This is a genomic window from Mesorhizobium sp. B2-8-9 (assembly GCF_006439475.1).
Classification (GTDB): domain Bacteria; phylum Pseudomonadota; class Alphaproteobacteria; order Rhizobiales; family Rhizobiaceae; genus Mesorhizobium.
Map to the genome: position 1 here is coordinate 56,251 of NZ_VFTQ01000021.1, position 54,264 is coordinate 110,514.

59 protein-coding genes (1 of these 59 only partly in view) are annotated in these 54,264 nt (G+C 63.8%); 34 read left to right on the forward strand and 25 right to left on the reverse strand.

Annotation, left to right across the window (positions count from 1 at the left end):
• Positions 1–58 precede the first annotated feature (58 nt).
• The gene (locus FJ423_RS22800) at positions 59–487 is read left to right on the forward strand and encodes a DUF6481 family protein (protein WP_095769468.1); all 429 of its coding nucleotides are present in this window, start codon (positions 59–61) and stop codon (positions 485–487) included.
• A gap of 73 nt (positions 488–560) precedes the next feature.
• Here FJ423_RS22800 and sugE read toward each other — a convergent pair whose 3' ends face one another.
• Positions 561–875, reverse strand: a complete 315-nt coding sequence (gene sugE, locus FJ423_RS22805; RefSeq protein WP_140845315.1) for a quaternary ammonium compound efflux SMR transporter SugE — start codon at positions 873–875, stop codon at positions 561–563.
• Positions 876–1,060: 185 nt separating this feature from the next.
• Positions 1,061–1,186, reverse strand: coding sequence for a hypothetical protein (locus tag FJ423_RS34645; protein ID WP_095769470.1), 126 nt, complete (start codon positions 1,184–1,186; stop codon positions 1,061–1,063).
• Between the two features lie 198 nt (positions 1,187–1,384).
• Between FJ423_RS34645 and FJ423_RS22815 the strand changes: the two genes are divergently transcribed.
• Complete coding sequence (locus tag FJ423_RS22815; RefSeq protein ID WP_140845316.1) at positions 1,385–2,344, forward strand: cation diffusion facilitator family transporter; 960 nt, start codon at positions 1,385–1,387, stop codon at positions 2,342–2,344.
• 35 nt (positions 2,345–2,379) lie between these two features.
• Positions 2,380–2,784 carry a GFA family protein gene (locus tag FJ423_RS22820; protein ID WP_140845317.1) on the forward strand — a complete coding sequence of 135 codons (405 nt, stop codon included), beginning with the start codon at positions 2,380–2,382 and terminating at the stop codon, positions 2,782–2,784.
• Positions 2,785–3,032: 248 nt separating this feature from the next.
• Here the strand turns inward: FJ423_RS22820 and FJ423_RS22825 are convergent, their stop codons facing one another.
• The gene (locus FJ423_RS22825; protein ID WP_140845318.1) at positions 3,033–4,286 is read right to left on the reverse strand and encodes a DNA recombination protein RmuC; all 1,254 of its coding nucleotides are present in this window, start codon (positions 4,284–4,286) and stop codon (positions 3,033–3,035) included.
• A 103-nt stretch (positions 4,287–4,389) separates the two neighbouring features.
• Between FJ423_RS22825 and def the strand changes: the two genes are divergently transcribed.
• From def to truA, 5 genes are read left to right on the forward strand one after another with little or no spacing between them, the layout of a single operon-like run.
• Positions 4,390–4,920 (forward strand): peptide deformylase, encoded by a 531-nt coding sequence (def, locus tag FJ423_RS22830; RefSeq protein ID WP_040984875.1) that lies wholly within the window; start codon positions 4,390–4,392, stop codon positions 4,918–4,920.
• 57 nt (positions 4,921–4,977) lie between these two features.
• A complete protein-coding gene (locus FJ423_RS22835; protein WP_140845319.1) occupies positions 4,978–5,157 on the forward strand; it encodes a hypothetical protein in 180 nt (59 codons plus the stop codon).
• Between the two features lie 57 nt (positions 5,158–5,214).
• The gene (gene fmt, locus FJ423_RS22840) at positions 5,215–6,150 is read left to right on the forward strand and encodes a methionyl-tRNA formyltransferase (protein ID WP_140845320.1); all 936 of its coding nucleotides are present in this window, start codon (positions 5,215–5,217) and stop codon (positions 6,148–6,150) included.
• A complete protein-coding gene (locus FJ423_RS22845; protein ID WP_095769476.1) occupies positions 6,147–6,653 on the forward strand; it encodes an N-acetyltransferase in 507 nt (168 codons plus the stop codon). Before fmt ends, FJ423_RS22845 begins: the two co-directional genes overlap by 4 nt.
• A 21-nt stretch (positions 6,654–6,674) precedes the next feature.
• A complete protein-coding gene (gene truA / locus FJ423_RS22850) occupies positions 6,675–7,439 on the forward strand; it encodes a tRNA pseudouridine(38-40) synthase TruA (RefSeq protein ID WP_140845321.1) in 765 nt (254 codons plus the stop codon).
• A gap of 337 nt (positions 7,440–7,776) precedes the next feature.
• On the opposite strand, the gene FJ423_RS22860 is transcribed toward truA, so the two are convergent.
• Positions 7,777–8,382 (reverse strand): transporter, encoded by a 606-nt coding sequence (locus FJ423_RS22860; RefSeq protein ID WP_140845368.1) that lies wholly within the window; start codon positions 8,380–8,382, stop codon positions 7,777–7,779.
• A gap of 2 nt (positions 8,383–8,384) precedes the next feature.
• A complete protein-coding gene (gene dapE / locus FJ423_RS22865; RefSeq protein ID WP_140845322.1) occupies positions 8,385–9,584 on the reverse strand; it encodes a succinyl-diaminopimelate desuccinylase in 1,200 nt (399 codons plus the stop codon).
• Positions 9,585–9,756: 172 nt separating this feature from the next.
• On the opposite strand from dapE, the gene FJ423_RS22870 reads away from it, so the two are divergent.
• Entirely contained in the window at positions 9,757–10,791 is a 1,035-nt protein-coding gene (locus FJ423_RS22870) for a 2-dehydropantoate 2-reductase (protein ID WP_140845323.1), read from the forward strand.
• On the opposite strand, the gene FJ423_RS22875 is transcribed toward FJ423_RS22870, so the two are convergent.
• Genes FJ423_RS22875 through dapD form a run of 3 tightly spaced genes read right to left on the reverse strand, consistent with a single transcriptional unit; the run spans position 10,700 to position 12,724 of the window.
• The gene (locus FJ423_RS22875; RefSeq protein WP_140845324.1) at positions 10,700–11,467 is read right to left on the reverse strand and encodes a hypothetical protein; all 768 of its coding nucleotides are present in this window, start codon (positions 11,465–11,467) and stop codon (positions 10,700–10,702) included. The two genes, FJ423_RS22870 and FJ423_RS22875, sit on opposite strands and share 92 nt — an antisense overlap.
• Before the next feature lie 6 nt (positions 11,468–11,473).
• The gene (locus FJ423_RS22880; RefSeq protein WP_140635861.1) at positions 11,474–11,845 is read right to left on the reverse strand and encodes a DUF805 domain-containing protein; all 372 of its coding nucleotides are present in this window, start codon (positions 11,843–11,845) and stop codon (positions 11,474–11,476) included.
• A 24-nt stretch (positions 11,846–11,869) separates the two neighbouring features.
• Positions 11,870–12,724 carry a 2,3,4,5-tetrahydropyridine-2,6-dicarboxylate N-succinyltransferase gene (dapD, locus tag FJ423_RS22885; RefSeq protein WP_140845325.1) on the reverse strand — a complete coding sequence of 285 codons (855 nt, stop codon included), beginning with the start codon at positions 12,722–12,724 and terminating at the stop codon, positions 11,870–11,872.
• A gap of 144 nt (positions 12,725–12,868) precedes the next feature.
• Here dapD and FJ423_RS22890 point away from each other — a divergent pair, with 144 nt between their 5' ends.
• The gene (locus tag FJ423_RS22890) at positions 12,869–13,708 is read left to right on the forward strand and encodes an LOG family protein (RefSeq protein ID WP_095769522.1); all 840 of its coding nucleotides are present in this window, start codon (positions 12,869–12,871) and stop codon (positions 13,706–13,708) included.
• 29 nt (positions 13,709–13,737) lie between these two features.
• On the opposite strand, the gene FJ423_RS22895 is transcribed toward FJ423_RS22890, so the two are convergent.
• Together FJ423_RS22895 and FJ423_RS22900 are read right to left on the reverse strand one after the other, a co-directional pair.
• Positions 13,738–14,361, reverse strand: coding sequence for a response regulator transcription factor (locus tag FJ423_RS22895; protein WP_246680236.1), 624 nt, complete (start codon positions 14,359–14,361; stop codon positions 13,738–13,740).
• Between the two features lie 292 nt (positions 14,362–14,653).
• Positions 14,654–15,331 (reverse strand): sensor histidine kinase, encoded by a 678-nt coding sequence (locus tag FJ423_RS22900; protein WP_246680239.1) that lies wholly within the window; start codon positions 15,329–15,331, stop codon positions 14,654–14,656.
• A 253-nt stretch (positions 15,332–15,584) separates the two neighbouring features.
• On the opposite strand from FJ423_RS22900, the gene FJ423_RS33660 reads away from it, so the two are divergent.
• The 3 genes from FJ423_RS33660 to FJ423_RS33665 all read left to right on the forward strand — a co-directional run bounded on the left by FJ423_RS33660 (position 15,585) and on the right by FJ423_RS33665 (position 17,107).
• A complete protein-coding gene (locus FJ423_RS33660) occupies positions 15,585–16,001 on the forward strand; it encodes a hypothetical protein (RefSeq protein WP_176477154.1) in 417 nt (138 codons plus the stop codon).
• Positions 16,002–16,193: 192 nt separating this feature from the next.
• Positions 16,194–16,646, forward strand: coding sequence for a hypothetical protein (locus tag FJ423_RS22910; RefSeq protein ID WP_140845328.1), 453 nt, complete (start codon positions 16,194–16,196; stop codon positions 16,644–16,646).
• Complete coding sequence (locus FJ423_RS33665; protein WP_181174872.1) at positions 16,646–17,107, forward strand: hypothetical protein; 462 nt, start codon at positions 16,646–16,648, stop codon at positions 17,105–17,107. The genes FJ423_RS22910 and FJ423_RS33665 overlap by 1 nt, the downstream gene beginning before the upstream one ends.
• A gap of 401 nt (positions 17,108–17,508) precedes the next feature.
• On the opposite strand, the gene FJ423_RS22920 is transcribed toward FJ423_RS33665, so the two are convergent.
• Complete coding sequence (locus FJ423_RS22920) at positions 17,509–18,216, reverse strand: pyrimidine 5'-nucleotidase (RefSeq protein ID WP_095769490.1); 708 nt, start codon at positions 18,214–18,216, stop codon at positions 17,509–17,511.
• Positions 18,217–18,366: 150 nt separating this feature from the next.
• Here FJ423_RS22920 and FJ423_RS22925 point away from each other — a divergent pair, with 150 nt between their 5' ends.
• From FJ423_RS22925 to FJ423_RS22930, 3 genes are all read left to right on the forward strand, one after another.
• Entirely contained in the window at positions 18,367–19,128 is a 762-nt protein-coding gene (locus tag FJ423_RS22925; RefSeq protein WP_140845369.1) for a GGDEF domain-containing protein, read from the forward strand.
• A gap of 173 nt (positions 19,129–19,301) precedes the next feature.
• Positions 19,302–19,460: a hypothetical protein gene (locus tag FJ423_RS33670; protein ID WP_176477158.1), complete on the forward strand. Its 159-nt coding sequence runs from the start codon at positions 19,302–19,304 to the stop codon at positions 19,458–19,460.
• Positions 19,457–20,896 (forward strand): GMC family oxidoreductase, encoded by a 1,440-nt coding sequence (locus FJ423_RS22930; protein ID WP_140845329.1) that lies wholly within the window; start codon positions 19,457–19,459, stop codon positions 20,894–20,896. The genes FJ423_RS33670 and FJ423_RS22930 overlap by 4 nt, the downstream gene beginning before the upstream one ends.
• A 542-nt stretch (positions 20,897–21,438) precedes the next feature.
• Here FJ423_RS22930 and phhA read toward each other — a convergent pair.
• Entirely contained in the window at positions 21,439–22,275 is an 837-nt protein-coding gene (phhA, locus tag FJ423_RS22935; RefSeq protein ID WP_140845330.1) for a phenylalanine 4-monooxygenase, read from the reverse strand.
• Positions 22,276–22,410: 135 nt separating this feature from the next.
• Here phhA and FJ423_RS22940 point away from each other — a divergent pair, with 135 nt between their 5' ends.
• Both FJ423_RS22940 and bchE read left to right on the forward strand, forming a co-directional pair.
• Positions 22,411–22,887 carry an Lrp/AsnC family transcriptional regulator gene (locus FJ423_RS22940; RefSeq protein ID WP_140845331.1) on the forward strand — a complete coding sequence of 159 codons (477 nt, stop codon included), beginning with the start codon at positions 22,411–22,413 and terminating at the stop codon, positions 22,885–22,887.
• Positions 22,888–22,989: 102 nt separating this feature from the next.
• Positions 22,990–24,558, forward strand: coding sequence for a magnesium-protoporphyrin IX monomethyl ester anaerobic oxidative cyclase (bchE, locus tag FJ423_RS22945; protein WP_140845332.1), 1,569 nt, complete (start codon positions 22,990–22,992; stop codon positions 24,556–24,558).
• A 43-nt stretch (positions 24,559–24,601) separates the two neighbouring features.
• On the opposite strand, the gene argB is transcribed toward bchE, so the two are convergent.
• Both argB and FJ423_RS22955 read right to left on the reverse strand, forming a co-directional pair.
• On the reverse strand, positions 24,602–25,495 hold the full coding sequence (argB, locus tag FJ423_RS22950) for an acetylglutamate kinase (protein WP_140845333.1): 894 nt from the start codon (positions 25,493–25,495) through the stop codon (positions 24,602–24,604).
• A 99-nt stretch (positions 25,496–25,594) separates the two neighbouring features.
• Complete coding sequence (locus tag FJ423_RS22955; protein ID WP_181174873.1) at positions 25,595–26,011, reverse strand: RNA polymerase sigma factor region1.1 domain-containing protein; 417 nt, start codon at positions 26,009–26,011, stop codon at positions 25,595–25,597.
• A 153-nt stretch (positions 26,012–26,164) separates the two neighbouring features.
• On the opposite strand from FJ423_RS22955, the gene FJ423_RS22960 reads away from it, so the two are divergent.
• The 4 genes from FJ423_RS22960 (at position 26,165) to msrB (ending at position 28,918) form a co-directional block, all read left to right on the forward strand.
• The gene (locus FJ423_RS22960) at positions 26,165–26,704 is read left to right on the forward strand and encodes a sigma-70 family RNA polymerase sigma factor (RefSeq protein WP_140845335.1); all 540 of its coding nucleotides are present in this window, start codon (positions 26,165–26,167) and stop codon (positions 26,702–26,704) included.
• Positions 26,701–27,417, forward strand: coding sequence for an anti-sigma factor (locus FJ423_RS22965; protein WP_140845370.1), 717 nt, complete (start codon positions 26,701–26,703; stop codon positions 27,415–27,417). The genes FJ423_RS22960 and FJ423_RS22965 overlap by 4 nt, the downstream gene beginning before the upstream one ends.
• Before the next feature lie 206 nt (positions 27,418–27,623).
• Entirely contained in the window at positions 27,624–28,181 is a 558-nt protein-coding gene (locus FJ423_RS22970) for a fasciclin domain-containing protein (RefSeq protein WP_140845336.1), read from the forward strand.
• Between the two features lie 233 nt (positions 28,182–28,414).
• Positions 28,415–28,918 (forward strand): peptide-methionine (R)-S-oxide reductase MsrB, encoded by a 504-nt coding sequence (msrB, locus tag FJ423_RS22975; RefSeq protein WP_140845337.1) that lies wholly within the window; start codon positions 28,415–28,417, stop codon positions 28,916–28,918.
• Between the two features lie 93 nt (positions 28,919–29,011).
• Here the strand turns inward: msrB and FJ423_RS22980 are convergent, their stop codons facing one another.
• Together FJ423_RS22980 and FJ423_RS22985 are read right to left on the reverse strand one after the other, a co-directional pair.
• The gene (locus tag FJ423_RS22980; RefSeq protein WP_140845338.1) at positions 29,012–30,625 is read right to left on the reverse strand and encodes a DHA2 family efflux MFS transporter permease subunit; all 1,614 of its coding nucleotides are present in this window, start codon (positions 30,623–30,625) and stop codon (positions 29,012–29,014) included.
• Positions 30,626–30,742: 117 nt separating this feature from the next.
• Entirely contained in the window at positions 30,743–31,936 is a 1,194-nt protein-coding gene (locus tag FJ423_RS22985; RefSeq protein WP_140845339.1) for an HlyD family secretion protein, read from the reverse strand.
• Between the two features lie 132 nt (positions 31,937–32,068).
• Between FJ423_RS22985 and FJ423_RS22990 the strand changes: the two genes are divergently transcribed.
• Together FJ423_RS22990 and FJ423_RS22995 are read left to right on the forward strand one after the other, a co-directional pair.
• Positions 32,069–32,767, forward strand: a complete 699-nt coding sequence (locus FJ423_RS22990) for a TetR/AcrR family transcriptional regulator (protein ID WP_140845340.1) — start codon at positions 32,069–32,071, stop codon at positions 32,765–32,767.
• A gap of 226 nt (positions 32,768–32,993) precedes the next feature.
• Positions 32,994–35,453 carry a DNA translocase FtsK gene (locus tag FJ423_RS22995; RefSeq protein WP_181174874.1) on the forward strand — a complete coding sequence of 820 codons (2,460 nt, stop codon included), beginning with the start codon at positions 32,994–32,996 and terminating at the stop codon, positions 35,451–35,453.
• 31 nt (positions 35,454–35,484) lie between these two features.
• Here the strand turns inward: FJ423_RS22995 and yihA are convergent, their stop codons facing one another.
• The 7 genes from yihA to FJ423_RS23030 all read right to left on the reverse strand — a co-directional run bounded on the left by yihA (position 35,485) and on the right by FJ423_RS23030 (position 41,004).
• The gene (gene yihA / locus FJ423_RS23000; protein ID WP_140845342.1) at positions 35,485–36,153 is read right to left on the reverse strand and encodes a ribosome biogenesis GTP-binding protein YihA/YsxC; all 669 of its coding nucleotides are present in this window, start codon (positions 36,151–36,153) and stop codon (positions 35,485–35,487) included.
• A gap of 14 nt (positions 36,154–36,167) precedes the next feature.
• Positions 36,168–36,806: a CatB-related O-acetyltransferase gene (locus FJ423_RS23005; RefSeq protein ID WP_140845343.1), complete on the reverse strand. Its 639-nt coding sequence runs from the start codon at positions 36,804–36,806 to the stop codon at positions 36,168–36,170.
• A 154-nt stretch (positions 36,807–36,960) separates the two neighbouring features.
• Positions 36,961–37,665 (reverse strand): DNA polymerase III subunit epsilon, encoded by a 705-nt coding sequence (dnaQ, locus tag FJ423_RS23010; protein ID WP_095769506.1) that lies wholly within the window; start codon positions 37,663–37,665, stop codon positions 36,961–36,963.
• Positions 37,666–37,848: 183 nt separating this feature from the next.
• The gene (gene coaE / locus FJ423_RS23015) at positions 37,849–38,454 is read right to left on the reverse strand and encodes a dephospho-CoA kinase (RefSeq protein WP_140845344.1); all 606 of its coding nucleotides are present in this window, start codon (positions 38,452–38,454) and stop codon (positions 37,849–37,851) included.
• A complete protein-coding gene (locus FJ423_RS23020) occupies positions 38,454–39,287 on the reverse strand; it encodes a shikimate dehydrogenase (RefSeq protein ID WP_140845345.1) in 834 nt (277 codons plus the stop codon). Before FJ423_RS23020 ends, coaE begins: the two co-directional genes overlap by 1 nt.
• Entirely contained in the window at positions 39,280–39,879 is a 600-nt protein-coding gene (locus tag FJ423_RS23025; RefSeq protein ID WP_140845346.1) for a Maf-like protein, read from the reverse strand. Before FJ423_RS23025 ends, FJ423_RS23020 begins: the two co-directional genes overlap by 8 nt.
• A 303-nt stretch (positions 39,880–40,182) precedes the next feature.
• Positions 40,183–41,004 (reverse strand): pyruvate, water dikinase regulatory protein, encoded by an 822-nt coding sequence (locus tag FJ423_RS23030; protein WP_095769510.1) that lies wholly within the window; start codon positions 41,002–41,004, stop codon positions 40,183–40,185.
• Between the two features lie 401 nt (positions 41,005–41,405).
• Here FJ423_RS23030 and hemE point away from each other — a divergent pair, with 401 nt between their 5' ends.
• The 3 genes from hemE to rho all read left to right on the forward strand — a co-directional run bounded on the left by hemE (position 41,406) and on the right by rho (position 44,411).
• A complete protein-coding gene (gene hemE / locus FJ423_RS23035; RefSeq protein ID WP_140845347.1) occupies positions 41,406–42,434 on the forward strand; it encodes a uroporphyrinogen decarboxylase in 1,029 nt (342 codons plus the stop codon).
• Positions 42,431–42,967 carry a protoporphyrinogen oxidase HemJ gene (gene hemJ, locus FJ423_RS23040; protein ID WP_140845348.1) on the forward strand — a complete coding sequence of 179 codons (537 nt, stop codon included), beginning with the start codon at positions 42,431–42,433 and terminating at the stop codon, positions 42,965–42,967. The genes hemE and hemJ overlap by 4 nt, the downstream gene beginning before the upstream one ends.
• A gap of 178 nt (positions 42,968–43,145) precedes the next feature.
• The gene (gene rho, locus FJ423_RS23045; protein ID WP_095769513.1) at positions 43,146–44,411 is read left to right on the forward strand and encodes a transcription termination factor Rho; all 1,266 of its coding nucleotides are present in this window, start codon (positions 43,146–43,148) and stop codon (positions 44,409–44,411) included.
• 172 nt (positions 44,412–44,583) lie between these two features.
• On the opposite strand, the gene FJ423_RS23055 is transcribed toward rho, so the two are convergent.
• Positions 44,584–46,599 (reverse strand): thioredoxin domain-containing protein, encoded by a 2,016-nt coding sequence (locus FJ423_RS23055; RefSeq protein ID WP_140845349.1) that lies wholly within the window; start codon positions 46,597–46,599, stop codon positions 44,584–44,586.
• Between the two features lie 130 nt (positions 46,600–46,729).
• On the opposite strand from FJ423_RS23055, the gene mnmE reads away from it, so the two are divergent.
• The 5 genes from mnmE to FJ423_RS23080 all read left to right on the forward strand — a co-directional run bounded on the left by mnmE (position 46,730) and on the right by FJ423_RS23080 (position 52,527).
• Positions 46,730–48,037, forward strand: a complete 1,308-nt coding sequence (mnmE, locus tag FJ423_RS23060; RefSeq protein ID WP_140845350.1) for a tRNA uridine-5-carboxymethylaminomethyl(34) synthesis GTPase MnmE — start codon at positions 46,730–46,732, stop codon at positions 48,035–48,037.
• Positions 48,038–48,238: 201 nt separating this feature from the next.
• Positions 48,239–50,113: a tRNA uridine-5-carboxymethylaminomethyl(34) synthesis enzyme MnmG gene (gene mnmG, locus FJ423_RS23065; RefSeq protein ID WP_140845351.1), complete on the forward strand. Its 1,875-nt coding sequence runs from the start codon at positions 48,239–48,241 to the stop codon at positions 50,111–50,113.
• Positions 50,110–50,751, forward strand: coding sequence for a 16S rRNA (guanine(527)-N(7))-methyltransferase RsmG (gene rsmG / locus FJ423_RS23070; RefSeq protein ID WP_140845352.1), 642 nt, complete (start codon positions 50,110–50,112; stop codon positions 50,749–50,751). The genes mnmG and rsmG overlap by 4 nt, the downstream gene beginning before the upstream one ends.
• A 17-nt stretch (positions 50,752–50,768) precedes the next feature.
• Positions 50,769–51,566 (forward strand): ParA family protein, encoded by a 798-nt coding sequence (locus FJ423_RS23075; protein ID WP_095769880.1) that lies wholly within the window; start codon positions 50,769–50,771, stop codon positions 51,564–51,566.
• A gap of 67 nt (positions 51,567–51,633) precedes the next feature.
• Complete coding sequence (locus FJ423_RS23080; RefSeq protein WP_140845353.1) at positions 51,634–52,527, forward strand: ParB/RepB/Spo0J family partition protein; 894 nt, start codon at positions 51,634–51,636, stop codon at positions 52,525–52,527.
• A 307-nt stretch (positions 52,528–52,834) separates the two neighbouring features.
• Here FJ423_RS23080 and FJ423_RS23085 read toward each other — a convergent pair whose 3' ends face one another.
• Entirely contained in the window at positions 52,835–53,122 is a 288-nt protein-coding gene (locus FJ423_RS23085) for a GIY-YIG nuclease family protein (protein WP_140845354.1), read from the reverse strand.
• Positions 53,123–53,448: 326 nt separating this feature from the next.
• Between FJ423_RS23085 and FJ423_RS23090 the strand changes: the two genes are divergently transcribed.
• Both FJ423_RS23090 and FJ423_RS23095 read left to right on the forward strand, forming a co-directional pair.
• Complete coding sequence (locus tag FJ423_RS23090) at positions 53,449–54,075, forward strand: DUF1326 domain-containing protein (protein ID WP_140845355.1); 627 nt, start codon at positions 53,449–53,451, stop codon at positions 54,073–54,075.
• A gap of 31 nt (positions 54,076–54,106) precedes the next feature.
• On the forward strand, positions 54,107–54,264 hold the beginning of the coding sequence (locus FJ423_RS23095) for a DUF2182 domain-containing protein (protein WP_140845356.1). Its footprint extends 628 nt past the window's final position; 158 of the gene's 786 nt are visible here — the first part of the coding sequence; its start codon is at positions 54,107–54,109; the stop codon falls past the right edge of the window.

Genomic DNA, 54,264 nt, shown 5'->3' on the forward strand with positions numbered 1-54,264 from the left:
TGAACTTAGCGCTTTCACGCGTATGTAAGCGTCGCGAATAGACTGCAGGGAAGTACACTTGGCTATCTACAGGGAAAAAGACATTTTCGAGCGGCGCAATGCCGCGAACGAGGCAAAGAAGGCGCTGCTCGAGCGCTTCAAGGCAAAGCCGGCGGCGGATGATCCGACAGTGCTGGCGCGCCAGGCCGAACGCAAGGCGATCCTTGAGGCCCGCGCCATCCGCGAGGCGGAAAAGGCAAGGCTGAAGCAGGAAAAGCTGGCACGCGAAGCGGCCGAGAAGGCCGAGCGCGAGGCGATTGCCGAAGCGGCGCGTCTTGCCGCGGAAGCGGCGGCGGCCGAAGAGGCCAAGCGCCGCGAGGCCGAGGAATCCGAGCGCATCGCTTTCGAGCTTGCCGACGAGGCCGCGCGCAAGGCCAAGCGTGACGCACGCTACGCCGCGCGCAAGGCACGTGTCGGCCGTACACCTCCGGGCTTCTCCGCCCGCTAGGTTTGGATTCGTTGGAAATCAAGTCAGGGTCGCCGAAAGCGGCCCTGAACGCGTTTGTGCTACGGATAGCAGGCTAGGCGACCAGTTTCAGCCCGACGATGCCGCAGACGATCAGGCCGATACAGGCGAGCCGGACGATCGTCGCCGGCTCGCCGAGCAGCCAGATGCCGAGCAGCGCAGTGCCGACGATGCCGATGCCGGTCCACACCGCATAGGCCGTGCCGACAGGCAGCGTCTTCAGCGCCAGCCCGAGCAGACCGAGGCTTACGATCATCGAGGCGATGGTGAGAAGGGTCGGCAGCGGCTTGGAGAAGCCGTCGGTATATTTGAGGCCGATCGCCCAGCCGATCTCGAACAGGCCGGCGAAGAAAAGAAAAATCCAGGACATCGAAGACACTCCGTCATTCCAGCATCGCCCTGAGATGCTTGGCGGCGGGTCGTCCCGGCCGGTTTTTGGGAAAGCGAGGTCGTCCTCGCCCGATATGGGATGGCCTCGATCAATAAAACACCGGCAGCATTGTCATGCCGCCGGTTCAAAGTCAGCATTGAGCCGGGTCGACCGAATTCGGCCGCTTACTTTTCCTTGATGCGCAACGCCTTGACCGGCGGCGCCTTCGGAGCCGGGGCCGCGGCGGGCTTTTTGGCGTCCTTCTTCGGCTTGCGGGCTTCCTTGCCCGCCTTCATCGCACCTTTAGCCATGATTCGCTCCTCCGATTGTGGACGTGCGAGTGAAACAAGAGAAATGCCCGGCTGCAAGAGGCTGTGCCGCTTTGCGAAGCCGGTCGACCGGCTGTCAACCGATTTCCGGGCACAGCGCGGTTCGAAACCTCGCAGGGGCTGGTGCATTGTCTGTGAGGCGGGCCGCTAGGCTCGGGCGCGGGGGAGCTCGGAGATCGGATGGCAGGACATAGCGGGTCGAGACGGGTGATCTACGCCGCGCTCGCCGGCAATTTGGCGATCGCGGCGACCAAATTCGCGGCGGCCGCCCTCACCGGTTCGTCCGCCATGCTGTCGGAAGGCGTGCACTCGCTGGTCGACACCGGCAACGGCGCGCTGCTCCTCCACGGCATGCGTCGCGCCGCGCGGCCGCCCGACCGAACCCATCCGCTCGGCCACGGACGCGAGCTCTATTTCTGGAGCTTTATCGTGGCGCTTCTGGTGTTCGCGCTCGGCGCCGGCGTCTCATTCTATGAAGGCGTCATCCACATCATGGCGCCCGAGCCGTTCGTCAACGCCAAGGTCAACTACATCGTGCTTGCCCTCTCCTTCGTCTTCGAAGGCAGCTCATGGCTGTTAGCGCTGAAGGAGTTCCGGCAGCAGAAGGGCAAGCAAGGCTGGCTGCAGGCCGTGCAATCGAGCAAGGATCCCAGCGTCTATACGGTGCTGTTCGAGGACAGCGCCGCGCTGCTCGGGCTGGCAGTCGCTTTCGCCGGCATCCTGTCGGCCCAGCTTCTGGAAATCCCCGAGCTCGACGGCCTCGGCTCGATCGGCATCGCCATCATCCTCGGCGCGACCGCCATCTTCCTGGCGCGCGAGAGCAAAGGGCTGCTGCTGGGCGAACCTGCCTCATCCGAAGTGCAGAAGAAGGTGCTGGCGATCGTCCAGGACGATCCGGCGGTGCAGCGCGCGAACGGAATCCTGAGCGTCCATATCGGGCCGGAGGAAATCGTCGCGGGCTTGAGCATCGAATTCGAGGATCATCTCAGCGCGCCGGATATCGAGGCCTGCGTCGAGCGCCTGGAAGCCAGGCTCAAGAAGGAAATGCCGCAAATATCGAGGCTCTTCGTCAAGCCGCAGGCAACTGGCACATGGGAGCGGCGGCGCAAGGCCATGGCCGAGGCCTCGGAGGAGGGATAGATTTTGACAACGCGAACTTGTCAGGAGGAAGGCCTATGAAGATCGACGGCGGATGCCATTGCGGCGCGATCGCCTATGAGGCGGAGGTCGATCCGGAAAAGACCTCGATCTGCCACTGCACCGACTGCCAGCAGCTGACCGGCACGGCCTTTCGCGTGACCGTCGGCGCGCCGGAAGAGCATTACCGGATTACCAAGGGCACACCGAAAGTCTATATCAAGACCGGATCCAGCGGGGCCAAGCGCGCGCAGGGGTTTTGCGGCGAATGCGGGTCGCATCTTTATGCGACGTCGGTTGGCGATGGACCGAAAATCTATGGCATCAGGGTGGGCACGGCGCGCCAGCGCGACCAACTGGTGCCGAGAAGACAGGTCTGGCACCGCTCGGCGTTGCACTGGCTGCCGGAGTTTGAAGGCATGGCGACCATCGAGGAGCAGTAGCACTGTCGGATCGGCCCGTTGACGGAAGCCTCGGCGATTGGCTGACTGTTTCGCGCCTTCGTTATCCTCGGGCTTGACCCGAGGATCCATGCCGTGACCTTTGTGAGGGGCTCGGCGGAGCAAAATTCTTAGCCGTCTCAATGCGTTAGCCTCATGGCATGCAAGTGATCGGCGTCCCAGACAATCTCCAAGGAATGCGACCTCGCCAGCGAAGGAAGAATCGGTCTTCCAACGTCGGCGTCGAGCGACTACTCGTCGCCTTCGACGACGCGCAGCCTGAGCTGACCCGTCTTGGAGTCTGCTACCCGCGAACCGCCTTCGGCCTTTGGCGCTGCGCTTCGCGCGGCCTCGGTCTCGCCTTCCGCGAATTCCAGCGCCTCGATCTTCTGGCCGCGCTTGGTCACCTTCGACGTCGACACCAGGATGTCGTCGATGTCGCGCGCCGCCTGGCCGAAATGTGTCTGCAGCCGACGTACCCGCTCGTCGACCCGCGCCACATCCTCCATCAGGCGGATGACCTCGCCCTGGATCAGATGCGCCTGCTCGCGCATACGGGCGTCCTTGAGGATCGCCTGGATCACCTGGATCGACAGCATCAGCAGCGAGGGCGAGACGATGACGACGCGGGCGCGATGCGCCTTCTGCACCACCGCCTCGAAATTCTCGTGGATCTCGGCAAACACCGATTCCGACGGCACGAACATGAAGGCGGTGTCCTGTGTCTCGCCCTGGATCAGGTATTTTTCGGCGATATCGCGGATATGCACCTCGATGTCGCGACGGAAAGCCTGGGCCGCCGCCTTCTGCATGGCCTCGCCCTCGGCGGCGCGGATGGCGTTCCACGCCTCCAGCGGAAACTTGGCGTCGATGGCGAGTGACGGCGCGCCGTTGGGCATCCGCACCAGGCAATCGGGCCGGCTGCCGTTGGAGAGACTGGCCTGGAACTCGTAGGCGCCGTGCGGCAGGCCGTCGGCGACGATCGCTTCCATCCGCGACTGGCCGAAGGCGCCGCGCGTCTGCTTGTTGGAGAGGATCGCCTGCAGCTGCACGACCTGGCCGGCCAAGGACTGGATATTGCCTTGCGCGGTGTCGATCACCGCCAGCCGCTCCTGCAGCTTGGCCAGGCTCTCATGCGTCGACCTGGTCTGCTCGGCCATGGTCTGGCCGAGGCGCCCCGTCATGGCGTCGAGCCGTTGTCCGAGCGACTGGGTGAGCTCGGCCTGCCGCGCCCCGAACACCTCGGCGATCGCCCCCATGCGCCCCTGCATCTCTGCCTGCGCCTGCATGATGTCGGCCATCCTCGCCTCAGCATCGCGGGCATGGTCGGCGGCTTCGGCGGCCGCCGCCGCGCGTGCCCCGGCCGCGCGCCACAAGGCGACGACGAGCGCCACGGACAGCGCAAGCAGAAGGATCGCGCCGAAAGCCAGCGCCTGGCCAAGCGTCACGGTCGTGGCGCCAAGCCGCGCGATGGGCTCGGAAAGGACGGAGGTCATGTCGTTCATTTGGGCAGCATAACCGATTCGGCCTCCTGGCACAGATCAAAACGTGAACAGGTCAAAGATGCCCCGGTTGACGCTTTTCAAGCGAGGTCTTAGGTGAGACGCCATGTCGATCAAGCCGCTCATCATCCTTCCCGATCCCGTCCTGCGCCAGGTTTCCAAGCCGGTCGAGCGCGTCGATGCCGATTTGCGCAAGCTCGCCGACGACATGCTGGAGACCATGTATGACGCGCCCGGCATCGGCCTCGCGGCGATCCAGGTCGGCGAGCCGCGGCGGCTGCTGGTCATAGACCTTGCCAAGGAAGGCGAGGAGCCTCAGCCGCATGTCTTCATCAATCCGGAAGTGCTCGAAAGTTCCGACCAGCGGTCCGTCTATGAGGAAGGCTGCCTGTCGATCCCCGACTATTACGCCGAGGTCGAGCGCCCGGCTTCGGTGCGGGTGAAGTATCTCGACCGCGACGGCAAGCTGCAGGAGATGCAGGCGGAAGGCCTGATGGCCACCTGCCTGCAGCACGAGATAGACCATCTCAACGGCGTTTTGTTCATCGACCACATCTCGAAGCTCAAGCGCGACATGGTGGTGCGGAAGTTCAAGAAGCTCGCCAAGGACAAGGCGCCGGGCAAGATGGTGGGCTAGGCGACGCCTTTCCGCGCCTGAAAGAACCCTGGATCATGATATCAGTCGAAGGTTTCCATGGGCGACACCCCGATCAGCAACATTCCTGAACCTGGCCCAAAGCCACAAGTCTCCACATGGGATGCGATCCGCAGCGCATTCGTGTCTGAAGACGCGATCAGCGACGAATTTGCCGATATGATGAATGAGATCGAGGCTCGGAGGAAGCGCGATTTCGGCCGCGATTTCGACGATTGATCGAGATTCGCGAAAGCAAGCGCCAAAGCGGGCGGTAGGAAGAGGAGCACATCCGTCATGCCGCTTCGCGTCATCTTCATGGGCACGCCGGATTTCTCCGTGCCGACCTTGCGCGCCATCGCCGAGGCCGGTCACGAGATCGCGGCCGTCTACACCCAGCCGCCGCGCGCCGCCGGCCGGCGCGGGCTGGAGCTGACGCCCTCGCCGGTGCAGCGCGAGGCGGAGCGGCTGGGGCTCGACGTTCGGACGCCGACGTCGCTGAAAAGCGAGGCCGAGCAGCAGGCTTTTGCCGCCTTGCAGGCCGATGTCGCGGTGGTCGTCGCCTACGGCCTGCTGCTGCCGAAAGCCGTTCTGGACGCGCCAAGGCTGGGCTGCCTCAACGGCCATGCCTCGCTTTTGCCACGCTGGCGTGGTGCTGCTCCCATCCAGCGCGCCATCATGGCCGGCGATAGCGAGACCGGCATGATGGTCATGAAGATGGAAGAGGGTCTGGACACCGGGCCGGTGGCAATGGTTGAAAAAGTCGCCATCGCGCCCGACATGACAGCCGGCGAATTGCATGACCGACTGATGATTCAAGGCGCTTCGCTGATGGTTGAGGCGCTTGCGCAGTTGGGGATAAATTGTCTGACATTTACCCAACAGGCAACGGCAGGGGTGACCTACGCCCGAAAGATCGATAAATCGGAGACACGCGTAGACTGGACGCGGCCTTCTGGCGAAGTCCACAATCACATTCGCGGCCTCTCGCCCTTTCCGGGTGCGTGGTGCGAGGTCGACATTGGCGGCCGCATGGAGCGGCTGAAACTGCTTCGCTCGACGCTCTCGGATGGCGTCGGCGAGTCGGGAGGAATTCTCGATGACCGGCTGACGGTCGCCTGCGGGACAGGCGCGGTCAGGCTGGTCGAAGTTCAACGGGCGGGCGGAAAGCCTGCCACTGCGCAGGAGTTTTTGCGCGGAGCCAAGATCGAAAAAGGAACGAAACTCACATGAGCATGATGTCGATACGCGCGGCGACGCCGCGGGATCGCGAGGCGATCCGCCTCGTCGAAGAACATGCCTTTGGCCAGCAGGCGGAAGCCGGCCTGGTCGACGCGCTTGTCACCGGCGGTGATGCCGTCGTCGAGCTGGTTGCGGAGGAAGACGGGCAGGTCGTCGGCCATATTCTTTTCTCGCGACTGTTCGTTCAGAACGGCACCAAGCAGTTCGCCGCCGTCGCGCTGGCGCCGCTGGCGGTCGAGCCGTCGTTCCACGGCACCGGCATCGGCGGCGCGCTGATCCGCGAGGCGCATGTCCGCCTCAAGGAAGCCGGCGAGATGCTGGCCGTGGTGCTGGGCGATCCGGTCTATTACGGCCGCTTCGGGTACGCCCATGCGCGCGCCGCAGGATTCGAGAGCGAGTACCAGGGCGAGGCGCTGCAGGCGCTGGCCTGGGGCGACGCGCCCGAGACCGGCAGACTGGTCTACGCTTCCGCCTTTACCGCTTTAGCCGCCTAGGCGAGCGGCAAGCGCCGCAGCATGCCGCGTTTTCGGCTCGATATCGAATATGACGGCAGCCAATTCGCCGGCTGGCAGCACCAGGCCGACCAGCCCTCGGTGCAGCAGGCGATCGAGCAGGCGATCGAGAAGTTCTGCGGCGAAGAGGTAAGAATACGTGCCGCCGGCCGCACTGATGCCGGCGTGCATGCCACCGCCCAGGTCGCCCATGTCGACCTGGCCAAAGCGTGGTCGGGCGACAAGGTGCGCGACGCGGTCAACGCGCATCTGCATGCGGCCGGCACGCGTGTCGCCATCCTGAAAGCTGCCGTCGTCGCCGATGGTTTCGACGCGCGGTTTTCGGCCACCGGCCGCCACTATCTCTATCGCATCCTCAACCGCCGGGCGCCGGCGGCGCTGGAAAAGGGCAAGGTCTGGTGGGTGCCGAAGCGGCTCGACGCCGGGGCGATGCATGAGGCGGCCAAGGTGCTGCTCGGAAAGCATGACTTCACCACCTTCCGCTCAACCCAGTGCCAGGCCGAAAGCCCGGTCCGCACGCTTGATCGCCTCGACGTCAGCCGCGATGGAGACTTCATCGAGCTGCGCAGCTCGGCGCGCTCTTTTCTGCACAACCAGGTTCGCTCGATGGTCGGCTCGCTGAAGCGCGTCGGCGACGGCTCCTGGAGCGCCGCCGATCTCAAGGCGGCGCTCGAAGCGCGCGACCGCGCCGCCTGCGGCCAGGTAGCGCCGCCGGACGGGTTGTTTCTTGTCGGGGTGGATTACCCGGAGACAGAGACGGCCAAGTGAAAGCCTCTCATTCTGCCAATGACGCGAGGCAATTGTTTCAGCTTCGAACTTGTGCTGGAGACGGGAATTATCGGCGTCGGCGCTGCCCCTCATCGCCCTGCCGGGCACTTCTCCCCGTATAGTGACGGGGAGAAGGGGCTGGCCGCAGCGCCGGCTTCCTTCCTGCACCGTTAGCAATTGGCGAAGCCGCGGATGACAGCGCCCCTCTCCCCGTCACTATACGGGGAGAGTATGCCGGCAGGCAGGTGATGGGCAGCGCTGACTTTGAATGGTGAAAAACGAGGGTGGATTCAAATCCGAAGCGACTGTTCTGGAAACAGCCGCCCCCGCTGCAACGTCAACCCGTCGTGCCGTCCGGTATGTCGATGCCGAGCAGCGCCTGCAGGCCGAACAGGACCAGCAGCGAGGCGACGAACATGCCGATGAACACGGCCGTGCCCACCGCGGCGCCTTTGCCGATGGTTGTATTGGTCATGCGCCAGGTCAGCACCATCGACAGGGCGAACAGCGCCAGCGACACGAGACTGCTGACCTCGCTGGCGGAAGGCAGGAGCAGCCTGAGCAGCGCCGAGGGCAGCATCAGCCAGGCGATGATCGCCGACGCCCAGTTGGACGCGACGACATAGTGGACGAAGCGGCCGCCGATGCCGGCGCGCGGCGCCACCAGCGCAAGCACGACCAGCGGCAGCACCCAGGAGCCGATATCGACGGTCGCCAGCCTTACCAGCATGCCGAGGCGCCCGGCGAAGGCATCGGGGTCGCCGACCTCATTGGCTATCCCGACCCAGCCGACGATCAGCGCCGGCGCCGCCACGACGATGGCAAAGAAGGAATTCCAGAAACCGTCGGCCGAAAGGTCGAGCAGGCGCAGGCCATCAGCCTTGCCGAACATCAGGCGCCAGGCGCCGGCCAGCGAAGCATAAGTTTCGTCTGCCGAAAGCATGGTCACGAAAGGCCTTGTCCGAACCAGTCTTCGATAAAGCGTTCGTAGATTTGCGTCAGCGTCTCGAGGTCGGCAAGCGCGACGCGCTCGTCCACCATATGCATGGTCTTGCCGACCAGCCCGAACTCGACCACCGGGCAATAATCCTTGATGAAGCGCGCGTCCGACGAGCCGCCGGAGGTGGAGAGCGCCGGCCTCTTGCCGACCACCGCCTTGACCGAACCGCTCAGCGTATCGATCAGCTTGTCGTCGCGGGTGAGGAAGACATGGCTCGGCCGGTCGCGCCAGACAAGCTCGTAGTCGACCGGCGCCTTCTTGCCCGGCCGGTATTTCTTGCGCCCGGCGGCCTGGTCGAGCCGGTTGTGGATCTCGGCCTGGACCGATTCGGCGTCCCAGGTGTCGTTGAAGCGGATGTTGAAAATGGCCGTCGCCTTCGCCGGAATGACGTTGGTCGCCGCATTGCCGACATCGATCGAGGTCACTTCGAGGTTGGTCGGCTGAAAATCCTTCGTGCCCTTGTCGAACACCGGATGGAGCAGCGCGTCGACCAGGCTCATCAGGCCACGCACCGGATTGTCGGCAAGCTGCGGATAGGCGGCGTGGCCCTGGCGGCCGTTGACGGTCACGCTGCCCGACAGCGAGCCGCGCCGGCCGATCTTGATCATGTCGCCGAGCGCATCCGGATTGGTCGGCTCGCCGACGATCGAGGCGTCCCACTTCTCGCCCTTGGCCGCTGCCCAGTCGAGCAGCTTGGTGGTGCCGTTGATGGCCGGCCCTTCCTCGTCGCCGGTGACGAGCAGCGACACCGAGCCCTTCGGGCCGCCATTCTTCGCGACCTGGCGCGCCACTGCGGCGATGAAGCAGGCGATGCCGCCCTTCATGTCGACGGCGCCGCGGCCATACATCTCGCCATTGGCGATTTCGGCGGCGAAGGGCGGATGCGTCCAGGCCGCCTCATCGCCCACCGGCACCACATCGGTATGGCCGGCAAACATCAGATGCGGGCCGTTGCCTGAGCGCCGCGCATAGAGATTTTCGATGTCCGGCGTGCCGTCTTCCGAGAAGATTGGACGCTCGACCGAGAAGCCGAGCGGCTTCAGCATATCTTGTAGGGCGGCAAGCGCGCCACCCTCGGCGGGCGTCACGGACGGGCAGCGGATCAGGGCGGCGAGATTCGCGGCGGGATCGGTAGGCAATGTCATGGGCAAAGCGATAGTCGAAAGCGTTTGTCGTGTCACGGTGGCAGATGATCGCCGCTCATGCGGCCGACAATATGGTTTTCATCACGGGTAAATGCATGTCGCCCGGAAGTGCAGCGGTTCTGGGAGAACGACATGCATAATAGTAAGGTGGCGGCCAAGCGAGGACGAGTGCATGGCCCGTGAAACGAAGACGATCGCAATAGCCGGTGCCGGCAGCATCGGCTGCTATGTCGGCGGCTGCCTGTCGCTCGCCGGACGCAAGGTCGTCTTCCTCGGCCGCGGCCGTGTGGTCGCGGCCATGCGCGAAAGCGGGCTGCGCGTCAGCGATCTTGACGGCCGTGAACGCCGCATCGAAGCGCAAGCGATTTCGGCCACCGACGATCCGGCGGCAGCGCTCCCCGATGCGGATGTCATCCTGGTGACGGTGAAGAGCGGCGCGACCGGGGAGATGGCCGGGCTGATCGCCGCCCACGGACGCGCTGATGCCGTGGTGGTCAGCCTGCAGAACGGCGTCGACAATGCGGACAGACTGCGCGCCGCGCTTCCTGGACGGCGGGTGCTGACCGGCATGGTGGTGTTCAACGTCGTCCTGTCGCCCGATGGCGAGGCGCCGTTGCGTGCACATCGCGCCAGCCAGGGCGAGGTGATGATCGACCACGGCGTTGACGGCCTTGTCGATCTGCTCGACGTCGATGGGCTTGCCGTCGAAGCGCGCGCCGACATGAAGGCGGTGCAGTGGGGCAAATTGCTGATGAACCTCAACAATGCCCTCGTCGCGCTTTCCGACCTGCCGCTGGCGAAGCAATTGGCCGACCGAAGCTGGCGCGTCATCCTGGCCGGCCAGATCGACGAAGCGCTCGCCGCTATGCGAGCGGCGGGCATAGCGCCTGCGCGCATCACCGGCCTGCCGCCGTCGCTGCTACCGAAAGTGCTGCGGCTGCCCGACTGGCTGTTCGGGCTTCTGGCTCGCCGCATGCTTGCGATCGACCCTCAGGCGCGCTCGTCGATGTGGGACGACCTGAAACGCGGCCGCCCGACCGAGATCGACGAATTGCAGGGCGCCGTCATTCGCGTGGCCAGGCAAACGGGCATTCCGACGCCGATCAACGAACGCGTCAGCGCGCTGGTGCGTCAGGCGGAAGCGGAAAAGCGCGGTCCGCCCGGCCTCGGGCCGGAAGCGGTCGGCGGCGGTCCTCGATCAGCGTGATCTTCTGCCAGATCTTGCGCGACAGGTTGGAGCTAAGATTCTCGATATCGTTGACGGCGTTGACGACGACATCGTCATTGACCGATTGCGCGAACAGCGCCGCGACCTTGCCGGCGATCGACAGCATTTCGGAGCAATAGTCGAGATAGCGCGCCAGGTCGGCCGCATCGGTGATGCGGGCGGGCGAGTGCGAGGTTGGCTTGAAATCGGCCGACAAGGTCGCCGGATCCTTTGTCAATTGATGCATGTCGATGACATGGATCAGCGAGCGCAGCCCGTGCAGCTGCCGGAAAACCTTCTTGCGCTTGATCCGCTCCTCGGTGCGGATCAGCGCCAGCAGCCCGAGCGCGGCGAGGATGACCGTGTTGATCGTCGCCTCGATGCCTTGCATCGACTGCACGGCATCGTCGGCGCCCGAAATGCGGTCGAGCGGCAGGATGGTGCCGACGAACAGGAACATCGCCACGCCGGCGACGAAGGCCGCGACGATAACGCCGCGCAGCCACCAGATCGGCGCTTCCAGTTCCTTGGCGGCCTTGGCGAGGTCTCGCGACAGCGACACCAGTTCGCCGGCAACGGCGCGCAGTCCCCTTTCCGGGAAACGCTCCGCGACGCGCTCCTCGAGCCTCTGGGCAGTCTCGATGATCCGCGCCGGGTCGAGCGTGCGATAGCGCATGCGACCTCAGCTATCGCCCGGCGCGTTGGTGCGCCTGCCGTAGCGGTTCGGTCCGGGATCGCTGCGGAAACAGGCCAGGATGATGAGCAGGATGGGACCGATGATGAGCGAGATCAGTGCAAAATAGGTCGGCTTGCCGAAATCATGGAAGCGCTTCGCCGTCACCGCGAAGGTGGCCCAGGCCGAGATCAGCAGCACGCCCCAGCATATCATGGCCCAGTTCTGGCTGGCGGTCGTGTTCAGCTCCACCCGCGCGAACTGGTAGAACGGGAAAAACTGGACAAGGACCAGCAAAATCCCGGCCAGCGCATAGGCGACCGGGCTCAGCCGCCCCGAAAGGCTGAAGAACAGCCAGAGGAATTGCGATCGTTCAGCCAATGGCGTCCGCTCCGTCGTGGAGGATCAATCGCGCAGCAATTCGTTGATCGAGGTCTTGGAGCGGGTCTTGGCGTCAACGCGCTTGACGATGACGGCGCAGTAGAGGCTCGGGCCCGGCTCGCCATTGGGCAGCGGCTTTCCGGGCAGCGATCCGGCGACGACGACCGAGTTCGGCGGCACCTCGCCGTAAAAGACCTCGCCGGTGGCACGGTCGACGATCTTGGTCGACTGGCCGATGAACACGCCCATGCCGAGCACCGAGCCTTCGCGAACGATGCAGCCTTCGACCACTTCGGAGCGCGCGCCGATAAAGCAATTGTCCTCGATGATGGTCGGGCCGGCCTGCATCGGCTCCAGCACGCCGCCGATGCCGACGCCGCCGGAAAGATGCACGTTCTTGCCGATCTGGGCGCAGGAGCCGACCGAAGCCCAGGTGTCGACCATGGTGCCGGTATCGACATAGGCCCCGACATTGACGAAGGACGGCATCAGCACGGCGCCCGGCGCGACATAGGCCGACCGGCGCACGATCGAGGACGGTACGGCGCGGAAGCCTGCCTTCTCGAAGTCGACGGCGCTCCAGCCGTCGAACTTGGACGGCACCTTGTCCCACCACACGGCTTGGCCGGGACCGCCCTTGATGATCTCCATCGGGTTCAGCCGGAAGGAGAGCAGCACCGCCTTCTTCAGCCACTGGTTGACGTGCCACTTGCCGTCGTCCTGCCGTTCGGCGACGCGGGCGACGCCGCGGTCGAGCAGGTCGAGCGCCGACTGGATGGCATCGCGCGTCTCGCCGCGCGTCGCGGTCGAAATCGCGTCGCGCTCCTCGAAGGCCTTCTCGATGGTTCTTTCGAGGCTCGCCAGATCGGGCTTCGACATGATTTCGCTCCATTACCAAGCTGTTAAGGGGCCACGCCTTAACCTGTTTAAAAGTCGCGCGGACCCTATGTTAAGGCTCAATGGGGGTCAATCGCGCCTGCGGCACGGGACGGCGCAAGTGAAGGAATTGGACGGGTGGATTCGATGACTCCCATGGAAAAGGCAGGGTGGACGCCGCTGCCGCATTCGGACGAGGATCTGGAGCGCTCGAAAGGCGTGCCGGATACCCCGCAGACGCGTGCCGAGACCTACCGGCTGGCCTGGAACGATCCCGAGTTCATGACGCGTCGCGAATTGCGCGCCGTGCGGCTGCAGCTCGAGCTCCTGAAGCCGGAAATGATCCTGGCCGAACGCGGCATTCATTCGACCGTCATCCTGTTCGGCGGCGCCCGCCTGCCGGAACCCGGCGGCGAGGCCTGGGCGGCCAAGAACGAGACGCAGAAGAAGAACCTCGAGGCGAACAGCAAATATTACGAAGAAGCGCGCAGATTCGCGCGTCTGTGCTCGCAGCAGTCGGCCACCTCCTATTATCGTGAATATGTCGTCGTCACCGGCGGCGGGCCCGGCGTCATGGAGGCAGGCAACCGCGGCGCCGACGATGTCGGCGCGCCGTCGATCGGGCTGAACATCGTATTGCCGCACGAGCAGGCGCCCAACGCCTATGTCACGCCGGAGCTCTGCTTCAACTTCCACTACTTCGCCGTCCGCAAGATGCATTTCGTCATGCGCGCCAAGGCGGTCGCGGTGTTTCCGGGCGGCTTCGGCACGATGGACGAGTTCTTCGAGACGCTGACGCTCATCCAGACGGGACGCATGGAGCGCGTCCCGGTCATCCTATTCGGCAAGGCGTTCTGGCAAAGGGCGATCGATCTCGATTTCCTCGCCGAGCAGGGCACGATCTCGCCCGGCGACCAGGACATCATCGATTTCGTCGACACGGCCGAAGAGGCCTGGGAGATCATCCGCCGCTTCTACAAACTTTAAGGGCGGGAAGACAAACCTGCCCGGTCTGCCTACGCCGGCAGCTCGACCAGCCAGCCATTCGAGTGCGCGAAACGCACGATGGCCGCCCGTGAGTGCAGCGCGAGCTTCTCGGTTGCCCTGGTGCGGTAGGTCTCGATCGTCTTTATGCTGAGGTTGAGCCGGGACGAGATTTCCTTGTTGCTGTAGCCGAGCGCCACCAGCTGGATGACCGACCGTTCCCGTTCGCTGAGATTGCCGGGACCGCCCTGGGTGGCGCCGCGCGGGCTCAATATGCGCGCGGCGAGCGCCGGATCGACATAGTTGTCGCCGGCCAATACGCAGCGGATGGCCTGCAGCAGGTCCGTCGCCGTCGACCGCTTGACCACGAAGCCGCGTCCGCCGGCCGCAAGCACCTGGCGCAGGCAGCCTGGGTCCTCATGCGCCGTCAGCGCTATGCAGCTGACCTCGGGAAAGCGTTCGCCAAGCCGTTCGATCAGCGTGACCCCGTTGACGCCCGGAAGCGATATGTCGACCACGGCGACATCGGGTAGCGTCTTGCCGATCCCTTCAAGGGCATCCTCGGCATTTCCGGCCAGTCCGACGATCGTCAGATCGTCCTGGCTGTCGATCATCGCGCCGACCCCCGACAGGATGATCGGATGGTCATCGACCACGAATATGCGCCTGCAGCACACCTTAACCTCCATCAGTCTGCCAAAGGCCCTGTCACGCGGAAAGGGTCCTCTTGTCCTTGATGGTCTAGGCAACTGGCCCGCCTGGCGCGGGACGCCCGTCTGTTCTGGCGGCCTGAACGGCCGCAACGGGTAAGCCATCCCCCGCCTAACCCAATGAAGCCGAACTGTAAGCCACCGCTAATGTCCGGGATGTGCAGCGCTTCACGTAACCCCACCTGACGCCGAAGATGCCGTTTCAGACTTGTTCGCGTCTTGTCGGCCGGACCGTCGATCAGCCGGCCAGAGGCACATCGGCGTAAATGGTGGTCCCCTTGCCCCTGGCGGTTTCAACCGACAATTTGCCACCGACCAGCGCCAGCCGCTCCCTCATTCCGGCAAGGCCCAAATGGCCCGGACCCGGTTCGGCGCTGGCGTCGAAGCCGCGGCCGTCATCCTCGATCGTCAGGCGTATCCGATCGTCCTGGATGTGCGCCGTGACGCTTACGCGGCTCGGCGCGGCATGCTTGCCGATATCGGTGAGCGCTTCCTGCGCAATGCGGTACAAAGTGAGCGCGATCTCGGCAGGCGGCGGGCTCGACAGGGCTTCAAGATCCATCTCGCATGCAATGCCAAGTTGACCGCAAAGCATGGTGGCCAGGTCCTCGACCGAAGCTCTGAGTCCTTGGCGATCGAGGTCTGCGGGTCGCAGGCTCCAGGCGGCGTCATGCACCCTGGCACTCAGCTCGTCGATAAGCATCGCGGCGCGCTCGAGGCGGGTGTCCATCTCCGGCGAGCCGGCGCGAACGATGTGCAATTCGAGCGCGACGCTGGCGAGCAGCTGGCCAAGATCGTCATGCAGCTCGCGCGACAGGCGCAGGCGCTGCTCTTCCTGCACGGCAACCAGATGCCGCGCCAGACCACGGCGCTTTCGCGAGCTTTCACCTTTGCCGGTGTCGATGCCACCCTCCACCGTCAACGCTGCGCCCGCGAGAAGAGGCGCAAGGGTTGATGCTGTGCGCAATATACACCCGGCATACGCCTTTATGCCTGTCAGTTTTTTCCTGATTGCTTCAACTTTTCCTGACACGGGGGTCAGCAGAAAAACCGGCCGCACCTGCCGATCAGCCCGAATTCATGGGCGCTATTTCCGCGTGCATCCTTAGAGCGTCCTCCCGGTCATCTTGAACTGGCCGGGAAGCTCAACACCAACCAAGGAGAACGTCATGAGAAAGATCATCCTGGCCGCGGCCGTGCTGTCGGCTCTGACCGGTTCGGCATCCGCATTTTCGGTCGGTAGCGGCAACGGCAACGGCAACGGCAATGTCGGCGTCGGCAACGGCAATGGCAACGGCAACGCCAACACCGGCGCCTTCAATGGCAACTTCAACGGCAACGGCAATTTCGGCTTCGGCAACGGCAACGGGAACGGCAACGCCAATATGGGCGCCTTCAACGGCAACTATAACGGCAACCTCAATGCCGGCGCCGCCAACGGCAACGGCAACGGCAACGGCAATTTCGGCCTCGGCAACGGCAACCTGAACGGCAACGGGAACTGGGGCATCGGAAACGGAAGCGCCAACGGCAACGGCAACGCCGGTGTCGGCAACGGCAACGGAAACGGCAACGGGAACCACTAGTCCCCGTCCAACCGCCGGCGTCGCCAAGCTTCAGTTTGGAAAGACGCTGATGGCTCTGGGACCGTCGAGCCAAGCGCCCGTCCCCCGCGCAAGGCCACCGCGACATGTCGCCGACGGTCCCAGTCCTTTTCGCCCAATCCTTTTTGCAACAGATCCCAATTTCAAAAGCTAAGCCATGGAAGGAGCTCGCAGATGAAACGCTACGTCATACCGGCGCTATGCCTGGGGTTGTTGAGCGCAACCGCGGCGAAGGCTGACACCGCGACGGGCAGCCAGGCCTTCGGCATGTCGGCCGCCCAGGGAGCGGTCGGCAAATACGGCCAATCCATCGGCGCGAACGTCAGGGGCATGAACCCGCTCGGCAATTTCGGCGGCAATGTCGGCTACAAGAACAGCGGTACGGGCAATGTCGGCGCCTTCAACAGCGGCACCGGCAATGTCGGCGCTTTCAACGGCAACAACAACACCTCGTCGACAAGCGGCAACGGCAACATTGGCGCCTTCAACGGCAACTCCAACACCGGCCAATACAACGGCAACAGCAACATCGGTGCCGGCAATGGCAACTTCAACGGCGGCAACTTCAACGGAAACGGCAATGTCGGCGCCTTCAACGGCAACTCCAACGGCCGGGGAAACCGCTGATGACTGGCTTGAGCTCATCCACCCGGCCTCGCAGGCGCCGGGTGGCGGCGAGGCTGCTTGACGGCAACGGCCTCGCGCTGGGCACGCTGCTTGCCGCTTTGCTGGTTGTCGACGCTTCGACGCTGGCCAGGATTGCCGACCTTCCAATCGGGGCCGGTATCGCCAACGGTCTTGGCAATACCGGAAATTTCAACGGCAACGGAAATTCCGGCAACTTCAACGGCAATGGCAACAGCGGCAATTTCAACGGCAACGGCAATGCCGGAAGTTTCAGCGGCAACTTCAATGGCGGCAGCTTCAACGGCAACGCCAATTGCGGCAATGGCCATGGCAACGGCTATGCGTCGGACGGCAATGGCAACGGTACGAGAGCAGCAGGCAATCCGGACCTGTGCCGGTTTTTGAAGGAGCTGAACGGCCGACTGGGACTGCCGCCCGGCACGATTCCGGATTTCGATTAGAGCAATTCCAGGAAAGTGCGCAGCGGTCTTCCGCCCGGAATTGCGTTTCGCCGTTTCCGTGAAACGGCCCTAGGTCTTCGATACAAGGTCGCAGGCCTAGGCCAGATATTCACCGCCCATTTCCGAAATCAGCGCAAACGCCGGCGATTGGCTGAAGTCGCCCGAACCTCGTCATTCCAGGGCGGAGCAGCCGCGAATCGGCGTCGCGGAGACCCTGGATTCCATTCCGTGACCCTGATCAAAGAGTGCAGCGGAGCAGAATTCTGCACCGCGGCAGCGCTCATACGTCACGGAATGGATCCTCGGGTCTGCGCGCGTCGCTTCGCTCCTTGCTCCGCCCGTGGATGACGATCGCGATGGGCGTTTCGGCCAATCGCCAAGGCATGCCTATGCAAACATCGTTAGGCCACGACGTCGACGATCGCGGTCAGGAAACCGGCGAGGTCGTCGGTGACGAAATCGACGTCGTCCTCGTTTGCGGGGTCGCGTTCCCAGATCTCCGAGAAGGTCGGCTCGAAATTGCGCGGCACCACCAGCACGGTCGTCATGCCGAGCGTTTTCGGCACGGCCAGATTGCGCGCCAGATCCTCGAACATCACCGCATTGTGCCCGGTCACCGAGTGCAATTCGGCAAAACGCTCATAGGTCTGGCGCTCCGGCTTGGGGCTCAGCCCCGCCGCGACGATGTCGAAGATGGCATCGAAATGTTCCAGTATGCCGAGCTGGCGGGCGGTGCGTTCGGCGTGCCTGCGGTCGCCATTGGTGAAGATGAACTTGCGCCCGGGAAGCTGGCGGATCGCTGCGCCCAGCACCGGATCCGGCACCAGCCGCGAATAGTCGATGTCGTGCACCTTCTCGAGGAAATCGTCGGGATCGATGCCGTGCCGCTTCATCAGCCCGTTCAGCGTCGTGCCGTATTCCAGGTAGAGCTCCTTCTGCAGCTTGCGCGCGTCGTCGCGCGAAAGCGTCAGCAGCTCGCCGACATAGGCGGTCATCTTCACGTCGATCTGCGCGAACAGGTTCGAGTGATGCGGATAGAGCGTGTTGTCGAGGTCGAATACCCAGTCCGTGACATGGGCGAAGCGGGCGGGATCGGGTGTCGTTGTCATGGGTTTCTTATGGCATGCCGACGCTGGATTTATCCACAACTTATGCGCGTCACGAAATGTGAAAATGGCGCCTCGCTTCAAATTTTAAAAGTCCTGGAAAGGTCGCCTTTAACGCTTGCTGGCACACAAGCTGACCCTTGGGAGCAAGTGATGAGTCGCATAATTTTGAGGGCCGCTGCCGTGGCGTTCGCTTCGGTCGCTGCCTCGCTGTTGTTGACGCTGATTGTGATGCCGGCGATGGGCTTTCCGATGAGCCGCACGGTTTGGCTGGCGTCGACGGTTTGTCCGCTCGTGCTCGCCTGGGCCGCCAGCGCCAGCAGCTTCTGGCAGAGCGATCGGTTGCAGAATGCTCATCGCGAGCTTGCCCGGGCTCACGCGCAGCTCGCGGCGGCGCACAGGCGCCTGTCGGAAAAGGCAAGCCGGGACGACATGACCGGCATGCTCAACCGCGAGACCTTTTTCGCCGCGCTCGACGGTTCGCGGCGCAAGAGCGATCGCGGCGCGCTGCTCATCATCGACGCCGATCACTTCAAGAGGATCAATGACAGTTACGGTCATCTGACCGGAGACGAAGCGCTGCTTTTGATCGCCGGCGCCATCGAACGCGGCATTCGCAGCGGCGACCTGCTCGGCCGCATAGGCGGCGAGGAATTCGCGGCTTTCCTGGTTGGCGCCAGCGAACCGGAAGCCAAGCATATCGCCGAACGCATCCGCCGCGAGGTCGAGCTGATCCGTTTCCGCCCGGTCGACGAGCGGACCGTGCCGCTCACGGTTTCGATCGGCGGGGTCTGCTGCGGCGAGAGCGCGACCATTTCGGATTTGATGCGCGCCGCCGACCGCAGGCTTTACGAAGCCAAGAACCGCGGCCGCAATCGTTCGATTCTCGACCGCGAGCTGCCCGAGGCGGCATGAAGCCTCGCCGCAGGCGTTAGGAATGCCCTAACCATGTTCATATTCAACCGCGCTAAACTTCCTGATGTAACGCCGTTTTCACCTGGGTCTGGCACGGAATTGGCCTCCCAGGCGGCACATGTGCCGTTGAGGAACGGCATGCGTGGATCGAGGCCCCTGTCGAGAGACGTGTCATGAGCAGGTTCATGAGAAAAATGTCGCGCCGCGCGATCGTGCAGGCGCTGATCGCGCTGCCTGCCCTGTCGCTGTTCCGCAGCCAGCAACCCGTGGTCGATGCCGATGAGATCGTCGAGATCAATGGCTGGATCCTGCGGCGAAGCGACCTCACATGATCTTCAACAGCTACGAGGCCTACAAGCAGGCCGGCTTCAGACCCAAAGCCTGCATTCTCGGCTCCGGCCCGGCCGGCATGACGATCGCCAGGAAGCTCGGCGCAGCCGGCATCCCGGTGGTCGTGCTGGAGGCGGGTTCGCGCGAGTTCAGCGATGAGTCGCAGGATTTCTACCGCGGCAAGACGGTTGGCGATTTCTATTTCGACCTCGACATCACCAGGCTGCGCTTCATGGGCGGCTCGTCCAATCACTGGGCCGGCTGGTGCCGCGTGCTCGACAAACAGGACTTCGAGCCCAAGGCCTGGGCGCCGGACACCGGCTGGCCGATCGGCCGCGCCGACATCGAGCCCTATCTTGGCGAAGTTCACGATATCCTCGAGCTGCCCGATTTCCGTCCCGACGTCCCGGTTTCGGACGACATCCGCTGGGTTCAATTGATCAAGAGCCCGGCGGTTCGCTTCGGCGAGAAGTTCGCCGACGAGCTCGACAGGAGCAGGAACATCGCCGTCGTGCTCAATACCTACGCGACCGAGCTCACCGGCGACGGCAAGCGCGTCACCGGCGCGAAGCTCTGGTCGAACGGCCAGGATGCCGGCACCTTCGCGGCGGACTATTTCGTCACCTGCACCGGCGGGCTGGAGAACTCGCGGCTGCTGTTGTGGTCGAATGAGCGCTCGAATGGCGGCGTGGTGCCGAACGCGGCGGCGCTCGGCCGTTACTGGATGGAGCATCCGACCTTCCAGGGCGGCAATGCCATCCTCGCCAATTACTCGGAGTTCGAGGTCGACGCCTCGAAAGAAGCCTTCTTCTCGCCGACGCTTGCCGCGATGGAGCGGCTGCAGATCATGAATTTCGGTATCCGCCTGATCGAGAGCCCCTATCCCAATGTCAAGAAATTGATCGCCGATCTCGCCTGCACGGCGCCTAATATGGCGGAATGGATATCTTCCCAGCTGGACCAGAGGCTGCACTGCGCCGCCCAGCTTTACGTCGCCTGGGAACAGGCGCCGCTTGCCTCCAACCAGATCGCGCTGTCGAAGTCCGATGTCGACCACGCCGGCGTGCCGCGCATCGAATTGCACTGGAAGAAATCGCCGCTCGAGCGCCGCACGCTGCTCGAAGGCCTCAGGCTTTTCGGCACGACCATGGCGCAGAAGAATCTCGGCCGCGTCCGCATCGACGACTGGATCGGCAATGGCGGCGATTACCCGACCAATGAGGAAACGGCCGGCAACCACCATATGGGTGGCACCCGCATGGGCACCGACGTCTTGAAGAGCGTCGTCGACGCCAATTGCAAGGTGCACGGCATGGACAATCTCTATGTCGGCGGCTCGTCGGTGTTCTGCACGTCGGGCCAGTGCAATCCGACGACGACCATCACCGCGCTCGCCTGCCGCCTCGGCGAGCATCTGGGCAAGGTGATCGCCGTCTGATCTCGACCGTGCTGCGCATTCATCAATGCGGCACACGCCCTGCAGAGCGAGCAGTTGGCCAGGATCAAGGCCGAGCCTGACAAGGCATAGCCAGAGGATCAGCGCAGGATTTGAAAAATTGCCGTTTATCGACGGGCACGATTTTCACCGTTTCTTTCGGTGACGTTGGCGATTGGCGGAAGCCTTCCAACCTCGTCATTCCAGGGCGGAGCAGCCGCGAAGCGGCGTCGCGGAGACCCTGGAATACATTCCGTGGCTCTGATCAAAGAGTGCAGCTGAGCAGAATTCTGCACCGCGGCAGCGCTCATGCGACACGGAATGGATCCTCGGGTCTGCGCGCGTCGCTTCGCTCCTTGCTCCGCCCGTGGATGACGACTGGGTGGGCGTTTCGGCTACCGCCAAGGCATGGCATCTGCCAACGCAAACATAGCCAACCGGTCAAAATCCCTGTGCTGGGGAACTAATTGCAAAAAGGCACAAAGCGGCCCAGCCGCCTGTCGGCAGCTGAACCGCGCTGAATGTCGGTTGGGCGAAAACCGACCTCAGATTGTTGACGGGTCGAGCGCCGGCTGGCCCTTGAACCGCGCCACGATGCCGGCGAGGTCGCCATGGGCGAAAGCATCGCGCAGCGCATCGAAGGACGGCAGCACGAAATAGGCGCGCTGGAACTTGTCGATCTCATAACCGGTGCGCATCACCGTCTCGAGGTCGAACGGCACATGGTGCGCTTCCTTGCTCTCGACCGCGAATTGCAGCTCGGTGAAGGACGACATCAGCCCGGCGCCGAAAGCTTTCAACGGCTGGCCGGCTTCCTGGATGAGGCCGTATTCGGCGCTGTACCAGTAGAGCCTCGTGATCATCTCGTCGCCGCCGAGCGCAATCAGATCTTCCGCCTTCCGGCCATACATCTGCATGAAATCGGCGAACACCGGCTGGGTCAGGATCGGCACATGGCCAAAGAAATCGTGGAACATGTCCGGCTCGACGATGTAGTCGAGCTCCTTCTTCGTCCGCAGCCAATTGGTCACCGGGAAACGCCGATTGGCGAGATGATCGAAGAAGGGGCCGGCCGGAATGAGGCCGGGCACCGCAACGATCTCCCAGCCCGTCAGCCTGGCGAGCTTTTCGCTGACGGCATCGAAATCCGGAATCCTGTCGAGCAGGCCGAGCGCGGCGACGCCGTCGAGATACGAGCGGTGCGCGAGCTTCCGCGTCAGCTTCGTCTGGCGGTCGCAGAGCGTGCGCCACACCGCCTGTTCCTCGGCGGAGTAGCCGTAGCCCTGCGCCACGGTGAAATCGCTGCGGCAGACCGAATAGTCGCCCCGCAGACCCTGCGCCGCGCATTCGGCGGCATAATCGGCAACGCTGATCGTCATCATATCCTCCTCAAGATCGTGATCGGCGGATCGTGAAGGGGAGTTTAGAAGCGACCGCTGAGGCAAATCAGCTTTGTTTATGGCACGCTAGCTGTTTTGGAGGTAAAAACGCTCAGTTCAACGCGAGCTTGAGAAAAAATGCCTCAATTTGACGATTTCGAGATAAGGATGCTCGACATCCTGCAGCGCGATGGCCGCAAGCCCGTCTCGGAGCTGGCGCAAGAGATCGGCCTGTCGACCACGCCTTGCGCGCGCCGCTTCGAGGCCCTGCAGGCAGCCGGTATCATCAAGGGCTTTGCCGCCGTGCTCAGCCGCCGCGCCGTGGGCTTGACCGTCGAGGTGTTCATCCAGGTGCGGCTGGTCAGCCACAGCGACGGCTCGCCCGAAAGCTTTATCGCCGCCGTGCAGCGCATGGACGAGGTCTCGTCCTGCTGGACGATGACAGGCGACTACGATTTCCTGCTGCATGTCTTGGTGCCGTCGGTGGACGATTTGAACGCCTTCGTCATGCACCGGCTGATGCGTCTGCCCGGCGTGCGCGACGTCCATACGCAACTGGTGCTGCAGAACATCAAAGGACCCGGCCACGTGCCGCTCAGCCATCTACGGCGCTGATCCGGTCAAATCTGGCGAAAAGCTGCGTGGAAACTGCTGAACCGCGCCAAGGCGGCTTCGGCATCTGTCATTAGCACAAGCGGACCAATATGGAGGTCCGCCTTGAACATCGTGCTTATCAATCCGCCGCACACCGCCATCGGCAGCCGTGTGCCCGACGACCACCTGCCGCCGCTCGGTCTTTTGGCCATCGGCGGGCCGCTGATCGATTCCGGCCATCAGGTATGCCTGGTCGACGCCGAGTTCGGTCCGATGCCACTTGCGGCGGTGGTGGACGAGGCGCTGCGCGGCGGTCCGGATTTCGTGCTGATCGGCCATTCCGGCTCGACCTCGGCGCATCCGACAGCCTTGAAGATCGCCGAAATGATCAAGGCCCGCGCGCCGGGCGTCGTTGTCATCTATGGCGGTGTCTTCCCGACCTATCACTGGCGCGATATCCTCGCTGCGACCAACGTCTTCGATTTCATCGTGCGCGGCGAGGGCGAGGCGACCGCGACGGCGCTGGTCGAGGCAATCGAGATGCGCCAGCCGGTGGCGAGCGTTGCCGGCATCGCCTATCGCGACGATTTCGGCCGTCCTGTCGCGACGCAGGCGGCGATGACCATAGCCGACCTCGATGCCTGGCGGGTCGGCTGGGAGCTGATCGATCACCGCCGCTACTCCTATTGGGGCGGCAAGCGGGCCGTGGTCATGCAGTTCTCGCGCGGCTGCCCGCATCTGTGCAACTACTGCGGCCAGCGCGGTTTCTGGACCCGCTGGCGCCACCGCGACCCGGTCAAATTCGCCAGGGAGATTGCCCGGCTCTATCGCGAGCACGGCGTCGAGCTGATCAATCTCGCCGACGAGAACCCGACTTCCTCGAAAAAGGCCTGGCGCGCCTTTCTCGACGCCATGATCGCCGAAAACGTGCCGGTGCTGATCGTCGGCTCGACCCGCGCCGACGATATCGTGCGCGATGCCGATATCCTGCATCTTTATCGCAGGGCCGGCGTCATCCGCTGGCTGCTCGGCATGGAGAACACCGACGAGCAGACGCTGTCGCTGATCCGCAAGGGCGGCAGCACGAAGTCCGACCGCGAGGCGATCCGGCTGCTCAGGCGGCACGGCATCCTGTCGATGGCGACCTGGGTCGCCGGCTTCGAGGACGAGACCTTGCGCGATCTCTGGCGCGGCTTCCGCCAGCTCATCGCCTATGACCCCGACCAGATCCAAGCGCTCTATGTCACGCCGCATCGCTGGACGCCGTTCTTCCGCATCGCCAAGGACCGCAAGGTGATTCAGAAGGACGTGCGCCTGTGGGATTACAAGCACCAGGTTCTGCGCATGACCAGGCTGAAACCCTGGATGCTGTTCTTCGCCGTCAAGCTGATCGAGGTGGCGGTGCAGTCGCGGCCGAAGGCGCTGGCGCGCATCCTGTTCCATCCCGATCCCGAGCAGCGGCATTCGATGCGCTGGTACACCAGGATGGGGCGCCGTGTCTGGTTCCGCGAGGTCTGGGGGTTTCTGGTCCGCGACGGCCGCGTCACGGACGGGCCGACATTAGCCGAATTCTGGGGCGCGCCGCAGGACACCGAGGAGGAATCGATGATCGTCGGGCGCCAGCCACGCAAGTCCGTCGCGCCGGTCATTGAAGATCGAGGCGCGCCGGCGGCAAGAAAGTTAGCCGGCTGACATGGCGGTTTACCATTCCATGGAAATGGTGAACTTGCCTTTCTTACGGGACGATCAGCGTGCCGGCGCCGTGCTCGGTGAACAGCTCGAGCAGCACCGAATGCGGCGTCTTGCCGTTGAGGATGACGACGCCTTCGACGCCGCGCTCGATCGCCTCGATGCAGGTCTCGACCTTCGGGATCATGCCGCCCGAAACCGTGCCGTCCTTGATCAGCGCCCTGGCCTCGGCGACCGTCAGCTCGTCGATCAGCTTCTTGTTCTTGTCGAGGACGCCCGGCACGTCAGTGAGGAAGAGCAGGCGCGAGGCGCGGCAGGCGCCGGCGATGGCGCCGGCAAAGGTGTCGGCGTTGATGTTGTAGGTGTGGCCGTCGCGGCCGGGCGCCACCGGTGCCAGCACCGGGATCATTTCCGAGCGCGCCAGAAGGTCGAGCAGCGTGCGGTCGACCTCGACCGGCTCGCCGACGAAGCCGAGATCGAGCACCCGCTCGATGTTGGAATCCGGATCGACCATGGTCTTGCGCGCCTTTTCGGCGAACACCATGTTGCCGTCCTTGCCGCAGAGCCCGATCGCCCATTCGCCCTCGGCGTTGATCAGCGCCACGATCTCCTTGTTGATCGAGCCGGCCAGCACCATCTCGACGATCTCGACAGTCTTCTGGTCGGTGACGCGCAGGCCGCCCTCGAACTTGGATTCGATACCCATCTTGGTGAGCATCGCGCCGATCTGCGGCCCACCGCCATGCACGACGATCGGATTGACGCCGGATTGTTTCAACAGCGCGATGTCGCGGGCGAACGCCTTGCCGAGCTCCGTATCGCCCATGGCATGCCCGCCATATTTCACCACCACCGTCTTGTTCTCGTAGCGCTGCATATAAGGCAGCGCGCGAGAGAGCAGCGCGGCCTGCATTTCGGCGTTGGCGGCGATGTCCGTCATCGGTATCGATCCCAGCTAGCGTGAATGGCGGCCTCTTAGCGGGAATTGCCGCGCGGAGCAAATGGTTCGGCAAGCAACATTATGTGCGATGCGATCGGCCTATTCTTCGATCCGCAAGTCGCTGTCGACGATCAACGCAAAGACACCGTCGATGTCGTCCGAATCCAGGTCATGATGACGCGCAAGCACGAGATTGAGTTCGTCCAGCGTGACCGACCCGCGCTCCTGGCACCGGCCGATCAAATCGAGGATCGCGCTTCTGATTTGGTCTGGCAAATTGGTCATCCGCGCAGAAATCGGGCGGCGCGGATAATTTTCAAGGCGCTGGCCTATTGCGGCACCTTGAGCGGGCCCGCCGTCCCAGCCACCCCGAATGCTTCTCCATCTGCTCGGCGAAAGACAACAGCGTTTCCTCGTCGCCGCGTCGACCAGCTCCTGCGTTGCAATTTCCCCTTTGTGGACGAGCTCGGCAAGGCCGGTCGCATCCTGTTCCCAAAGCACCCGCTCGATCGACATCCGCATCCCCTCGTTAGCCAAAATCTATCGCAAATCGAATCGGGATTCGATAAAACCAACGGCACGGCAATCTTCGGCGGACAAAGCCTCTTCTCACATCAGTAAGACTGGGCGGCCCGTTGCAATTAAATCGCAATCTTCTAATTTGCCGCCATGGGGCCTCAGGACATCAGCAAGCTGATCGTTCGGACTTCGATGAAGGACCGGGCGGCGTTCGATCTGCTCTACAAGCAGACCAGCGGGAAACTTTTCGGCGTCTGCCTTCGTGTCTTGCGGGACAGGGGAGATGCGGAAGAAGCGCTGCAGGAGGTCTTCGTCAAAATCTGGACGAAGGCGGATCGTTTCGCGGTTTCTGATTTGAGCCCGATTTCCTGGCTGGTGGCCGTTGCGCGCAATCATGCGATCGATCGCATCCGGTCGCGGCGCAGTCCTTCTGCCAACATCGATACGGCCCTCGACGTCGCCGATCCGGCGCCGGGACCCGAGGCCATGGCTGTGGCGGGCGGCGAGACCGAACGCATCTACCATTGCCTCGACGAACTGGAGCAAGACCGGGCGGCGGCCGTCCGGGGCGCCTATCTGGGCGGCGAGAGCTATGCCGAGTTGGCGGAGCGCTTCAAGGTTCCGCTGAACACGATGCGGACTTGGCTGCGGCGAAGCCTGCTGAAACTGAGAGAATGCCTGGAAAGATGACGCTGGCAGAGGACAACGGACCGGAACGTGGAGGCGACGATCTGCTCGCCGCCGAATACGTTCTCGGCGTCCTGGCAGCCGACGAGCGCCAGATCGCTTCCCGCCGCATCGATGCCGAGGCGTCGTTCGCCCGCCTGGTCGACGCCTGGGAAGCCCATTTCGCGCCCATGGCCGCCGCCTATGCCGCGGTCGAGCCGCCGGCTTCCGTGAAAGTGGCAATCGACCGCCGCCTGTTCGCTTCGTCCGCGTCCACGGCGCCCAGCGGCGGCCTGTGGGCGAGCCTCGCCTTCTGGCGCGGCCTCGCCGCAGCGGCCATCGCCGCTTTGGCCGTCTATGTCGCCCTGCCTTACGTCAGGCCGCCGGTCCAGCCGCCCGAGACCAGGCTGGTCGCCTCTCTGGCCGCCGACAACAGCAACGTCAAATATCTTGCGGTCTATGACGCCGCCCGCCATGAGATCGGCCTGTCGCTGGTCTCCGGCGACCGCGGCGCCGGCAAGGATTTCGAGCTCTGGATGATCGAGGGCAAGAACGCGCCGGTCTCGATGGGTGTCATTCCCGCCGGCCCGACCGCGCGCATGGCGGTCACGCCGGCCGTCCAGCAGAAGCTGGCGCAAGGCGCCGTGCTCGCCGTCAGCCTCGAACCCTCCGGCGGTTCGCCGACCGGCCAGCCGACCGGGCCGGTCGTCGCCGCGGGTGACCTGAAGGGCATCTGACCCTGGTCAGCCGGTTTTCGAAGACTAACTGCAGTCTATATCCTGCCCTTTCTAGGCGGGAAAATTTCACTGTCGCCATCAGTGACACGGACGCAATAAAGCATCGGAATAAAAATCGCGCGCCCTTCGTGAAACTAACGCTTTTCGGGCTCGTATCTCCTCGCGTTCCCACGGACGGGAAGAAACAACCCGAGGAGACTGACACCATGCGTAAACTCGCCACCCTTTTGCTTGCCTCTACACTTGCCCTTGCGGCGCTCGGTGCCGTTGCCTACGCCGCCAATCCGATGGTCGGCGGCGCGCCGATGTATGCCAAGAAGAACATCATCGAGAATGCCGTCAATTCGAAGGACCACACCACGCTGGTCGCCGCCGTCAAGGCCGCCGGCCTGGTCGACACGCTGCAGGGCGCCGGGCCCTTCACCGTCTTCGCGCCGACCAACGAGGCCTTCGCGGCGCTGCCCGCCGGCACGGTCGATACGCTGCTCAAGCCCGAGAACAAGGACAAGCTGACGAAGGTGCTGACCTGCCATGTCGTCGCCGCCAAGGCGCTGGCCGCCGATGTCGCCGAGATGGCCAAGGCCGATGGCGGCGCCCACCAGGTCAAAACGGTCGGCGGTTGCGAGCTGACGCTGAAGGCGGAGAAGGGCAAGGTCACCGTCACCGACGAGAACGGCAATGTCGCCCATGTCACCATCGCCGATGTCCGCCAGTCGAACGGCGTCATCCATGTCATCGACAAGGTTCTCTTGCCGAAGATGTAACAAAGCGGGCCTGGCCGGCGAAGACATGGCTGAGCGCTGGCCGTATCATTCAAGATTCGCGCCGCCGGCAGGGGTGTGCTCCGCGTCCGTCCCGCAAGGGCGGCGCGGAGCAGCATCCGGAGCGTTCCAGGAAGGTTCTGTCCGGAATTGCTCGAACGAAGAGATGGGGCGTCACCGGCTTTTGATTTCCGGCCCGGGCTCTATCTTGGCAAAATGCGTCAGGAGGAACGGCCATGAACCGTCGCGATTTTCTCTGGAGCGGGGCCGCCGCCACCGCTCTCATCGTCGGATCCGCAGCGATGCTGCGTGCCGGCGGACCGAAGCCCGCTCTCGCCGCCGAGACGTTCGAAATCACCAAGACCGATGCCGAATGGCACGCCATCCTTTCGGACGAGGCCTTCGATGTGCTGCGTAAGCAAGGCACCGAATATCCCGGCACCAGCCCGCTGCTCAACGAGCATCGCAAGGGCATCTTCGCCTGTGCCGGCTGCGACCTGCCGGTCTATTCGTCGGAGACCAAATTCGATTCCGGCACCGGCTGGCCGAGCTTCTGGCAGGAAATCCCCAACGCCATTGGCAAGACCGAGGACCGCTCGCTCGGCATGACCCGCACCGAGGTCCATTGCCGGCGCTGCGGCGGTCATCTCGGCCATGTCTTCGATGACGGCCCGCCGCCCACCGGCCTGCGCCACTGCATCAACGGCGTGGCGCTAAGCTTCAAGCCGGCTTCAGCCTGAGCAATTCCAGTCCTGCAGAAAAGAATGACCCCGGAAATCGTCACCGATTTCCGGGGTCACGCGTTGAGGACGCCAGGCGGGGGTTCCGGCTCCTCAATGGCCTCCGCCGCCACCGCCGCCCTGCGGGGCCGGCTTGTTGATGAACAGCACGAAAAATCCGAGCGAGGCGAACAGCACCGTCAGCATCATGAACACGTCCATGAAGGACAAAAGCGCCGCCTGCTGGTGTACCATGCCGGACAGTTTCGAGATCGCAGCGCTTGTGGCGTCGAGACCGGCGGTCTGCCCGAAATTCTGCGTCATGTTCTGCAGCTTGGTCTGCGCGGTCTCGCTGCCCCACTGCACATGCTCGGAGAGCCGCGCATAGTGGAAGGCGTTGCGGTCGATCAGCACCGTGTTGATCACCGCGAGGCCGACAGCGCCGCCGAGGTTGCGGGTCAGGTTGAACAGGCCCGACGCATTCTTCAAGCGTTCCGGCGGCAGCGTGCCGAGCGCGATGTTGTTGATCGGCACCATGCACAGCATCATCGAACAGCCGCGCAGGATCTGCGGAATCAACAGCTCATAGAAATCCCAGTCGGCCGTGAGATGCGTCATCCACCAGGTGCCGGTGGCGAAGCCGACGAACCCGATCATCATCATCAGCCTGAGGTCGATCTTGTTCGACAGGATGCCGGCAACGGGCGCGGTGAAGAACATCGCCAGGCCGCTGACGAACAGCGCCTCGCCGATCATCATCGAATCGTAGCCGCGGATACGCCCCAGGAACACCGGATAGAGATAGGTGAGCCCGTAGAGGCCGATGCCGACCACGAAGGAGAACAGCGAGCCGAAGGCGAAGTTGACGTTGCTGAAGGCCCTCAGGTCGACAATCGGCTCCTCGGCGGTGAAGACGCGCCAGAAGAAGATGACGCCGCCGATGGTCATGATGATGGCGCAGGTGAACACCGCCGGCTCCTGCAGCCAGTCGTGGTTCGGGCCTTCCTCCAGCACATATTCCATGCAGCCGAGGAAAGCGGCCATGCCGACCAGACCCCACCAGTCGAACTTGGAGAACAGTTTCAGGTTGGGCTTGTCGAAATCGATCAGCGACCAGGCCGCCGTCGCCACCAAAATGCCGGGCACGACGTTGATCAGGAACAGCCAGTGCCAGGACATGGCGTGGCTGATATAGCCGCCCACCGTCGGGCCGATCGTCGGCGCCAGCGTCGCCACCAGGCCGATCATCGGCGACACGACGGCGCGCTTGGAAGGCGGGAAGATGGTGAAGGCGGCTGCGAAGACGCTGGGGATCATGCCGCCGCCGATAAAGCCCTGGATGGCGCGGTAGACGATCATCTGGTCGATATTGGTGGCGGTCGCGGCAAGCGCGCTGGCCGCGGTGAAGCCGGCCGCCGCGGTGGTGAACAGCACGCGCGTCGACAGCATGCGGCTGAGGAAGCCGGACAGCGGGATCATCACGACCTCGGCGATCAGGTAGGCGGTCTGCACCCACGGGATCTCGTCGGAGCTGGCGCTCAGGCCCGCCTGGATTTCCGAGAGCGAGGCCGAGACGATCTGGATGTCCAGGATCGCCATGAACATGCCGAACACCATCGCCAGGAAGGCGACGACGCGGCGCACGGGCATATGGTCCGCCGGCAAGGCCGGCGCGGCAGCGACCGGACGTCCGGGGGCTGATCCTGCGGTGATGGTTGCGGTTGCCATGTCATGGCCTCCCTGGGCAATTCCTGGGACGAGCGCGTGGCGGTCCCGAATTGCGTCGAAAACGATAAAGCAGGCTGGACGGCCCGGCGCTCAATCGGCCGCCGGGCCGCCCCCCAATCAGTTGGTCGTCGAAGCCGGCGCGGTGCGGCTGTCGACCGCGACGACGACACTCAGCCCGGCGCGCAGCTTGCCGGTCTTCAGCACGTCGGCCGGCACGTCGATGCGCACGGGCACGCGCTGCACCACCTTGGTGAAGTTGCCGGTGGCGTTTTCCGGCGGCAGCAGCGAGAACACCGCGCCCGAAGCCGGCGCCAGCGAGGAAACCGTGCCTTCGAAGGTCTGGCCGTCGATAGCGTCGACGGTGATGCGGACCTTCTCGCCGGGCACCATGCGGCCGAGCTGCGTCTCCTTGAAGTTGCCGACGATGTAGAGCTTGTCCATCGGCACGACGACGGCGAGCTTCTGGCCGGGGCTGACGAGATCGCCCTGCTCGACCGAGCGGTTGCCGACGACGCCGTCATAGGGAGCCTTCAGCACGGTGAAGGACAGGTCGCGCTGGGCCTTGTCGCGGGTGAGCTGCAGCGAGGCGAGCGTCGAGGCCGACTCGGCGCGCTGCGCTTCCAGCACGCCGATATTGGCCTGCGCCGCCGCAATCTGCGCATCGGCGCCGACAAGCGCCGCCTTGGCCTGGTCGAGCGCGGTCTGGGCGTCGTCGAGCTGGGCCTGCGTGCCGACATGGGTCTTGACGAGTTGCGCCGCCCGCACCTGGGCGCGCGCCGCATTGTCGGCGGCGGCCTGGTCCGCGACCTTCTGCGCCTGGGCCTGCGACAGCGAGGCCTGGGCGGCCTTGGTCTGGGCGTCGATGCGGTCGAGCGTCTTGCTCAAGGTGGCGATCTGCGCCTCGGCCTGCGCCACGGCGATCTTGTAGTCGCCATTGTCGATGACGAACAGCGGATCGCCGGCCTTCACCCGCTGATTCTCGCTCACCAGCACCTTGTCGATATAACCGGATATTTTCGGCGAGACGAACGACATGTCGGCCTGGACATAGGCGTCGTCGGTGGAGATCATGAACCGTCCGTCGGTCCAATAGTTATACCCATACCAGGAGCCGGCGCCGAGCAGGGCAAGGCCGATGATCGGTAACAGGAAAGAGCGGACAGAGCGCTGCTTCTTGGCGGGTGCTTCAGCCGCCGGCGTCGCAACGGGAGCGGCGGGCTGGACAGGAACTTCCGGCGCTTCGGTCGAAGGCTGGGCCTTGGCGTTGGGAAAAGAGCGGACTTCGGCGGTGGCGGGCGCGTTCGAGGACATAGCGATCTCTCTGGAATATCAGTCATACTGAACCGTTCGGTTCGAATTGGAGATTGACATAGCGCGGAAAGAGGACCATATCAAGAGGAAATCGAACCGAGCGGTTCGAAATATTTTCAAGGAACGACTTCCATGGTCGACACGACAGCCGATAGCGATCTGCTCGACTTACGCAAGGGCCGCCCGGCGGCCGGGCAGGATCCCGTAAAACGGGCCCAGATCATCGAGGGCGCCCGCCGCGTCTTTATAGACAAGGGCTTTGAAGCGGCCTCGATGAACGACATCACCCGCGAGGCCGGTGTCTCCAAGGGCACGATCTACGTCTATTTTCAAAACAAGGAAGAGCTGTTCGAGGCGCTCATCGAGGAAGAGCGCGGCACCATCTTCAAGAACATGTATGAGGTGCTCGACCATTTCGACGACCTGCGCAAGACGCTGGTGAAGTTCGGCACCGTGCTTTCGCTGAAGATCACCTCGGCCAAGGTCATCCAGGCCCAGCGCACGGTGGTCGGCGCGGCCGATCGGATTCCGGAGCTTGGCGCGCGCTTCTACGAACGCGGCCCCAAGCGCGGCCACGACAAGGTCATGGCCTTCCTCAACGAAGCTGTCGAACGCGGCCTGCTTCAGATCGCCGACGTCGACCTTGCCGCCTACCAGTTCACCGAGCTTTGCCTCGCCGGCCTGTTCCGCCAGTGCATCTTTTCCTATCGCACGAAAGCGCCGAGCCAGGCGGAGATCGAGCACGTCGTGACGTCCGGCGTCGACGTGTTTCTCAAGGCCTATGCCACGGAAAAATTCTTCGCCGAGGAACGGGCGTTGCAATCGGCCTGACCGTTCGGGCATGCGGATTCCGGAGCGCAAAGGGCGAAGCTGTGGGTCGCGAGGCGTCGCCGCGAAATCCATCGGTGCGGTCTGCCTCGACCGCGAAGACCGGCCTGAAGACCCCTCTCAAAATATCGATCGGCATCGTCCGGCAGGCGCTTTCGGAAGAACCTGTTAACCATCGCTTCCTATGTCTCGGGAGACGTTCAATCGGCGAGTCTCGAGTATGACATCCATGCGTTTCCCCCGTGCCAATCATCCCGGCGCCTCAGCCCACGACAGCGACGACGAACATCGCAATCCGCGGGAAACCGGGCGCCATGGCGCGGTCCCGCAAGCAGGGCAGGTCGTGCCGCTGCGAGTCCTGCCCGGGGCCGAATCGACCGCCGCTCGTAACACATCGCCCGAATCGGCCGGCGACGATTTCGCCCTCCCCGCCTGGCAGAACTATTTCTTCCTTGCGCCCAATGTGCGTTTCACGCGCACGCCGGACACCGACCTCGCCAGGCGGGCCGCTCCGCCGGAGGATGCCGCTCAGGGCAAGGCATCCGCGGCCGAGCCCGTCCGGCCTGCGCCTCCGGCTCCGCCGCCAGCCGCTCCGGTCCGGAAAAGTTCCGCCGCTCCCGCCTCGGCGCCGATGCAAACCAGGTCGATCCGCGCACCAGCCACTGTTGCCCCTGCCATCGTCCCGGCCGCAGCGGCCGCGCCGAGCCAGGCTGCTGCTCCGACGCCAAAACCGCGCCTGAGCGGATTGCGCTGGTCCTATCTTTCCGATCATGCCTTTTTCGAGTTCGGCATGCCTTTCCTGGCCGAGCGCCTGGCGCGGGCGCGTCTGAACGAGACGGGGCAGGCGCCAGCCGTTCCGGCGCAGCCACTGATGCAGCCGGTGCCGGCGCAGCGTCCGGCCGCGCAACCGGTCCAGCCCCGTGCCGCCTTCCCGGGCGAGGCGACGTCATTTTACCGGGTCATCGAATGGCGCTCCAACACGGCGGAGGCAAGTCCGATCTTGGCGCCCGTGCCGGCTCCGGCGGCCGCCCAACCGGCGCCTGCCAAGCCCATGCCGATCTCCGCCCCGGTAAGCGCCAGGAAAGCCAGGCAGGCACCATCGTTGCCCATGGCCGGCGAGGTCGAACCGCTATCCGCGATGGGCGGCTACGAGCTTCCTTCGGAAGAGCTTTTGCAGATGCCGCCCGAGGGCCAGGGCTTCTACATGTCGCAGGAGCGGATGGAGCAGAATGCCGATCTGCTCGAAAGCGTGTTGGAGGATTTCGGCGTCAAGGGCGAGATCATCCATGTCCGGCCGGGGCCGGTTGTCACGCTCTACGAGTTCGAGCCGGCGCCGGGTGTCAAATCCAGCCGCGTCATCGGGCTCGCCGACGATATCGCCCGCTCCATGTCGGCCGTCTCGGCGCGTGTCGCCGTGGTGCCGGGCCGCAATGTCATCGGCATCGAGCTGCCCAACGAGACGCGCGAGACCGTCTATTTCCGCGAGCTGATCGGCTCGGCCGGCTTCCGCAATACCTCCTGCAAGCTGGCGCTCGGCCTCGGCAAGACCATCGGCGGCGAACCGGTCATCGCCGAGCTCGCCAAGATGCCGCATCTCTTGGTGGCGGGCACCACCGGCTCCGGCAAGTCGGTAGCCATCAACACCATGATCCTGTCGCTGCTCTTCAGGATGAAACCGCAGGAATGCCGTCTCATCATGGTCGACCCCAAGATGCTGGAGCTCTCCGTCTATGATGGCATCCCGCATCTTCTGACGCCGGTCGTCACCGATCCCAAGAAAGCCGTCACGGCGCTGAAATGGGCGGTGCGCGAGATGGAGGACCGCTACCGCAAGATGGCGCGCCTCGGCGTGCGCAACATCGACGGCTATAACCAGCGCGCGGCAGGCGCCCGCGACAAGGGCGAGGTCGTGACCATGCAGGTGCAGGCCGGCTTCGAGAGGGGCACGGGCGAGCCGCTGTTCGAGGAGCGCGCGATCGACCTCGCGCCGATGCCCTATATCGTCATCATCGTCGACGAGATGGCCGACCTGATGATGGTGGCCGGCAAGGAGATCGAAGGCGCCATCCAGCGGCTGGCGCAGATGGCACGCGCCGCCGGAATCCATCTGATCATGGCGACGCAACGCCCGTCCGTCGATGTCATCACCGGCACGATCAAGGCCAATTTCCCCACCCGCATCTCCTTCCAGGTGACGTCGAAGATCGACAGCCGCACCATCCTCGGCGAGCAGGGCGCCGAGCAGCTGCTCGGCCAGGGCGACATGCTGCACATGGCCGGCGGCGGGCGCATTTCGCGCGTGCATGGCCCCTTCGTTTCCGATGTCGAGGTCGAGCATGTCGTGGCGCATCTGAAGGCGCAGGGACGTCCCGAATATCTCGACACCGTCACCGCGGACGAGGAAGAGGAACAGGAAGCGGCCGACACAGGCCCGGTCTTCGACAAAAGCGCGATGGCCGAGGAGGATGGCGACGCGCTCTATGAGGAAGCCGTCAAGGTGGTCAAGCGCGACAAGAAATGCTCGACCTCCTACATCCAGCGCCGCCTCGGCGTCGGCTACAACCGCGCGGCCTCATTGGTCGAGCGCATGGAGAAGGAAGGCCTGGTCGGCGCTCCCAACCATGTCGGCAAGCGCGAGATCCTCAGCGGCCGGCGCGATCGCGAGCCGGAACGCGACGAGATGGATTGATCCTGAGGGATCGGTCCCCTGGCGGGCGGCGTCAGCCGCCGTTCGCTACCAGGACGATCGCCGCGCGCAGCTCGTCCAAGCCCTCGGCTTTTTCCGAGGAGGTGGCCAGCACCAGTGGAAACGCCGCCGGCCGCTTCTTGATCTTGGCCAGCGTCTCCTCGATCAGCCTCGGCACGCCCGCGGCCTTGATCTTGTCGGTCTTGGTCAGCACCACCTGGTAGGAAACTGCCGCCTTGTCGAGCAGGGTCAGCACTTCCTCGTCCTTGGCCTTGATGCCGTGGCGCGCGTCGATCAGCACATAGACGCGCTTCAGCGTGACGCGGCCCTGCAGATATTCGTAGATCAGCTTGGTCCACTCATCGACCTTGTCCTTCGGCGCGCTGGCATAGCCGTAGCCCGGCATGTCGACCAGTGCCATCGGCGGCAGGTCGGCGCCCTCGCCGGAAAAGCCGTCGGGCACGAAATAGTTGAGCTCCTGCGTGCGGCCCGGCGTGTTCGAGGTCCGCGCCAGGCCCTTGTGCCCGACCAGCGCGTTGATCAGCGACGATTTGCCGACATTGGAACGGCCGGCGAAGGCGATCTCCGGCGGGCCTTCCGGCGGCAGGAACTTCATCGACGGCACGCCGCGGATGAAGACCCAGCCACGGGTGAACAGCTCCGGGCTGATCGCCGTTTCGTTCGGGGTCTTGTCGTTTGTCATTTTTTCGGGCGCGCTCAAACCGCCGCCTCCAGCCTGGAAATGTCGGCGCCGCGGATGGCGTTGAGGTTGCGGCTGATCTTGTCGACCGGCCAGTCCCACCAGGCCGCCTTGAGCAGCCGCCGCACCGTGAACTCGTCGAAGCGCATCTTCACCACCTTGGCCGCATTGCCGGCCACGATCGCATAAGGCGGCACGTCGTGCGTGACAACCGATTTCGCCGCGACAATGGCGCCGTCGCCCACCGTCACGCCCGGCATGATCACCGCATCCATGCCGATCCACACGTCATTGCGGATCGTGGTGTCGCCGCGGATCTCCTTCGACCAGGTCTGCGGGTCGAAGCCTTCCTCCCAGCCATGGCCGAAGATGTTGAACGGATAGGTCGAGAAGCCCGACATGGCGTGGTTGGCGCCGTTCATGATGAAACGCGCGCCTTCCGCTATGGCGCAGAACTTGCCGATGATCAGCTTATCGCCAATGAAGTCGTAGTGATGCAACACGCATTTCTCGGCGAATTTGTCGGGACCGTCGGGGTCGTCGTAATAGGTGAAGTCGCCGATCTCGATGTTGGGCGACGTCACCAATCCCTTCAGGAAGCCGACGCGCGGATGCATCGCAATCGGATGCTTGACGTTGGGATTGGGTCCGGTCATCGCGGTCCTTTGCAGGCGGGTTTGGGCGCGGTCGTCGCGCGCGATCAAACTAACGCGATCCTTCGACGGGACCAACCGTTCAATGGCTGCCGCGACAGATCGCGATCGGATTGGAAAGGGCGCTGTCTCCAAGGTCAGCGCCAATAGCGCCCGATCAACCCACCGCCACTTTCAGCCACAGCGCCTTTTCGCCGAGCGTCGCGACCAGCCCGGCATGCGCCGCCCGATCCGTTTCACTGAGCCGCGGCGGCAGGGCGATCGGCCGGGCGCCGATCGAGATGTCGATATCGGCCACCTCGCCGGCGCCATTCATGTGCACCGCCACGGACTCCAGCACCAGCGCCGCCTGCTTGCCGCCGATGAGCTCGATATAGACCTCGGCAAGCAGTTCGGAGTCGAGCAGCGCGCCGTGCTTGGTGCGGCGGGTGTTGTCGATGCCGTAGCGCCGGCAGAGCGCGTCGAGCGAGTTCGGTCCCATCGGATGCTTGCGGCGCGCCAGCGCCAGCGTGTCGACCACGCGGCCGGGATCGATGGCTGCTTGCTCGAGCCGGCTGAATTCGAGGTTGAGAAAGCCGATATCGAAGGTTGCGTTGTGGGCGATCAACTTGGCGCCGTCGGTGAAGTCCAGCCATTCCTGCGCGATTTCGGCGAAGGTCGGCTTGCCGACCAGGTCGGCGGCGCTGATGCCGTGCACGGCCTGCGCCTCGGCATGGATCGCGCGCCCCTGCGGATTGATGAATTTGTGGAAGGTGCGGCCGGTCGGGAAGCGGTTGACCAGCTCGACGCCGCCAAGCTCGATGATGCGGTCGTCGCGCAAATCGAGGCCGGTGGTTTCCGTATCGAAGATGATCTCACGCATTCGAATCAGTTCGCTTCCCAAACGAGCAGAATCATACACCAGAACAAAATGGCAATGGGGACGGGCGATGGCCTAACGCATGACCTCCGAAAATCGGAATCGATTTTCGGAAAAAGATCAGGCGCAAAATCAAAGCGTTACAGCGTCCTTTGCGCGTCCGAACGGGCGCGCGGCGCTGTAATGTCAGGAGTCGGCTTTGCCGGACTTTTCCCCTGAGAGTTCGGCGACGATCGCCTCGACCGCCTTTCGAGCGGCGTCGAAGCCGTGGCCAGTGTCGATGATGAAATCGGCCTGGCGGCGCTTTTCGGCGTCGGGCACCTGCCTGGCGAGGATGGATGAAAACTTCTCCTCGCTCATGCCCGGCCTGGCGAGCACGCGCTCACGCTGGATTTCAGGCGACGCGCTGACGACCACGACCTTGTCGACGCGATTGCGGCCGCCGGTTTCGAACAGCAGCGGGATGTCGAGCACGGCAAGCCGCGCGCCGGCGGCGCGATGCTTTGCGAGAAACGCGTCGGCGTCGGCGCGCACCAGCGGGTGAATGATTGCCTCGAGCCGCTTCAGCGCGGCCGGATCGGCGAGCACTTTTTCGGCCAGCTTGACCCGATCGACCGCGCCCGCTTGCGTCGTGCCCGGAAAGGCCGCCTCGACCAGAGGGGCGGCCTTGCCGGAATAAAGGCGATGCACGGTCTCGTCGGAATCATGCACCGGCACGCCGGCTTCGGCGAACATTTTCGCCGTGGTGGACTTGCCCATGCCGATCGATCCGGTGAGGCCGAGCACGATCATCAACGGCCCTCGATGTCGGCGACGATCATGCGCCGCAATTCGGGCGTCACTTCGGGTTTCCTGCCGAACCAGCGTTCGAAACCTGGCACGGCCTGATGCAGCAGCATGCCGAGACCATCGACCGTCTTCAGGCCGCGCGTCCTGGCGGCGGCAAGCAAGGGCGTTTCCAACGGCACATAGACAATGTCGGTGACGATGGCATGGTCCGGCAAGCCGGCCGGATCGGCGGAGAGCGTGGCGTCACCATGCATGCCGAGCGAGGTGGTGTTGATCAGCAGGCCGGCATCGGCAAGCAGATCACTGAGCGCGCCCGCGCCATGCGCCGAGACCCCGGCGCCGAAATGGCGGCTGAGTTCCTCGGCTCTCGCGAGCGTCCGATTGACGATGCGGATATCCTTGACGCCACGCTCCTTCAGCGCGTGGATGACCGCGCGGGAGGCGCCGCCGGCGCCCAGAACCACGGCCGGCCCATTGGCCGCCCAGCCCGGCGCATGCTCATCGAGGTTGGCGGCGAAACCGTAGCCGTCCGTGTTGCCGCCACACAGAATGCCATCCTCGAACCACAACGTGTTGACCGCGCCGATTTCATCGGCCGCATGGTCTCGGCGGGCGACGCCGGCGAAGGCCGCCTCCTTGTGCGGAATGGTGACGTTGCCGCCGCGGTAGCCGTTCTCGCCGAGAGATTTCAGAAAGGCGGCGAAATCCGCCGGCGCGACGTCGATCGCTTCATAGCTGCCGTCGATGCCGTATTTGGCCAGCCAGTAGCCGTGGATTTTCGGAGAGCGCGAATGGGCGATCGGATGTCCGGTGACGAAGGCCTTTTTCTCAGCCATCGATGGCTCCCAATGCGCGCAACTCCTTCAGCAGCGGCAGCAGCGGCAGGCCGACGATGGTGAAATAGTCGCCCTCGATCTTCTCGAACAGCTGGATGCCTTCACTCTCGATCTGATAGGCGCCGACGCTGGAAAGCGCCTTGGCGCCGACGCGGGCCAGGTGCCGACCGATGAAGCCGGGGTCGAGCTTGCGCATGGTGAGGCTGGCGACCCCGACATGCCGCCACAGCACCTCACCGTCGCGGCAAAGCACGGCGGCGCTGTTCAATTGATGCGTCTTGCCGGACAAGGCCAGGAGATGGCGGCGGGCGCCTTCCATGTCGGCGGGCTTATGAAAAATCTCGTCACCCAGCGACAGCGTCTGGTCGCAGCCGAGCACCAGGGCGCCCGGCTTGCGCTCGCTGACCTCGGTCGCCTTGGCCTCGGCCAGGATCGACGCGACGTCCTCGGGCGAAGCGCCGCTGTCCTTCAGCGGGGCCTCGAGCGCGCGCTCGTCGACATTTGCCGGCACCGCCTCGATGTCGAGGCCGGCGCTGACGAGCATCGCCTTCCTGTACGGGCTGCCCGAAGCGAGGATGATTTTCTCGGCCATGATTTTCGCCCAACTAGCTTCCTGACGCTGTTGACCCATCGTTTGTCTGAGGCCAGCACAAACTTTGGAGAATGGCCGAAGCCTTACGAACTTCGTCATCCTAGGGCGAAGCAGGAGCGAAGCTCCGTCGCGAAGACCCTAGGATCCATGCCATAACCTCAGCCGAGGGGCGCAGCGGAGCAGAATTCTACACCGTCGCAACAATTCGACGTCACGGCATGGATCCTAGGGTCTACGCCGCGTCGCTTCGCTCCTTGCTCCGCCCTAGGATGACGAAGCGGCCGGCGTCTCGGCAAATCCCAGTTAGCGCGTCTTGCCCCGCAGGGCAACGATAGCGGCCGCCGTTTCCTCGATGGAGCGGCGGCTGACGTCGATCATCGGCCAGCCATGCCGCGTGCAGAGCTGGCGGGCATAGGCGAGCTCCTCGTTGATCGCGGCGCGGTCGACATAATCGGTCGGCACGAAGGCGGCGCTGTTGCCGAGGATACGGTTTTGCCTCACATGCGAGATGCGCTCGGCCGTGGCGACCAGGCCGACGACCAAAGGCGTCTTGGCGGCGATCAGGCTTTCGGGCAGCGGCACCCCAAGCACGATCGGGATATTGGCGGTCTTGATGCCGCGATTGGCGAGATAGATGCTGGTCGGCGTCTTCGAGGTGCGCGAAATGCCGATCAGCACGATGTCGGCATCGTCCATATTGGCCGGCAATTGGCCGTCATCATGCTCCATGGTAAAGTTCAGCGCATCGATGCGGCGGAAATATTCGGCGTCGAGCACGTGCTGGGCGCCGACGCGGCGGCCGGCCGGCGTGCCGAGATAGGACTGGAAGACGGTCAGCACCGGTTCCAGCACCGAGACGCAAGGCAGGCCCATCGCAGCGCAGCGCTCATCGATCGAGCGCGCCAGCTTCTGGTCGACCACCGTATAGAGAATGATGCCGGGCTCCTCCTCGATGTCCTCGAAGACCTTGGCTATCTGCTTTTCCGTGCGGATCAGCGGATAGATGTGCTCGATGGCGCGCGCATCCTTGTATTGGGCGGACGCCGCGCGGCCGGCCGCCAGCAGCGTCTCGCCGGTGGCGTCGGAGATCAGATGCAGATGGAAGAAGCTCTGAGGTTTGTTCACAGGGAATGGGTCCAGGCTGTGGGCAATTGTGGACAAGGCTGGATGGGCAAGCCTTGGGCAAGGAGGCGACTGTATCAGATGGCCGCTTGTCCACAATTCGACCCGCTGTAGGCTTTGTCGCGGCGCTGGGGACAAAACCGGGGATCAAGTTTTCTTGGCCGATCTCATCCACAGGGCGAGGTTCGGAACGGTAAGTCCAAGCTTTTGACTCCAAAGCTGGAATCCGCTTCGTCCCCAGAACCCTCCAAATTGCGAAAGCGAGTACGCGACAATATGCTGACTGGCCTTTTCGGCTCGGAGGCTGGACAGGTCGCAACCATCACAACCAACAGACTCTTAGAATCAGAAGACTCTTTTAAAATAGATATTTGATTTAAGAGAACCGGAGAGGCGGACGGAGGATGGCTGGGAAACGGATCGTGCTCGACGTCCTCAGGGGCGAGACGGTTTCACCGCCGCCGCTCTGGATGATGCGTCAGGCGGGCCGCTATCTTCCCGAGTATCGCGAGACCAGGAAGCGAGCGGGATCCTTCCTCGATCTCTGCTACGATCCGGACCTTGCCGTCGAGGTAACGCTGCAGCCGATCGAGCGCTTCGGCTTCGACGCCTCGATCCTGTTCTCCGACATTCTCGTCGTGCCCAATGCCCTGGGGCGGGATGTCCGCTTCGAGGAGGGCCGCGGACCGGTCCTGAAGCCGATCTCGGCGGCCGAGATTGCGGCGCTGAACGGCGACATGTTTCACGTGAATCTCGAACCGGTCTACGAGACCGTGCGCCGGCTGCGGGCGAAACTGCCCGATGAGACGACGCTGCTCGGCTTCTGCGGCGCGCCATGGACGGTGGCGACCTATATGATCGCCGGCCACGGCACGCCCGACCAGGGCCCCGCCCGGCTATTCGCCTATCGCGAGCCCGAGGCCTTCGCGCGGCTTCTGAGGATATTGGCCGATCATTCGGCCGCCTATCTCATTCGCCAGATCGAGGCTGGCGCCGATGCGGTGCAGATTTTCGATTCATGGTCGGGCGTGCTGGACGAGCCGTCCTTCGAGGCTTTCTGCGTCGAGCCGGTGGCCGAGATCGTCGCCCAAGTGAAGGCGGTTCACCCCGATGTGCCGGTGATCGGTTTCCCGAAGGGCGCGGGCGAGCGCTATCGTGATTACAGGAGAAAGACCGGCATTGCCGGTCTAGGTCTCGACTGGACCGTACCGCTGTCGATGGCGAAGGAACTGCAGCGCGACGGAGCGGTGCAAGGCAATCTCGATCCGTTGCGCCTGGTCGCCGGCGGCAAGGCGCTCTCTGACGGCGTCGAGGCAATCCTGAGGACTTTGGGTGGCGGGCCGCTGATCTTCAATCTCGGCCACGGCATCACGCCGGAAACGCCGGTGGCGCATGTCGAGGCGATGGTGAAAATGGTGAGAAGCCGGCAATGAACGATATGAGCAACGAGAACAGCGCTGGGCAGGCGATGAAGCGCATGGCGATCGGCATTGCCCTGCTCGTCGTGCTGACGGCGCTGCTCTATCTCGCGGCACCCGACAGCTTCTATCCGTGGGCCAAGGCGATCCATGTGATTGCGGTCATTTCCTGGATGGCCGGCATGCTCTATCTGCCGCGTCTCTTCGTCTATCACGTCGATGCCGAGAGGGGCTCGGTTCAGTCCGAAACCTTCAAGGTGATGGAGCGCCGGCTGCTTAGAGGGATCATCAATCCGGCGATGACCGCGACCTGGGTGTTCGGGCTTTGGCTTGCCTGGAAAGGCTTTGGATTCCAGGGTGGCTGGCTGCACGCCAAGATCGCGCTGGTGCTCATTTTGTCGGGGCTGCATGGCTATCTCGCCGGCGCGGTCAGGAAATTTGCCGAGGACAAGAACGAAAAGCCGGCGAGGCACTGGCGGATCGTCAATGAGATCCCCACATTGCTGATGATCGTCATCGTCATCCTGGTCGTCGTGAAGCCGTTCTGAGGCTTTCCCGGATCCGGCCAGGCCCAGCAAAAGGCGGCTTGCTCTTTCAGTCGAGCGACGATACAAGACGGGTCTTCCTTCCCGTCATGCGCCGCCCCTTTTCTCGCTTTCGGCCGCGCCCGACATTTGTCGCATCCAGCCGATTTTCCCTCTCCAAAGCCTACCCAGAGTCTATCTAATGCAAGAAATGAAACTCGCAGAGTTCAAGAACAAGAAGCCGCCGGAGCTGATCGCTTATGCCGAGACGCTCGAGGTGGAGAACGCCAGCGTCATGCGCAAGCAGGAGCTGATGTTCGCGATCCTGAAGAAGCTCGCCGCCCAGGATGTCGAGATCATCGGCGAAGGCGTGGTCGAGGTGCTGCAGGACGGTTTTGGCTTCCTTCGCTCGGCCAACGCAAACTACCTGCCGGGTCCCGACGATATCTATATCTCGCCGTCGCAAATAAGGCGCTTTTCGCTCAAGACCGGCGATACGGTTGAAGGACCGATCCGCAGCCCGAAAGAGGGCGAGCGCTACTTCGCGCTGCTCAAGGTCAACACCATCAATTTCGACGACCCGGAGAAGATCCGGCACAAGATCCACTTCGATAATCTGACGCCGCTCTACCCGACCAAGCGGCTGAAGATGGAGATCGACAATTCGACCTCCAAGGACATCTCGCCGCGCGTGATCGACCTGGTCGCGCCGATCGGCAAGGGACAGCGCGCGCTGATCAACGCGCAGCCGCGCACCGGCAAGACGGTGTTGATGCAGAACATCGCCCATTCGATCACCGCCAACCACCCGGAATGCTATCTGATCGTGCTTCTGATCGACGAGCGCCCGGAGGAAGTGACCGACATGCAGCGCTCGGTGAAGGGCGAGGTGATTTCCTCGACCTTCGACGAGCCAGCGGCGCGCCACGTGCAGGTCGCCGAAATGGTGATCGAGAAGGCCAAGCGCCTGGTCGAGCACGGCCGCGACGTCGTCATCCTGCTCGATTCGATCACGCGTCTCGGCCGCGCCTACAACACCGTGGTGCCGTCATCCGGTAAGGTGCTGACCGGCGGTGTCGACGCCAACGCGCTGCAGCGCCCGAAGCGCTTCTTCGGCGCCGCCCGCAACATCGAGGAAGGCGGCTCGCTCACCATCATCGCCACCGCGCTGATCGATACAGGCAGCCGCATGGACGAAGTCATCTTCGAAGAGTTCAAGGGCACCGGCAACTGCGAAATCCAGCTCGACCGCAAGGTGGCCGACAAGCGCATCTATCCGGCGATGGACATCCTTAAGTCGGGCACCCGCAAGGAAGACCTGCTGGTGCCGCGCGCGGACCTGCAGAAGATCTTCGTGCTGCGCCGCATCCTCGCGCCGATGGGCACGACCGACGCGATCGAGTTCCTCATCGACAAGCTCAAGCAGACCAAGACCAACGCGGACTTCTTCGATTCGATGAATACGTGATTGGGGCGATGCCCTTCCTCCTTCTCCCCTTGTGGGAGAAGGTGGATCGGCGCGCAGCGCCGAGACGGATGAGGGGTGTTCCAGCGGAATGAGACGCTGGTGTCCTCTGGAGCACCCCTCATCCGTCGCCTTCGGCGACACCTTCTCCCACAAGGGGAGAAGGAGAAGGACGCTATCGCCGCAACAGATTCTCCAACTCCTCCGCATTCGTCACCACCGGCATGCACACCTGCCCGCTGCAGAACCAGGCGCCGGCCTTGTCCGTCGGCGGCAACACGCCGCCCGGCAACAACGGTCGATTCGCTTCCGTACCAATTGGCACGACGATGTCGACCCGGCGCAGGTCCGGATTCCGATTCGCAACCGGAACGAGGCTTGGCGAATCCAGCTTTTCTACAATGACGAGCTTCAGCGGCTCGAGCGCCAAGGCACAGGCGTTGACGATGCCGGCCTGGCCGTAGGCCTGCTGCGAGGCGCGGCCCATTGCATGCTCGGCGGTCGTCCACGCCTTTTCCCAGAGACCGAGATCGCCGGTGAGCGATGACAGCCGCACCAGCGCCTCGACGATCTGGCCGGTGGCGGACGGGATTGCTTCATCCACATCACCGCGGATGCGGATCGGAACGTTGCCGCTGTCCGACGCCGTCAGCCAGTAGCCGCTCTTTTGTTCATCCAGGTGCCAGCGGTCGAGCTCGCCGGTGAACTGCCTGGCGCGATCGGAATAGGCCGGATCGCCGGTCGCCTCGAACAGCGCGATCGCCGCGTTGGTCATGGCGGCATAGTCGCTGGACAGCGCCGGAAAGAGCTTTTTCGCGCCTAGCATGGAATGCGGCAGCGGTCCGTCCTGGCCCGCCTCGACGATATGGCCGAAGGCTTTTGCGGCGGCGTCAATCCAGTCGCGCCGCCCAAGTGAGCGGCCCGCCTCGGCGAGCGCCGCGATCATCAGCCCGTTCCAGTCGGTGAGCGCCTTGCCGTCGCGGCCCGGCCTGACGCGCCCTTCGCGGACGCCCAACAGCTTTGCCTTCAGAGTCGCCAATTGCGCATAGTCGGCGATGCCTTGAGCTTGCTGGGCCTCGCTCTGGTGAATGATCGGCTTGCCTTCCCAGCCATGCGGCGCGGCGAGCTCGAAATACCGGAAGAAGGTCGACGTATCGTCGCCGAGCGCGGCTTCGACTTCGTCGCGGTTCCATGTGTAGAAAAGCCCCTCCTCGCCATCGCTGTCGGCATCGAGGCTGGCGGCGAAGGCGCGGCCTTCGACCAGCATCTCGCGCAGCAGCCAGCCGACGGTCTCTTCGATTCGTATCCGGAACAAGTCATTCCCGGTGGCCGCATAGGCCCAGTTGCACAGGCGGATGAGCTGGGCGTTGTCGTAAAGCATCTTTTCGAAATGCGGCACCAGCCATTCGGCGTCGGTCGAGTAGCGGCTGAGGCCGCCGCCGACATGATCGTAGATGCCGCCGGCGAGCATTTTTTCGAGGCTGGCGAGCACCGCGTCGCGATGCGCGGCCTCGCCGTCGCGCAGCCAGGACAGCCAAAGCGTGTGCATGAAGGGCGCGTTGGGGAATTTTGGCGCGCCCTTCAAGCCGCCGAGATCGCGGTCGATCATGCCGCCGATGCGGGTGGCGAGATCGGCCAGCGTGCCGCGGTCGAGCACGCCCTTGCCTGTGGCTCCGGCAAGCCGCTGCTCGACATGGGCGGTCAGCCCGTCGGCGCTTTCGGCGAGGCTCTGCTGCTTCTCGCGCCAGGCTTTGTCGACCGCTTCCAGCACCTGGATGAAGCCGGGCCTTCCGTAACGCGCCTCGCGCGGGAAATAGGTGCCGCCCCAGAAAGGCTTGCCGTCGGGCGTCAGAAACATGGTGAGCGGCCAGCCGCCCTGCTCGCCCATGGCGTGCAGCGCCGCCATATAGATCTGGTCGATGTCGGGCCGCTCTTCGCGATCGACCTTGATATTCACGTAGAGCCGGTTCATGACGGCGGCCACGGCGTCGTTCTCAAAGCTTTCATGGGCCATGACATGGCACCAGTGGCAAGCGGCGTAACCGATGGAGAGCAGGATCGGCCGCCCGAGCTGCTTCGCTTCGGCAAGGGCCGCAGGCGACCAGCCGCGCCAATGGACAGGATTGTCGCTGTGCTGCTGCAGATAAGGGCTGGCCTCTTCGGCAAGCAGGTTTCGTGCGGGTAAGGTCACGATGGACGGCTCTTTTTCGGGTCTCATGCATCAACGCTGGAGCATGATGCCGAAAAGTGTGAAGCGGCTTTCGGCCGTGCTCTCTCTTTCAATCTAGGCGGTTCGGCAGGTCCGGCAAATGGTTTCCCCAATGAGTTCGAAGGATTCGATCGTTGCGCTGTCGAGCGGCCGCTTGCCGGCAGGCATCGCCGTCATCCGAATTTCCGGCCCCAAAACTCGATTCGTGGTCGAAACGATAGCCGGATCCGTTAAGGATCGGTTTACCACGTTGCAAAGGCTTCGGGCGGCGGACGGCTCGATTATCGATCGAGGCCTCGTCCTGTTCTTTCCAGGTCCCGGCAGCTTCACCGGCGAGGACGTCGCCGAATTCCAGGTCCATGGCAGCCGCGCCGTTGCGGCAAAGATGCTGGAGACGATCACGCAGTTTGAAGGCGTAAGGCACGCGGAGCCGGGCGAGTTCACCCGGCGCGCCTTTCTCAACGGCAAGCTTGACCTCGTCGAGACCGAAGCGCTCGCCGATCTGGTCAATGCCGAGACGGAGGCGCAGCGCCGCTTCGCCCTGCGCAATGCCGAAGGTGCGCAAAGCGAACTCTATTCGGACTGGCGCCGCCGGCTGATTCATGCGCGAGCCATGATCGAAGCGGAGATCGACTTCGCCGAGGAAGAGGATGTGCCGGGTTCCGTTTCGGAGGCGGTCTGGTCCGACGTGTCGGTAATGATCGGGGAAATCGATCGCCACATCGGAGGTTTCAAGGCCGCGGAGATCATTCGCGATGGTTTCGAAGTCGTGATCCTCGGCGCCCCGAATGCCGGCAAGTCCAGCTTGTTCAACGCGTTGGCGCGGCGCGAAGCGGCGATCGTCACCGATGAACCGGGCACGACGCGCGATCTGATCGAGGTGGTGATGGACCTTAACGGGCTGAAGGTGCGGCTTGTCGATACGGCCGGTCTGCGGGAGGCTGCGGGCAAGGTCGAGTCGATCGGTATCGAAAGGGCGCGGGCCAAAGCTGACGTTGCGGATCTCGTTCTGCTGTTGGAGGATATGGCTGATCCGGCGCCCGTTGGGGACATCCCAGGTGGGGCTCCGGTGCTGAGGATCGGAACGAAGTCGGATATCGCCAATGCCGGCGGCGGTGACTACGACTTGGTTATTTCTTCCAAGGACGGCGGCGGTCTGGACCGCCTTCTGAACGAGATAGGGGCCCGCGCCGCCGCTGCGGTTGGCGAGGTGGGTGACGTGCTGCCATCCAGGCTGCGCCATGTAGAGTTGCTCAAAGAGGCAGTGGATTTCCTGCGGGCGGCACTGTCGGGCCAGAGACAGGAGCTGCGCGCTGAGGAACTGCGGCTGGCGGCCGAGCGCCTTGGACGCATCGTCGGCGCCGTCGATGTCGAAGATTTGCTCGACGTCATCTTTTCGCAGTTCTGCATTGGTAAGTGATTCGCGTGAAACACGGGCTTTTGCCTATCCCGCAATGATTCACGTGAAACACCGCCGGCGTTGTGAGCTTCGCAGTTGTCCGCCGGGAATGGCAAAGCTCGCCATTCATTGTTTCACGTGAAACGAGTCCACCTCTCCTTGACACCAGCCGCCGTCGGGGACATCTGTCAACCCAATCTCTGAAAGCGGATTCTGGAAAAAATGACCAATCACTATGATGTGGTGGTGGTGGGCGGCGGCCATGCCGGCTGCGAGGCGGCGAGTGCTGCCGCGCGCGCCGGCGCCAGGACCGCGCTGGTGACGCTGCGTTTCGAGACGATCGGCGTTATGTCGTGCAATCCGGCGATCGGCGGTCTCGGCAAGGGGCATCTCGTGCGCGAGATCGACGCCATGGACGGGCTCATGGGCCGCATCGCCGACGCCGCCGGCATCCAGTTCCGCCTGCTCAACCGCCGCAAGGGGCCGGCCGTGCGCGGGCCGCGCACTCAGGCCGACCGCAAGCTTTATCGCCTGGCAATGCAGGAAGCGATTCGGCAGCAGAACGATCTCAACGTGATCGAGGGCGAGGTTCTCGATCTCGAGATCGAAGATGGCCGCGTCGCGGCCGTGCTGGTTTCGGGCGACCGGCGGCTGGCCTGCGGCGCTGTGGTGCTGACCACCGGCACGTTCCTGCGCGGGCTGATCCATATCGGCGAAAGGAAGATCGTCGCCGGGCGGATGAACGAGCAGGCAAGTCTCGGCCTGTCGGCGACGATGGCGCGCGCGGGTTTCAAGCTCGGTCGCCTGAAGACCGGAACGCCCCCTCGCCTCGACGGCCGCACCATCGACTGGGCCCCGCTGGATGCCCAAGCCGCCGACGAGGATCCGGTACCGTTCTCACTGATGACGGACAAAATCGCCAATCCGCAGATTCATTGCGGCATCACCCGCACCATGCCGGAGACGCATGAGCTGATCCGCGCCAATCTCGGTCGTTCGGCCATGTATTCCGGCTCGATCGAAGGCATCGGGCCGCGCTACTGTCCCTCGATCGAGGACAAGATCGTCAAGTTCGGCGACCGCGAGGGCCATCAGATCTTCCTCGAGCCCGAAGGCCTCGACGACGACACCGTCTATCCGAACGGCATCTCAACCTCGCTGCCGGAAGACGTGCAACTCGACATGCTGAAGACGATCCCCGGGCTGGAAAAGGCGACGATGCTGCAGCCCGGCTATGCCATCGAATACGACCATGTCGATCCGCGCGAGCTGAAGACGACGCTGGAGACGAAGCGCGTCGCCGGCCTTTTCCTGGCCGGGCAGATCAACGGCACGACCGGTTATGAAGAGGCCGGCGCGCAAGGCCTGCTCGCCGGCATCAACGCCGCGCGGGCGGCATCTGGCGATGAGCCGTTCGTGCTCAGCCGCACCGAGGCCTATATCGGCGTGATGGTCGATGATCTGACCAGCCGGGGTATCGCGGAGCCCTATCGCATGTTTACCTCGCGCGCGGAGTTCCGGTTGTCGCTGCGCGCCGACAATGCCGACGAGCGGCTGACGCCGTTGGCGGAAAAACTCGGCATCGTGTCAACGGAGCGGCTGCAGCGTTTTGGCGCGCTGGCGCAGAAGCTCGACGAAGCCCGCGCGCTGGCAAAGTCTGTGACGCTTACGCCGAACGAAGCGGCACGGCATGGGCTGGAGATCAACAAGGACGGCGTGCGCCGCTCGGCCTATGCGCTGTTGGCGCATCCGGGCGTCGACATGGCCTGGCTGAGAAGCGTCGAGCCGCGCTTTGCCGAACTGGACGCCAAGACGGCGGAGCGGCTCGAAACGGAGGCGAAATATTCAGTTTACCTCGATCGCCAGCAAGCCGACGCCGTACAGATCAGGCATGAGGAATCGCGGCTCATCCCCGAGGCGCTCGATTTCTCGGACGTTCCGGGACTTTCAAACGAGCTGAAGCAGAAGATGAAGGCGCGCCAGCCGCGCTCGATCGCCGATGCGCAGCGCATGGAAGGCATGACACCCGCCGCGCTAGCCATCATTGTCGCGCATGTCCGCAACGCCGAGTTCGCAGCGCGAAGGGACGTGGCGTGAGCGCGGATGCCTGGGCGAGCCTGCAAAAGGCAGCGGGTCCAGTTTCACGTGAAACATTCGAGCGGCTGCAGGCGTTCGAACAGTTGTTCCTGAAATGGAACCGCAGCATCAATCTGGCGGCGCCGTCGACACTGGACGATGTGTGGCGCCGCCATATCCTGGACAGCGCCCAGCTTGCGCGAATCGCACCCACCGCGACGCGCTGGGTCGATCTCGGCTCAGGCGGCGGTTTTCCCGGCCTGGTGCTGGCTTTCCTGCTGGCGGAGCGCCCCGGCGCATCGATCGCTCTGGTCGAAAGCAATCGCAAAAAGGCGTCGTTCCTGCAATCCGTCATAGGCCAGTTCGGTTTGCCGGCGCGTGTCGTGGCCAGGCGCATCGATGACAGCTATGCGCTTGTTTCAACACCAGAAATCGTCACGGCGAGGGCGCTGGCGGCGCTTCCGGTCCTGCTCGACCTATCGGCGCCCTGGCTGACCAGCGGCGCACGCGCGCTCTTTCACAAAGGCCGGGATTACCGCGCCGAGGTGGAAGAAAGCACTCACCGCTGGGGCTTCGATCTGGTAGAACATTCGAGCATGACCGACGCCGAAGGCGTCATCCTCGACATCACCGACTTGCGCCCAGCGAAACAGCAATGAATTACTGGCATAAATCCATGAAAACCGGACCGCGTATCATCACTGTCGCCAACCAGAAAGGCGGGGTCGGCAAGACGACGACGGCCATCAACCTGGCCACGGCGCTGGCCGCGATCGGCGAGCGCGTGCTGATCGTCGACCTCGACCCGCAGGGCAATGCCAGCACCGGCCTCGGCATCGACCGCAAGGATCGCACGGTCTCGTCCTATGACGTGCTGACCGGCGAGCTCGAGCTGGAGCAGGCCGCGGTGCCGACGGCGGTGCCCGGCCTCTCCATCATACCCTCGACTCTCGACCTTCTCGGCATCGAGATGGAAATCGCCTCGGCGCCCGACCGCGTGCTCAAGTTGCGCAATGCGCTGCGCGCTGCCTCCGAGCGTTCGGCCCCGTTCGGCTATGTGCTGATCGACTGCCCGCCCTCGCTCAACCTTTTGACTTTGAATTCAATGGCGGCGGCCGATTCCGTTCTCGTGCCGCTGCAATGCGAGTTCTTTGCGCTGGAAGGTCTCAGCCAGTTGCTGGAGACGGTCGAGCAGGTGCGCAATACCATCAATCCGGACCTCACCATCCAGGGTATCGTGCTCACCATGTATGACGGGCGCAACAACCTCGCCAACCAGGTGGTGCAGGATGTGCGCACCCATATGGGCGACAAGGTCTATGAGACGATCATCCCGCGCAATGTACGCGTCTCCGAGGCGCCGTCCTACGGCAAGCCGGCGATCCTCTACGACCTGAAATGCTCGGGCAGCCAGGCCTATCTGCAGCTCGCCTCCGAGGTGATCCGCCGCGAGCGCAAGCTGCGCGCCGCCTGAGCTACCATCATCGCGCGACGGCGTGGTTAATCAGCCGATTCGATTCCGAAACGATCTGGACAAACTCATGAGCGAAGACCAATCGAGAAAAAGACTGGGCCGTGGCCTCGCGGCGCTGATCGGCGAAGTCGACCGTCCGGCGGCGCCCGAAAAGGCGAGCGCGGCGGTGGCAGCCGACGGCAAGGTGCCGATCGAGTTCGTCAGCCCGAACCCGAAGAATCCGCGCCGGCATTTCGGCGATGCCGAGCTCACCGACCTGGCCCAGTCGATCCGCGAGCACGGCGTGGTGCAGCCGGTCGTGGCGCGCCCCTCGCCGTCGCAGCCCGGCCGCTACGAGATCATCGCCGGCGAGCGGCGCTGGCGGGCGGCGCAGCGCGCCGGTCTGACCGAAATCCCGCTGATCGTGCGCGACGTCAACGACCGCACCGCGCTGGAGCTGGCGATCATCGAGAACGTCCAGCGCGCCGATCTCAATCCTGTCGAGGAGGCGCAAGGCTACCAGCAGCTTATCGACGAGCATGGCTACACGCAGGCCGATCTCGGCCAGGTGATCGGCAAGAGCCGCAGCCATGTCGCCAACACGCTGAGGCTGTTGAAGCTGCCCAACGTCATTCACGACATGCTGGTCGACGGCGATTTGTCGGCCGGCCACGCCCGAACGCTGGTCACCGCCGAAGACCCGGCCGGGCTCGCCAAGCGCATCGTCAAGGAAGGGCTTTCGGTGCGCCAGGCCGAAGCGCTGGCGCAAATGCCCGCCGGCCCGACGCCGGCGAAGGCGAAATCCCCCGCGAGCCCGCCCGAGAAGGACCCCGACACGCTGGCGCTCGAGAAGCTGATGACCGACACAATCGGCATGATCGTGAGCATCGAGCACAAGGGCAAGGGCGGCACGCTCAAGATCAACTACCGCTCGCTGGAACAGCTCGACGAGCTCTGCCGGCGCCTGAAGGACGAGCGGTAGGCGGCTGAGGCGTAGTGGTATTCGGCTGTGGCTGAGGTTTTGGCTGAACGCTGGATACGCCTGATATATCGGTGATAAACATAAATGGGCTGGCGTTTGCCGGCCCTTTTTTGTTTGCGCGGTGCGCGGCTAAGATGCCGGGAACTGCGAATCCTTCCCTGCGAGAAGATCCCCCGGCAGGACAGAGGAGCGTGCTGTCCCGTCAACCTGTCCTTCGTCATTCTAGGGCGGAGCAAGGAGCGAAGCGACGCGCGAAGACCCTAGAATCCATGCCGTGACGCCTGAGCGCCGCCACGGTGCAGAACGCTCACCAACCAATTCCGCGAAACAGCTCGAACCATTCCGGATTGCTCTTTTCGATCAGTTCAATCTTCCATCGCCGTGGCCAGCGTTTCAGTGACGTCTCACGCTGGGTGGCATCAGCGATGTCGAAATATTCCTCGTACCAGACGAGACGCTGCACACCGCAACGGCTGGCGAAGCTGGAACCTTGGCCATTCTTGTGCTCGGGTATGCGGCGGGCAAGGTCATTGGTGACGCCGATATAGATCGTGCCCCCTTTCTGGCTAGCAGTCATGTAGACATAGCCGGTCATCTGGCGATCCTAGCTGGCGCAGCCATCAGCGCCTATTGTGGACCGCAGCATTCTACGGCGAATGCCATGGCATGGATTCTAGGGTCTGCGCGCGTCGCTTCGCTCCTTGCTCCGCCCTAGAATGACGAAGGATATGTCGGCGGGACAGCGCCCCCTCCCCAGCGCCTTCCGCTTGACAGTCCACGGCAACGGCGTACCCTTATTAGCTTGACCTTAAATTACTGCCCCAGCGTGCCGATCAGTCGCGGTGAGGGCTATCTGCCGTTCTCCGTGAAACGGCACCGCCTCGCCGAAGCCGGACACGCCTGACACAATGGGAGGTGTAAATGGCAGTCAGTTGGCAATTGTCCGGAAATTACTTCGAGAATTGCAGCTGCGACGTCGTATGTCCTTGCCTGTTGTCCACCCGGGCGCAGCTGACATCGAAGCCGACGAAAGGCGTTTGCGACGTCGCCTTGGTCTTTCATATCGACAAGGGCAGTTTCGGGGACGTTCGATTGGACGGGCTCAATGTCGCGATGGTTGCTCACACGCCGGGCCCGATGGCGGAGGGCAATTGGACGGCCGCCGCCTATATCGACGACCATGCGGATGACAGGCAGACCGAAGCGCTGGGCGCCATCTTCACCGGCGCCGCGGGCGGGCCGATGGCCGCCTTCGCGCCGATGATCAGCACCAATCTCGGAGCCAAGAAGGTGCCGATCAGATACCAGGTCGACGGCAAGAAGCGGTCGGTGGAGATTGCCGGCGTGATGCAGTTGGCGGTCGAACCGTTGCCGACAATGCGCGAGGACGGCGAGATGTGGGTGGCCTCCGGCCATCCCGTCAATCCCGACTGGCTCGGTATGGCGATGGGAATGGAAGGCAATACTTTCAGCGACCATGGCATGAGTTGGGACAATTCCCGCCGGAACGCACACTACGCTCCGATCAATTGGTCCGGCCAGCAATAGTCCCGCACGCATGGTCGGAACGGCCTCGCCCATGACGCTGACATTGCAGCGAAACATCATTCTCGCCCTGTTGGGCGCGGTCGCCGCGGCGGCGTGGGTCTTGCTCATCCGGCAGCAGACCGGCATGGACGCGGATATGCGCATGGAGATGTACTCACCCACCATGGGCATGGGGGCGCCGCTGTTTCT

Coding starts and splice junctions, on each gene's coding strand:
- sugE (WP_140845315.1), bottom strand. CDS start 875: ATGTCCTGGATTTTTCTTTTCTTCGCCGGCCTGTTCGAGATCGGCTGG.
- FJ423_RS34645 (WP_095769470.1), bottom strand. CDS start 1,186: ATGGCTAAAGGTGCGATGAAGGCGGGCAAGGAAGCCCGCAAGCCGAAG.
- FJ423_RS22815 (WP_140845316.1), top strand. CDS start 1,385: ATGGCAGGACATAGCGGGTCGAGACGGGTGATCTACGCCGCGCTCGCC.
- FJ423_RS22820 (WP_140845317.1), top strand. CDS start 2,380: ATGAAGATCGACGGCGGATGCCATTGCGGCGCGATCGCCTATGAGGCG.
- FJ423_RS22825 (WP_140845318.1), bottom strand. CDS start 4,286: ATGAACGACATGACCTCCGTCCTTTCCGAGCCCATCGCGCGGCTTGGC.
- def (WP_040984875.1), top strand. CDS start 4,390: ATGTCGATCAAGCCGCTCATCATCCTTCCCGATCCCGTCCTGCGCCAG.
- FJ423_RS22835 (WP_140845319.1), top strand. CDS start 4,978: ATGGGCGACACCCCGATCAGCAACATTCCTGAACCTGGCCCAAAGCCA.
- fmt (WP_140845320.1), top strand. CDS start 5,215: ATGCCGCTTCGCGTCATCTTCATGGGCACGCCGGATTTCTCCGTGCCG.
- FJ423_RS22845 (WP_095769476.1), top strand. CDS start 6,147: ATGAGCATGATGTCGATACGCGCGGCGACGCCGCGGGATCGCGAGGCG.
- truA (WP_140845321.1), top strand. CDS start 6,675: ATGCCGCGTTTTCGGCTCGATATCGAATATGACGGCAGCCAATTCGCC.
- FJ423_RS22860 (WP_140845368.1), bottom strand. CDS start 8,382: ATGCTTTCGGCAGACGAAACTTATGCTTCGCTGGCCGGCGCCTGGCGC.
- dapE (WP_140845322.1), bottom strand. CDS start 9,584: ATGACATTGCCTACCGATCCCGCCGCGAATCTCGCCGCCCTGATCCGC.
- FJ423_RS22870 (WP_140845323.1), top strand. CDS start 9,757: ATGGCCCGTGAAACGAAGACGATCGCAATAGCCGGTGCCGGCAGCATC.
- FJ423_RS22875 (WP_140845324.1), bottom strand. CDS start 11,467: ATGCGCTATCGCACGCTCGACCCGGCGCGGATCATCGAGACTGCCCAG.
- dapD (WP_140845325.1), bottom strand. CDS start 12,724: ATGTCGAAGCCCGATCTGGCGAGCCTCGAAAGAACCATCGAGAAGGCC.
- FJ423_RS22890 (WP_095769522.1), top strand. CDS start 12,869: ATGACTCCCATGGAAAAGGCAGGGTGGACGCCGCTGCCGCATTCGGAC.
- FJ423_RS33660 (WP_176477154.1), top strand. CDS start 15,585: ATGAGAAAGATCATCCTGGCCGCGGCCGTGCTGTCGGCTCTGACCGGT.
- FJ423_RS22910 (WP_140845328.1), top strand. CDS start 16,194: ATGAAACGCTACGTCATACCGGCGCTATGCCTGGGGTTGTTGAGCGCA.
- FJ423_RS33665 (WP_181174872.1), top strand. CDS start 16,646: ATGACTGGCTTGAGCTCATCCACCCGGCCTCGCAGGCGCCGGGTGGCG.
- FJ423_RS22920 (WP_095769490.1), bottom strand. CDS start 18,216: ATGACAACGACACCCGATCCCGCCCGCTTCGCCCATGTCACGGACTGG.
- FJ423_RS22925 (WP_140845369.1), top strand. CDS start 18,367: ATGAGTCGCATAATTTTGAGGGCCGCTGCCGTGGCGTTCGCTTCGGTC.
- FJ423_RS33670 (WP_176477158.1), top strand. CDS start 19,302: ATGAGCAGGTTCATGAGAAAAATGTCGCGCCGCGCGATCGTGCAGGCG.
- FJ423_RS22930 (WP_140845329.1), top strand. CDS start 19,457: ATGATCTTCAACAGCTACGAGGCCTACAAGCAGGCCGGCTTCAGACCC.
- phhA (WP_140845330.1), bottom strand. CDS start 22,275: ATGATGACGATCAGCGTTGCCGATTATGCCGCCGAATGCGCGGCGCAG.
- FJ423_RS22940 (WP_140845331.1), top strand. CDS start 22,411: ATGCCTCAATTTGACGATTTCGAGATAAGGATGCTCGACATCCTGCAG.
- argB (WP_140845333.1), bottom strand. CDS start 25,495: ATGACGGACATCGCCGCCAACGCCGAAATGCAGGCCGCGCTGCTCTCT.
- FJ423_RS22955 (WP_181174873.1), bottom strand. CDS start 26,011: ATGTCGATCGAGCGGGTGCTTTGGGAACAGGATGCGACCGGCCTTGCC.
- FJ423_RS22960 (WP_140845335.1), top strand. CDS start 26,165: ATGGGGCCTCAGGACATCAGCAAGCTGATCGTTCGGACTTCGATGAAG.
- FJ423_RS22965 (WP_140845370.1), top strand. CDS start 26,701: ATGACGCTGGCAGAGGACAACGGACCGGAACGTGGAGGCGACGATCTG.
- FJ423_RS22970 (WP_140845336.1), top strand. CDS start 27,624: ATGCGTAAACTCGCCACCCTTTTGCTTGCCTCTACACTTGCCCTTGCG.
- msrB (WP_140845337.1), top strand. CDS start 28,415: ATGAACCGTCGCGATTTTCTCTGGAGCGGGGCCGCCGCCACCGCTCTC.
- FJ423_RS22980 (WP_140845338.1), bottom strand. CDS start 30,625: ATGGCAACCGCAACCATCACCGCAGGATCAGCCCCCGGACGTCCGGTC.
- FJ423_RS22985 (WP_140845339.1), bottom strand. CDS start 31,936: ATGTCCTCGAACGCGCCCGCCACCGCCGAAGTCCGCTCTTTTCCCAAC.
- FJ423_RS22990 (WP_140845340.1), top strand. CDS start 32,069: ATGGTCGACACGACAGCCGATAGCGATCTGCTCGACTTACGCAAGGGC.
- FJ423_RS22995 (WP_181174874.1), top strand. CDS start 32,994: ATGCGTTTCCCCCGTGCCAATCATCCCGGCGCCTCAGCCCACGACAGC.
- yihA (WP_140845342.1), bottom strand. CDS start 36,153: ATGACAAACGACAAGACCCCGAACGAAACGGCGATCAGCCCGGAGCTG.
- FJ423_RS23005 (WP_140845343.1), bottom strand. CDS start 36,806: ATGACCGGACCCAATCCCAACGTCAAGCATCCGATTGCGATGCATCCG.
- dnaQ (WP_095769506.1), bottom strand. CDS start 37,665: ATGCGTGAGATCATCTTCGATACGGAAACCACCGGCCTCGATTTGCGC.
- coaE (WP_140845344.1), bottom strand. CDS start 38,454: ATGATCGTGCTCGGCCTCACCGGATCGATCGGCATGGGCAAGTCCACC.
- FJ423_RS23020 (WP_140845345.1), bottom strand. CDS start 39,287: ATGGCTGAGAAAAAGGCCTTCGTCACCGGACATCCGATCGCCCATTCG.
- FJ423_RS23025 (WP_140845346.1), bottom strand. CDS start 39,879: ATGGCCGAGAAAATCATCCTCGCTTCGGGCAGCCCGTACAGGAAGGCG.
- hemE (WP_140845347.1), top strand. CDS start 41,406: ATGGCTGGGAAACGGATCGTGCTCGACGTCCTCAGGGGCGAGACGGTT.
- hemJ (WP_140845348.1), top strand. CDS start 42,431: ATGAACGATATGAGCAACGAGAACAGCGCTGGGCAGGCGATGAAGCGC.
- rho (WP_095769513.1), top strand. CDS start 43,146: ATGCAAGAAATGAAACTCGCAGAGTTCAAGAACAAGAAGCCGCCGGAG.
- mnmE (WP_140845350.1), top strand. CDS start 46,730: ATGAGTTCGAAGGATTCGATCGTTGCGCTGTCGAGCGGCCGCTTGCCG.
- mnmG (WP_140845351.1), top strand. CDS start 48,239: ATGACCAATCACTATGATGTGGTGGTGGTGGGCGGCGGCCATGCCGGC.
- FJ423_RS23075 (WP_095769880.1), top strand. CDS start 50,769: ATGAAAACCGGACCGCGTATCATCACTGTCGCCAACCAGAAAGGCGGG.
- FJ423_RS23080 (WP_140845353.1), top strand. CDS start 51,634: ATGAGCGAAGACCAATCGAGAAAAAGACTGGGCCGTGGCCTCGCGGCG.
- FJ423_RS23085 (WP_140845354.1), bottom strand. CDS start 53,122: ATGACCGGCTATGTCTACATGACTGCTAGCCAGAAAGGGGGCACGATC.
- FJ423_RS23090 (WP_140845355.1), top strand. CDS start 53,449: ATGGCAGTCAGTTGGCAATTGTCCGGAAATTACTTCGAGAATTGCAGC.